The sequence below is a fragment of the Croceicoccus sp. Ery5 genome (assembly GCF_020985325.1).
In the GTDB taxonomy this organism is placed as follows: Bacteria; Pseudomonadota; Alphaproteobacteria; order Sphingomonadales; family Sphingomonadaceae; genus Croceicoccus.
Genome location: NZ_CP087587.1, coordinates 1,062,672 through 1,118,808, shown reverse-complemented (window position 1 = coordinate 1,118,808; position 56,137 = coordinate 1,062,672). Strand labels below are relative to the sequence as shown.

Annotated in this window: 58 protein-coding genes and 1 tRNA gene (2 of these 59 only partly in view); 20 read left to right on the top strand and 39 right to left on the bottom strand. The window is 64.9% G+C overall.

What is annotated here, in order from left to right; all coding sequences use genetic code 11:
* Positions 1-503: the 3' portion of a signal recognition particle-docking protein FtsY gene (gene ftsY, locus LOZ74_RS05295; RefSeq protein WP_230293211.1), read on the top strand. Its footprint begins 418 nt before the window's first position; the window shows 503 of its 921 coding nt (coding positions 419-921); its start codon lies beyond the left edge, outside the window; the stop codon is at positions 501-503.
* Positions 500-1,159: an inner membrane-spanning protein YciB gene (locus LOZ74_RS05290; RefSeq protein WP_370638878.1), complete on the top strand. Its 660-nt coding sequence runs from the start codon at positions 500-502 to the stop codon at positions 1,157-1,159. The genes ftsY and LOZ74_RS05290 overlap by 4 nt, the downstream gene beginning before the upstream one ends.
* Positions 1,160-1,280: 121 nt before the next feature.
* Here the strand turns inward: LOZ74_RS05290 and LOZ74_RS05285 are convergent, their stop codons facing one another.
* From LOZ74_RS05285 to LOZ74_RS05215, 15 genes are all read right to left on the bottom strand, one after another.
* Positions 1,281-1,430: a hypothetical protein gene (locus LOZ74_RS05285; protein ID WP_230293210.1), complete on the bottom strand. Its 150-nt coding sequence runs from the start codon at positions 1,428-1,430 to the stop codon at positions 1,281-1,283.
* Between the two features lie 123 nt (positions 1,431-1,553).
* Complete coding sequence (locus LOZ74_RS05280) at positions 1,554-3,467, bottom strand: potassium transporter Kup (RefSeq protein ID WP_370638902.1); 1,914 nt, start codon at positions 3,465-3,467, stop codon at positions 1,554-1,556.
* A gap of 178 nt (positions 3,468-3,645) precedes the next feature.
* On the bottom strand, positions 3,646-4,314 hold the full coding sequence (locus LOZ74_RS05275) for a tetratricopeptide repeat protein (RefSeq protein ID WP_230293209.1): 669 nt from the start codon (positions 4,312-4,314) through the stop codon (positions 3,646-3,648).
* Positions 4,311-4,727 carry a cytochrome c-type biogenesis protein gene (locus LOZ74_RS05270; protein WP_370638901.1) on the bottom strand — a complete coding sequence of 139 codons (417 nt, stop codon included), beginning with the start codon at positions 4,725-4,727 and terminating at the stop codon, positions 4,311-4,313. The genes LOZ74_RS05275 and LOZ74_RS05270 overlap by 4 nt, the downstream gene beginning before the upstream one ends.
* Before the next feature lie 50 nt (positions 4,728-4,777).
* A complete protein-coding gene (locus tag LOZ74_RS05265; RefSeq protein WP_230293208.1) occupies positions 4,778-5,353 on the bottom strand; it encodes a DsbE family thiol:disulfide interchange protein in 576 nt (191 codons plus the stop codon).
* Positions 5,350-7,356, bottom strand: coding sequence for a heme lyase CcmF/NrfE family subunit (locus LOZ74_RS05260; RefSeq protein ID WP_230293207.1), 2,007 nt, complete (start codon positions 7,354-7,356; stop codon positions 5,350-5,352). Before LOZ74_RS05260 ends, LOZ74_RS05265 begins: the two co-directional genes overlap by 4 nt.
* Entirely contained in the window at positions 7,353-7,826 is a 474-nt protein-coding gene (ccmE, locus tag LOZ74_RS05255; RefSeq protein ID WP_230293206.1) for a cytochrome c maturation protein CcmE, read from the bottom strand. Before ccmE ends, LOZ74_RS05260 begins: the two co-directional genes overlap by 4 nt.
* On the bottom strand, positions 7,823-7,966 hold the full coding sequence (locus LOZ74_RS05250; RefSeq protein WP_230281510.1) for a hypothetical protein: 144 nt from the start codon (positions 7,964-7,966) through the stop codon (positions 7,823-7,825). Before LOZ74_RS05250 ends, ccmE begins: the two co-directional genes overlap by 4 nt.
* A 34-nt stretch (positions 7,967-8,000) precedes the next feature.
* Positions 8,001-8,786, bottom strand: coding sequence for a heme ABC transporter permease CcmC (ccmC, locus tag LOZ74_RS05245; RefSeq protein ID WP_230293205.1), 786 nt, complete (start codon positions 8,784-8,786; stop codon positions 8,001-8,003).
* Positions 8,787-8,924: 138 nt separating this feature from the next.
* Positions 8,925-9,974 (bottom strand): Glu/Leu/Phe/Val dehydrogenase, encoded by a 1,050-nt coding sequence (locus LOZ74_RS05240; RefSeq protein ID WP_230293204.1) that lies wholly within the window; start codon positions 9,972-9,974, stop codon positions 8,925-8,927.
* A 61-nt stretch (positions 9,975-10,035) separates the two neighbouring features.
* Positions 10,036-10,112 (bottom strand) — tRNA-His (locus tag LOZ74_RS05235).
* A gap of 224 nt (positions 10,113-10,336) precedes the next feature.
* Positions 10,337-11,347, bottom strand: a complete 1,011-nt coding sequence (gene gspK, locus LOZ74_RS05230) for a type II secretion system minor pseudopilin GspK (protein WP_230293203.1) — start codon at positions 11,345-11,347, stop codon at positions 10,337-10,339.
* Positions 11,344-11,955, bottom strand: a complete 612-nt coding sequence (gene gspJ / locus LOZ74_RS05225; RefSeq protein ID WP_230293202.1) for a type II secretion system minor pseudopilin GspJ — start codon at positions 11,953-11,955, stop codon at positions 11,344-11,346. The genes gspK and gspJ overlap by 4 nt, the downstream gene beginning before the upstream one ends.
* Positions 11,952-12,317 (bottom strand): type II secretion system minor pseudopilin GspI, encoded by a 366-nt coding sequence (gene gspI, locus LOZ74_RS05220; RefSeq protein WP_230293201.1) that lies wholly within the window; start codon positions 12,315-12,317, stop codon positions 11,952-11,954. The genes gspJ and gspI overlap by 4 nt, the downstream gene beginning before the upstream one ends.
* On the bottom strand, positions 12,314-12,832 hold the full coding sequence (locus LOZ74_RS05215) for a GspH/FimT family pseudopilin (RefSeq protein ID WP_230293200.1): 519 nt from the start codon (positions 12,830-12,832) through the stop codon (positions 12,314-12,316). The genes gspI and LOZ74_RS05215 overlap by 4 nt, the downstream gene beginning before the upstream one ends.
* Before the next feature lie 95 nt (positions 12,833-12,927).
* Here LOZ74_RS05215 and LOZ74_RS05210 point away from each other — a divergent pair, with 95 nt between their 5' ends.
* Together LOZ74_RS05210 and LOZ74_RS05205 are read left to right on the top strand one after the other, a co-directional pair.
* Positions 12,928-13,575, top strand: a complete 648-nt coding sequence (locus LOZ74_RS05210; RefSeq protein ID WP_230281517.1) for a 2OG-Fe(II) oxygenase — start codon at positions 12,928-12,930, stop codon at positions 13,573-13,575.
* Positions 13,576-13,785: 210 nt separating this feature from the next.
* Positions 13,786-14,052: a hypothetical protein gene (locus tag LOZ74_RS05205; protein ID WP_230293199.1), complete on the top strand. Its 267-nt coding sequence runs from the start codon at positions 13,786-13,788 to the stop codon at positions 14,050-14,052.
* A gap of 118 nt (positions 14,053-14,170) precedes the next feature.
* Here the strand turns inward: LOZ74_RS05205 and rpmE are convergent, their stop codons facing one another.
* The 13 genes from rpmE to rpsB all read right to left on the bottom strand — a co-directional run bounded on the left by rpmE (position 14,171) and on the right by rpsB (position 26,738).
* Positions 14,171-14,395, bottom strand: a complete 225-nt coding sequence (rpmE, locus tag LOZ74_RS05200; RefSeq protein WP_230281519.1) for a 50S ribosomal protein L31 — start codon at positions 14,393-14,395, stop codon at positions 14,171-14,173.
* Between the two features lie 126 nt (positions 14,396-14,521).
* Positions 14,522-14,998 (bottom strand): 3-hydroxyacyl-ACP dehydratase FabZ, encoded by a 477-nt coding sequence (gene fabZ, locus LOZ74_RS05195; RefSeq protein WP_230281520.1) that lies wholly within the window; start codon positions 14,996-14,998, stop codon positions 14,522-14,524.
* Positions 14,999-15,019: 21 nt separating this feature from the next.
* Entirely contained in the window at positions 15,020-15,688 is a 669-nt protein-coding gene (locus tag LOZ74_RS05190; RefSeq protein WP_230293198.1) for an OmpH family outer membrane protein, read from the bottom strand.
* Positions 15,688-18,279, bottom strand: a complete 2,592-nt coding sequence (gene bamA, locus LOZ74_RS05185) for an outer membrane protein assembly factor BamA (protein WP_230293197.1) — start codon at positions 18,277-18,279, stop codon at positions 15,688-15,690. Before bamA ends, LOZ74_RS05190 begins: the two co-directional genes overlap by 1 nt.
* Positions 18,280-18,583: 304 nt before the next feature.
* Positions 18,584-19,696 (bottom strand): RIP metalloprotease RseP, encoded by a 1,113-nt coding sequence (rseP, locus tag LOZ74_RS05180; protein ID WP_230293196.1) that lies wholly within the window; start codon positions 19,694-19,696, stop codon positions 18,584-18,586.
* Positions 19,697-19,750: 54 nt separating this feature from the next.
* Entirely contained in the window at positions 19,751-20,905 is a 1,155-nt protein-coding gene (gene dxr / locus LOZ74_RS05175; RefSeq protein WP_230293195.1) for a 1-deoxy-D-xylulose-5-phosphate reductoisomerase, read from the bottom strand.
* Positions 20,905-21,672 (bottom strand): phosphatidate cytidylyltransferase, encoded by a 768-nt coding sequence (locus LOZ74_RS05170; RefSeq protein WP_230293194.1) that lies wholly within the window; start codon positions 21,670-21,672, stop codon positions 20,905-20,907. Before LOZ74_RS05170 ends, dxr begins: the two co-directional genes overlap by 1 nt.
* The gene (gene uppS / locus LOZ74_RS05165; RefSeq protein ID WP_230293821.1) at positions 21,659-22,303 is read right to left on the bottom strand and encodes a polyprenyl diphosphate synthase; all 645 of its coding nucleotides are present in this window, start codon (positions 22,301-22,303) and stop codon (positions 21,659-21,661) included. The genes LOZ74_RS05170 and uppS overlap by 14 nt, the downstream gene beginning before the upstream one ends.
* Before the next feature lie 68 nt (positions 22,304-22,371).
* The gene (frr, locus tag LOZ74_RS05160; protein WP_230281526.1) at positions 22,372-22,929 is read right to left on the bottom strand and encodes a ribosome recycling factor; all 558 of its coding nucleotides are present in this window, start codon (positions 22,927-22,929) and stop codon (positions 22,372-22,374) included.
* Positions 22,930-22,979: 50 nt separating this feature from the next.
* On the bottom strand, positions 22,980-23,699 hold the full coding sequence (gene pyrH / locus LOZ74_RS05155) for a UMP kinase (RefSeq protein WP_230293193.1): 720 nt from the start codon (positions 23,697-23,699) through the stop codon (positions 22,980-22,982).
* A 119-nt stretch (positions 23,700-23,818) separates the two neighbouring features.
* Positions 23,819-24,736, bottom strand: a complete 918-nt coding sequence (locus LOZ74_RS05150; RefSeq protein ID WP_230293192.1) for an HAD family phosphatase — start codon at positions 24,734-24,736, stop codon at positions 23,819-23,821.
* Between the two features lie 181 nt (positions 24,737-24,917).
* Positions 24,918-25,841 carry a translation elongation factor Ts gene (tsf, locus tag LOZ74_RS05145; protein ID WP_230293191.1) on the bottom strand — a complete coding sequence of 308 codons (924 nt, stop codon included), beginning with the start codon at positions 25,839-25,841 and terminating at the stop codon, positions 24,918-24,920.
* 144 nt (positions 25,842-25,985) lie between these two features.
* Complete coding sequence (gene rpsB / locus LOZ74_RS05140; RefSeq protein ID WP_230293190.1) at positions 25,986-26,738, bottom strand: 30S ribosomal protein S2; 753 nt, start codon at positions 26,736-26,738, stop codon at positions 25,986-25,988.
* Between the two features lie 364 nt (positions 26,739-27,102).
* On the opposite strand from rpsB, the gene LOZ74_RS05135 reads away from it, so the two are divergent.
* Complete coding sequence (locus LOZ74_RS05135) at positions 27,103-27,363, top strand: hypothetical protein (protein WP_230293189.1); 261 nt, start codon at positions 27,103-27,105, stop codon at positions 27,361-27,363.
* Here LOZ74_RS05135 and LOZ74_RS05130 read toward each other — a convergent pair.
* The 4 genes from LOZ74_RS05130 to LOZ74_RS05115 form a co-directional block, all read right to left on the bottom strand.
* The gene (locus LOZ74_RS05130) at positions 27,323-28,183 is read right to left on the bottom strand and encodes a phosphatidylcholine/phosphatidylserine synthase (RefSeq protein ID WP_370638877.1); all 861 of its coding nucleotides are present in this window, start codon (positions 28,181-28,183) and stop codon (positions 27,323-27,325) included. The genes LOZ74_RS05135 and LOZ74_RS05130 overlap by 41 nt on opposite strands.
* Positions 28,183-28,935, bottom strand: coding sequence for a phosphatidylserine decarboxylase (locus LOZ74_RS05125; protein ID WP_230281803.1), 753 nt, complete (start codon positions 28,933-28,935; stop codon positions 28,183-28,185). The genes LOZ74_RS05130 and LOZ74_RS05125 overlap by 1 nt, the downstream gene beginning before the upstream one ends.
* A gap of 96 nt (positions 28,936-29,031) precedes the next feature.
* Positions 29,032-29,253, bottom strand: coding sequence for a hypothetical protein (locus tag LOZ74_RS05120; RefSeq protein ID WP_230281532.1), 222 nt, complete (start codon positions 29,251-29,253; stop codon positions 29,032-29,034).
* 246 nt (positions 29,254-29,499) lie between these two features.
* On the bottom strand, positions 29,500-30,168 hold the full coding sequence (locus LOZ74_RS05115; protein WP_230293188.1) for an OmpW family protein: 669 nt from the start codon (positions 30,166-30,168) through the stop codon (positions 29,500-29,502).
* Positions 30,169-30,672: 504 nt separating this feature from the next.
* Here LOZ74_RS05115 and ccoN point away from each other — a divergent pair.
* From ccoN to hemN, 10 genes are read left to right on the top strand one after another with little or no spacing between them, the layout of a single operon-like run.
* Positions 30,673-32,289, top strand: a complete 1,617-nt coding sequence (gene ccoN, locus LOZ74_RS05110; RefSeq protein WP_370638900.1) for a cytochrome-c oxidase, cbb3-type subunit I — start codon at positions 30,673-30,675, stop codon at positions 32,287-32,289.
* Between the two features lie 11 nt (positions 32,290-32,300).
* Positions 32,301-33,143, top strand: a complete 843-nt coding sequence (ccoO, locus tag LOZ74_RS05105; protein WP_230293186.1) for a cytochrome-c oxidase, cbb3-type subunit II — start codon at positions 32,301-32,303, stop codon at positions 33,141-33,143.
* Entirely contained in the window at positions 33,140-33,304 is a 165-nt protein-coding gene (locus tag LOZ74_RS05100) for a cbb3-type cytochrome c oxidase subunit 3 (protein ID WP_230293185.1), read from the top strand. Before ccoO ends, LOZ74_RS05100 begins: the two co-directional genes overlap by 4 nt.
* Positions 33,288-34,217, top strand: coding sequence for a cytochrome-c oxidase, cbb3-type subunit III (gene ccoP, locus LOZ74_RS05095; RefSeq protein ID WP_230293184.1), 930 nt, complete (start codon positions 33,288-33,290; stop codon positions 34,215-34,217). The genes LOZ74_RS05100 and ccoP overlap by 17 nt, the downstream gene beginning before the upstream one ends.
* Positions 34,204-35,700 (top strand): cytochrome c oxidase accessory protein CcoG, encoded by a 1,497-nt coding sequence (gene ccoG, locus LOZ74_RS05090; RefSeq protein WP_230293183.1) that lies wholly within the window; start codon positions 34,204-34,206, stop codon positions 35,698-35,700. The genes ccoP and ccoG overlap by 14 nt, the downstream gene beginning before the upstream one ends.
* A 16-nt stretch (positions 35,701-35,716) precedes the next feature.
* Positions 35,717-36,163, top strand: a complete 447-nt coding sequence (locus LOZ74_RS05085; RefSeq protein ID WP_230293182.1) for a FixH family protein — start codon at positions 35,717-35,719, stop codon at positions 36,161-36,163.
* On the top strand, positions 36,136-38,313 hold the full coding sequence (locus LOZ74_RS05080) for a heavy metal translocating P-type ATPase (protein WP_370638876.1): 2,178 nt from the start codon (positions 36,136-36,138) through the stop codon (positions 38,311-38,313). Before LOZ74_RS05085 ends, LOZ74_RS05080 begins: the two co-directional genes overlap by 28 nt.
* Entirely contained in the window at positions 38,310-38,519 is a 210-nt protein-coding gene (gene ccoS / locus LOZ74_RS05075; RefSeq protein ID WP_230293181.1) for a cbb3-type cytochrome oxidase assembly protein CcoS, read from the top strand. Before LOZ74_RS05080 ends, ccoS begins: the two co-directional genes overlap by 4 nt.
* Positions 38,516-38,746, top strand: a complete 231-nt coding sequence (locus tag LOZ74_RS05070; protein ID WP_230293180.1) for a hypothetical protein — start codon at positions 38,516-38,518, stop codon at positions 38,744-38,746. Before ccoS ends, LOZ74_RS05070 begins: the two co-directional genes overlap by 4 nt.
* A gap of 44 nt (positions 38,747-38,790) precedes the next feature.
* Positions 38,791-40,104: an oxygen-independent coproporphyrinogen III oxidase gene (hemN, locus tag LOZ74_RS05065; RefSeq protein WP_230293179.1), complete on the top strand. Its 1,314-nt coding sequence runs from the start codon at positions 38,791-38,793 to the stop codon at positions 40,102-40,104.
* On the opposite strand, the gene LOZ74_RS05060 is transcribed toward hemN, so the two are convergent.
* Positions 40,088-41,614, bottom strand: a complete 1,527-nt coding sequence (locus tag LOZ74_RS05060; RefSeq protein ID WP_230293178.1) for a glycerol-3-phosphate dehydrogenase — start codon at positions 41,612-41,614, stop codon at positions 40,088-40,090. The genes hemN and LOZ74_RS05060 overlap by 17 nt on opposite strands.
* Before the next feature lie 78 nt (positions 41,615-41,692).
* On the opposite strand from LOZ74_RS05060, the gene glpK reads away from it, so the two are divergent.
* Positions 41,693-43,204, top strand: coding sequence for a glycerol kinase GlpK (gene glpK, locus LOZ74_RS05055; RefSeq protein WP_230293177.1), 1,512 nt, complete (start codon positions 41,693-41,695; stop codon positions 43,202-43,204).
* 11 nt (positions 43,205-43,215) lie between these two features.
* Here the strand turns inward: glpK and purU are convergent, their stop codons facing one another.
* The 4 genes from purU to LOZ74_RS05035 form a co-directional block, all read right to left on the bottom strand.
* Positions 43,216-44,070 carry a formyltetrahydrofolate deformylase gene (gene purU, locus LOZ74_RS05050; protein ID WP_230293176.1) on the bottom strand — a complete coding sequence of 285 codons (855 nt, stop codon included), beginning with the start codon at positions 44,068-44,070 and terminating at the stop codon, positions 43,216-43,218.
* 77 nt (positions 44,071-44,147) lie between these two features.
* Positions 44,148-45,251: an NAD(P)/FAD-dependent oxidoreductase gene (locus LOZ74_RS05045; protein ID WP_230293175.1), complete on the bottom strand. Its 1,104-nt coding sequence runs from the start codon at positions 45,249-45,251 to the stop codon at positions 44,148-44,150.
* Between the two features lie 85 nt (positions 45,252-45,336).
* Positions 45,337-46,119 carry an SDR family NAD(P)-dependent oxidoreductase gene (locus tag LOZ74_RS05040; RefSeq protein WP_230293174.1) on the bottom strand — a complete coding sequence of 261 codons (783 nt, stop codon included), beginning with the start codon at positions 46,117-46,119 and terminating at the stop codon, positions 45,337-45,339.
* Between the two features lie 27 nt (positions 46,120-46,146).
* The gene (locus tag LOZ74_RS05035; RefSeq protein ID WP_230293173.1) at positions 46,147-49,629 is read right to left on the bottom strand and encodes an indolepyruvate ferredoxin oxidoreductase family protein; all 3,483 of its coding nucleotides are present in this window, start codon (positions 49,627-49,629) and stop codon (positions 46,147-46,149) included.
* 164 nt (positions 49,630-49,793) lie between these two features.
* On the opposite strand from LOZ74_RS05035, the gene LOZ74_RS05030 reads away from it, so the two are divergent.
* The 4 genes from LOZ74_RS05030 (at position 49,794) to LOZ74_RS05015 (ending at position 54,208) form a co-directional block, all read left to right on the top strand.
* Positions 49,794-50,240, top strand: a complete 447-nt coding sequence (locus tag LOZ74_RS05030) for an Rrf2 family transcriptional regulator (RefSeq protein ID WP_230293172.1) — start codon at positions 49,794-49,796, stop codon at positions 50,238-50,240.
* Positions 50,241-50,385: 145 nt separating this feature from the next.
* Complete coding sequence (locus LOZ74_RS05025; RefSeq protein ID WP_230293171.1) at positions 50,386-50,586, top strand: YezD family protein; 201 nt, start codon at positions 50,386-50,388, stop codon at positions 50,584-50,586.
* A gap of 78 nt (positions 50,587-50,664) precedes the next feature.
* Positions 50,665-53,169 (top strand): TonB-dependent receptor, encoded by a 2,505-nt coding sequence (locus LOZ74_RS05020; protein ID WP_230293170.1) that lies wholly within the window; start codon positions 50,665-50,667, stop codon positions 53,167-53,169.
* Positions 53,170-53,239: 70 nt separating this feature from the next.
* Positions 53,240-54,208, top strand: coding sequence for a bile acid:sodium symporter family protein (locus tag LOZ74_RS05015; protein ID WP_230293169.1), 969 nt, complete (start codon positions 53,240-53,242; stop codon positions 54,206-54,208).
* A gap of 47 nt (positions 54,209-54,255) precedes the next feature.
* Here the strand turns inward: LOZ74_RS05015 and LOZ74_RS05010 are convergent, their stop codons facing one another.
* Positions 54,256-55,167: a tyrosine-protein phosphatase gene (locus LOZ74_RS05010; RefSeq protein WP_230293168.1), complete on the bottom strand. Its 912-nt coding sequence runs from the start codon at positions 55,165-55,167 to the stop codon at positions 54,256-54,258.
* Positions 55,168-55,180: 13 nt separating this feature from the next.
* On the bottom strand, positions 55,181-56,137 hold the 3' portion of the coding sequence (locus LOZ74_RS05005; RefSeq protein WP_230293167.1) for a 5'/3'-nucleotidase SurE. The gene runs 42 nt beyond the window's last position; only the last 957 of its 999 coding nucleotides appear in the window; its start codon lies off the right edge, out of view — the gene reads right to left on this strand; its stop codon occupies positions 55,181-55,183.

Genomic DNA, 56,137 nt, shown 5'->3' with positions numbered 1-56,137 from the left:
ACACGTTCCGCGCCGCTGCCATCGGGCAGTTGAAAGTATGGGCCGACCGCATCGGCGTGCCCGTGGTAACTGGCCCCGAGGGCGGCGATCCGGCCAGCGTGGTGTTCGACGGGGTCAAGGCCGCGACCGACAAGGGCAGCGACGCGCTGATCGTGGACACGGCGGGCCGCCTGCAGAACAAGCGCGAATTGATGGACGAGCTTGCCAAGATCCGGAAGGTTCTGGGCCGCCTCAACCCCGAAGCGCCGCATGATGTGGTGCTGGTGCTGGATGCGACCAACGGGCAGAATGCGCTGTCGCAGATCGATGTGTTCAAGGAAGTGGCGGGCGTGACCGGCCTTGTGATGACCAAGCTGGACGGCACGGCGCGCGGCGGCGTGCTGGTTGCGGCGGCAGAGCAATATGGCCTGCCCATCCACGCCATCGGCGTAGGCGAAGGGATCGACGATCTGCGCCCCTTCGATCCCGATCTGGTCGCCCGCGTAATCGCCGGAGTGGCATGATGACCCAGCAAACCGAAGCCGCGCCCGCCAAGAAAAAATCCGGCTGGCTGAACCTTGCCATCGATTACGGGCCGCTGCTGATCTTCTTCCTCGTCTATCGCTATTTCAGCCCCGAGGAAAAGGGCAATGCCGTGGGCGAGGTGCTGGCCGTGGTGAAAGGCACCGGCGCGTTCATCGCGGCGGCGCTGGTGGCGCTGGGCGTGTCGAAATGGAAGCTGGGGCACATCACCCCGATGCTGATGCTGTCGACCGCGCTGATCGTGTTTTTCGGCGGGCTGACGATCTTTTTTCAGGACCCCGTGTTCGTGCAGGTCAAGCCGACGATCATCTATGCGATCTTCGCGGTCGCGCTGCTGGTCGGCTGGCGCATGGGCAGGCCGCTGCTGAAATATCTGCTGGGCGCCGCGTTCGAGGGATTGTCGGATCGCGGCTGGCTGATGCTGTCGCGCAATTGGGGATTCTATTTCGTCGGGCTGGCGGTGCTGAACGAAGTAATGCGCGCGGCGCTGCCGTTCGAACAATGGCTGACCGCCAAATTCTGGCTGTTCATGCCGCTGTCGTTCCTGTTCACCTTTATGCAGCTGCCGATGATGATGCGCGAAGGTCTGGGCAAGGAAGACGAGGTCGAGGAAGAAACGACCCACCCGCCCGTTTAAGAGCACCCCGTCTGCCAGCCCCCGTCTGCCAGCGCCCGTCTGAATGCTGAAGGCAGCGGGCAGGCCATCTGCGGCCCGCCCTGCACTGCCCGTCCTGTGTTTACGGCGGTGAACCGCCCGTTCAGGCAGCGGCCTGTTGCGATGCCAGCTGGGTTTGCAGCACGGCGATCCGCTTGCGCTCGTCCGTCCAGCTGCGGTTGGGCTGGGCACTGACCTTGTCGATCAGCTGGCGCAGTTCGTTTTCACGGTCTTTGCGGGTTGTTTCCTGCATATCGACTCTCCTCTCGTTCCATGCGCTTCTTCAAAGCGGAAGCATCATAGCATGAAATGCGGCACGAAGGGGGCGGTTCCGCCGCAAAAACGCGTCGGACCGGCCCCGAACGGGCGGGCGCAATCAGATTTCCAGCTGGCTGCCCAGTTCGACCACGCGATTGGTGGGCAAGCGGAAGAATTCCATCGCATTGGCCGCATTGCGCAGCATCCAGGCGAACACCTTCTCGCGCCAGATCATCATGCCCGGATTCTCCGACGGCAGCAGGGTCTGCCGTGACAGGAAAAAGCTGGTCTGCATCATGTCGAACATGCCGCCGCAATGGTCGATATCGGCCAAAGCCTTGGGCACGTCCGTCTCTTCCATGAAACCGTAATGCAGGATCAGGCGATAGAATCCGCGCCCCAGATCGTGAATCTCGTGCCGCTTGGCCGGATCGACATAGGGATAGTCCGCGATCTTTACCGTCAGCACGACTACGCGTTCGTGCAGCACCTTGTTGTGCTTGATATTATGCAGCAGCGCCGATGGCACGCCCGCCGTGCTGGACGCCATGAAGATCGCCGTGCCCGCCACGCGCGTGGCCGAATTGGTCGCGGACTTGGCGAAAATCTCGATCGGCAGCGCAACCTCGGCCATGCGTTCGTGCATCAGCTTGCGCCCCTTGGCCCATGTGGTCAGCAGGGTGAACGCCACCGCGCCGATCAGCAGCGGGAACCAGCCGCCATCGGGCACCTTGGTCGCATTGGCCGCGAAATAGGCGCCGTCCACGATGAAGAACAGCACCACCACCGGCACCGCCATCCACCATTTCCACCGCCACACGGCCAGGAACAGCGCCGCCAGCAGGCAGGTATCGATCAGCATCGCGCCCGTGACCGCGATGCCGTAGGCGCTGGCCAGATTGGACGAGTTCCGGAAGGTCAGCACCAGCAGGATCACCGCCACCATCAGCGCCCAGTTGATCGCGGGGATATAGATCTGCCCCGCCTCGGTCTCGCTGGTGTGCAGGATCGACAGGCGCGGGATAAAGCCCAGCTGCATCGCCTGATGCGTGATCGAGAACGCGCCCGAAATCACCGCCTGGCTGGCGATAAAGGTCGCCAGCATGGCCAGGATCACCAGCGGAAAGCGCATCACTTCGGGCGCCATCATGAAGAAGGGATTGCGGATCGCCTCTGCCGCGTCGGGCCCCGACAGGCTGGTCACCATCGCCGCCTGCCCGAAATAGTTGAGCAGCAGCGCGGGCATCACGAATGCGAACCAGCTGATCCGCAGCGGGCCGCGGCCGAAATGGCCCATATCGGCATACAGCGCCTCTGCCCCCGTGACCGCCAGAACGACCGAGCCGAGCGCCAGAAACGCCAGCGTCTTGTCGACCATGAAGAACTGCACCGCATACCACGGGTTCAGCGCCACCAGCACGCCCGGGTTCTGCACGATATGGGTCACGCCCAGCACTGCCAGCACGCAGAAATAGGTGATCATGATCGGCGCGAACAGCGCCCCCACCTTGGCCGTCCCGCGCTTCTGAAGCAGGAACAAGCCGACCAGCATGACCAGCGCGATGGGGATGACCCATTGTTCGAAACGCGCTTCCACCACGGTCAGGCCTTCCACGGCGGAAAGCACCGAAATCGCAGGGGTTATCATCGAATCGCCATAGAACAGCGATGTCGCCATCACCCCCAGCAACACCGTCAGCCAGCCAAACCGCGACTTGCCCATATGGCGCGAGATCAGCGCGACCAGCGCAAGGCTGCCGCCCTGCCCCTTGTTGTCGGCGCGCATCAGGATCGTCACGTACTGGATCGAAACCACCAGCGTCATCGACCAGAAGATCAGGCTGACCACGCCAAGGATATGCAGCTTGTCCAAGGCCAGCGGATGCGGCCCGACGAATGTTTCGCGGAAAGCGTAAAGCGGGCTGGTGCCGATATCGCCGAACACGATGCCGACCGCGCCCGCCGCCAGCTTCAGCTTGGCGCTGGTGCGTTCCTTGCCGGTAAGCGCATGTCCGCCCCCGTGCGATGCCAACTCGCTGCTCAAGCCAGAAAAAACTCCGGTCTGTGGTCGTTGCCCGCCCCGATTCCGTCGGGTCCGGCAAACAGGGCTGCGCGATTAGCAGCGCCCATGATGCACCGCAAGCGAGCACTGGGGGCATACTTCCAATGCCCCTGCTGCGATTGCGAACACCGCCATGGCGCTGCGCGGATCATCGCGCAGGCGCGGCCATCTGGCCCTGCTGCGCTTCGATCAGCGCGTCGAGTTGCTGCACCTGCGCCTCCAGCACGGCGCGCCACGGTTCGCTGTCCGCCGTATCGCCATCGGCCAGCGGACGGTCGAGCAGCGATTGCCAGCGGTCGCGCGCTTCGGCGTATCGGCCCGTCTGCGCCAGTGCCAGCCCGGCGAAGAACGGCGGGCCGGGATGGCGCGGCGCCAATGCCGCCGCCTTGTCATAGGAATAGAGCGCGGCCGGAGTCGCGATGCCCTGTGCATGGCCGACCAGCGCATTGCCCAGCGCCAGCCACGCATCGGGATCGTCGGGATGTTCGCGGATCGCCCCGCGCAAGATCGCTGCCGCGGCGGAAAACTGCCCGTTGCGCGCCATGGCATCGGCCGTCACCAGATAGCGGCGGCCCGGCGCGAATTCGGCCTGCATGCCCTGCCGCACCTCGACAAGGGCGGCTTCCATGCTCTCGCGGCTTTCGCGCGGCGGCTTGGGCGCGCCCTCAAGCGACGGGCTGCCTTGCGCGGCATAGCCCGCAAGGCCGAGCAGCAGGGCCGACCCCGTCAGCTCCCACGCCGGACGCGGCAGTTTCAGCACGAAGACCAGCGCGGCGAACACCGCGACCGCCAGCGGGACGACAAAAAACCAGCTCATGCCCCGCCTCCCGATTCCGGACCGTGCCTGTTGCGGCGGAACCGTCCGCGCAGCAGGAACAGGGCCAGCAACAACAGCACCACGGGCGCGGCGAACAGCGGCCATGTCAGCCCCGTGACCACCGGCTTGTAGCTGATGTAATCGCCATAGCGTTCGATCAGCCATTGGCGGATCGCCTCGGGATCCTCGCCCGCCGCGATGCGCTGGCGCACTTCGCTGCGCATGTCGCCCGCCATGGGCGCGTCGCTGTCGGCGATCGACTGGCTCTGACACGTCAGGCAGCGGATCGTTTCCATCAATTCCTGCGCCCGCGCTTCCTGCGCCGGATCGTCGAGCTGGCGGTAGGCATAGGGCGCAGGCGGCAGCGAATCCTGCGCCAGACCCGGCGGCGTGAACAGCACCAGCAGCAGGATCGCGGCGATCGCGCCCGCGGCCAGCCACGCCCTGGGAGCGAAAATATTCCTCACAGCGGCGCCTCTGCCGCGCGCAATTGCGCCATGATCTGCGGCACGTCACGCTCCATGATCGGGCCGATGTGCTGGTAACGGATGATACCCTGCGCATCGATCACAAAGGTTTCGGGCACGCCCGACGAACCGATGGCGAGTTGCAGCGCGCTGACATCGTCGCGCGCGACGGCGCGATAGGGATTGCCGTGACGGGCCAGAAAGGCGGCGATATCCTCCTGCTTGTCGCGGATCGCCACGCCGTCGATGGCCACGCCCTGCTGCGCCAGCGCGTCCAGCACGGGCGCCTCGACGATACAGGGCACGCACCAGCTGGCCCATACGTTCAATAGACGCGGACCGTCGCTGCCCGCGCCCGTCAGCACCACGGTCGGCAGATCGTCGGTTCCCGCGGGCAGGTCCAGCGCGGGCAAGGGCCGGCCGATCATGCGGCTTTCCACCTCGGTCGAACCGGGATTGGCAAGCCCCCATGCCACCAGCGCCCCCAGCAACACGAAAATCGCCAGCGGCAGCCAGATCAGCCATGCGATGCCGGGCTTGTCCGCCGCGCCTTGCGTTGCCGTATTGCTCATGCTCCGGTCCCTGCCGTGGTGCCTGACGGAGGGCGGGATCGTACCAGCGGATTGACTTCCCGCCGCTCGGCAATGCGGCGCATGCTCGCCTGACGACGCCAGCCGCTGGCGATCCTGCCGACCAGCGCCAGCGCCCCGCCGAACGCAATCAGCAAGCCGCCCAGCCAGATCAGCGGGACGAAGGGCTTCCACCACAGGCGAAGCTGCCAGCGCCCGTCCTCGCCCTGCTCGCCCACAACGGCGTAAAGCTGCCCGTTCCAGCGGGTCGCCAGCGCGCTTTCGCTGGTGGTCTGCACCGGCGAGGTGAAGGTGCGCGATTGCGGATGCAGCGCAATCGGCGCAGCCCCGCGATAGCGCGCCTGCATATCGGCCTGCAAAGCGGTCCAGTTCGGGCCCGCGACCGGATCGATGGCGGCCAGTTCGATGTCCCACGGGCCAACTTCGACGCTGTCGCCCACCTGCGCTGCGACCAGTTTCTCGACCGAAAAGGCGCTTTCGCTGGCCATGCCCGCCACCGCGACCGCAAGGCCGAGGTGCGAGACGACCATGCCCCACACCGGCAGCGGCGTGCGGCGCAGATTGCGGCCCGCCAGCGGCAATACGCTGGCAATCGCCAGCCCCGCCGCCAGCGCAAGGCCCAGCAGCGGCAATATGCCGATATCCGGAGACAGCACCAGCGCCGCGATCAGCGTGGCGAGTGTCGCCGCCGCAGGCAGCATCAGGGGTTTCGACACGCGCCCCACGCGGTCGCCGCGCCAGCGTAGCAGCGGACCGACCGCCATCACTGCCATCATCGGCAACGCAAAGATCGCGCCCACCGGATTGAAATAGGGCGGACCGATGGACACGCGCGTATCGAACGCCTCTGTCACCAGCGGATAGAGCGTGCCCAGCAGCACGATCGCAAGGATCGCCGTCAGCATCACATTATTGAACACCAGACCGGCCTCGCGGCTGATCAGGGTGAATTGCTTGCCTTCCTGAATCGATGTGGCGCGCAGGCCGAACAGGGTCAGCGCCCCGCCGATGTAAATGCCCAGCAGCACAAGGATGAACGTGCCGCGTTCGGGATCGACGGCAAAGGCATGCACGCTGGTCAGAATGCCCGAACGGACAAGGAACGTGCCCACCATGCTCATCGAAAAGGCGACCACGCCCAGCATGATCGTCCATGTCCGCAGTGCATCGCGCGATGCCAGCACGCCCGCCGAATGCAGCAATGCGGTCGCCGCCAGCCATGGCATCAACGAGGCATTCTCGACCGGGTCCCAGAACCACCAGCCGCCCCAGCCCAGCTCGTAATAGGCCCAGTAGGAACCGGCGGTGATGCCCACCGTCAGGAAGATCCACGCGCCCAGCACCCATGGCCGCATCGCGCGGGCAAAGGCGGGGCCGACTTCGCGCGTGACCAGCGCACCCACGGCAAAGCTGAACGCGACCGACAGGCCGACATAGCCGAAATAAAGCGTCGGCGGATGGAAGGCGAGGCCGATATCCTGAAGCAGCGGGTTCAGCCCTGCCCCGTCCATCGGCGGCGTCGGCAATCGCTCGAACGGGTTGGAGCTGAACAGCAGGAAGGCATAAAAGCCCAGCGAAACAAAGGCCTGTGCCGCCAGTGTCGCCACGATGGTCCTTTCGGGCAGCCGCCGTTCGACCAGCGCGACCAACGCGCCTGCCAGCCCCATCACCGTCGCCCACAACAGCATGGACCCTTCGTGATTGCCCCACGTGCCCGCCAGCTTGAAGATAAGGGGCTTGTCCGAATGCGAATTCGACGCGACCAGCAGCACCGACAGATCGGTGCGGATGAACAGGATCATCAGGGCGCAGAACGACAGCGCGGCCAGCACGCCCTGCATCACGGCGGCGGGGCGGACGGCGGCAGCGGGCTGTTCGCGCATCTGGCCATCGCCGCCCGCCAGGGCCCATACGCCCGATGCGAATTGCAGCATCGCCAGCGCACCCGCCAGCCACAGCAGCGCAAGACCGGTTTCCGCGATCATTCGGTTTCGGCCACCACTTGCCTTGCCTGCGCCTCGCTCATGTCCTGTAATTCGCGGGGCATGTAATTCTCGTCATGTTTGGCCAGCAGGTTGGTGGCGATAAAGGTGCCGTCCGCATCCATGCTGCCTTCGGCGACCACGCCCGATCCCTCGACAAACAGATCGGGGGCGATGCCGGTAAAGCGCACCGGAACCGTCGCCGTGCCGTCGCCGACGATGAAATCGATCGTCACCCCGTCGGGCTGGCGCCGGATCGATCCGTTCTGCACCATGCCGCCCAGCCGGATCGCACGCCCCGTTTCGGGCGGATCGCCGGCAATGTCGGAGGGAACATAGAAATAGCTGGCCTGATTGCGCAAAGCCCATGCCGCCAGCAGCCCCGCCCCGATCAGCACGACCAGCGCGATCACCAGCAGCACCAGACGCTGATGCTTGGGCTTCATACCCTGCGGATTGACGCCAGCGCTCATTTCCGTCCCCTGATGTCGTCGCGGCGCTTTTCGGCGCGGCGCATCGACAGCCAGCTCCACCCCGCCATTGCCACAGTGCCCGCGATGCCGATGGCATAGCAGGCGATCACAAAGGGCCAATGGTCAAGGTTTTCAGTCAATTTGGGGGGTCACTTCGAATCCGTCGCGCGTGCCTTACAGACTATCGGGCGCGGCGGAAAGAACCTCTGCCTGCCCCTCTGCCTTTTGGGCCTTGCGCCGCAACCGCGCCTCGGCCTGAATGTCGGCCAGCAATGCCCGCATGCGCGCCAGCACCACGCCGCCGAACAGCAGCGAAAAGCCCACGGTCGCGATCAGCAGCGGCCACAGAAAGGCCGGATCGATCGCGCTTTTGCCCATGGTGATGCTGGGCGGCTGGTGCAGCGAATTCCACCATACCACCGAACGGTTGATGATCGGCACATTGACCGCGCCCACCAGCCCGAAGATCGCGGTGACGCGGCTGCCTGCCCCCGAAAGCCCGCCACCCGCCGACATGTCGCGCTGTGCCGCGCCAGCCAGCGCGATATAGGCGAAATAGAGCAAAAGCAGCACCAGCATGGATGTCAGCCGCCCGTCCCACACCCACCATGTGCCCCATGTCGGGCGGCCCCAGATCGAACCGGTGACAAGGCAGATCGCGGTGAATACCGCGCCCGGCACGGCCGCCGCGCGCGCCGCGATCGCGGCCAGCGGGTGCCGCCAGACCAGTTCGACCAGCGAGGCAATGGCGATGGTGGTCCAGCCGCCCATCCCCAACCACGCGGCAGGCACGTGAATGTAAAGGATGCGCACCGTATCGCCCATCAGCCGGTCGGCAGGCGCAAGGAACAGGCCATAGGCCAGCGCCGCGCCGGTGACGACCAGCCCCGACAGCAGCAACAGCGGCGTCAGCCAGCGGGCGATGCGCAAAAAGCGGGCGGGATTGGCGAAACCGTGCATGGATGTCTTTATGCAAACCTGTGACCGAAAGGCCGGTCAAGGCTCATGCCGGTTTGCAGGGCACTAGACAAGGCCGCAGCCGCGAAATCGGCGGGCCGCGGCGATCCCGCGGCCCGATTTTGCCGGTATTATGCGCGATCAGCGCCCGATGGCGCGGCGTGCCATGGCGTCGGCGACCAGATTGACCGGCCGGCCGGTGCTGGCCGCTTCGTCCCAGATCGCCTGCAGACGGCCCGGAATACCGGCGATCTTGGCATCGATCGTGTCGGTGCTGACCGCCACCCCGTCGCGGCGCGCCAGATATTCATAGGTCACCGCAATGATCCCGCCGCCGTTCAGCACGTAATCGGGCGTATAGAGAATATCGCGCGCGGCCAGTTCGCTGCCGTGATCCGCCGTGGCGAGCTGGTTATTGGCCCCGCCCGCAACGATCGCGCAATCGAGCGCGGCAATGCTGGCGCTGTCGAGGATGCCGCCCAGCGCATTGGGGCTGAACACATCGCAGGGCACGGTCATGATGCTGTCCGCAGATACAGCCTTGCCGCCCAGTTCGGCGGCCAGCGCCTCTGCCCGTGCGGCGTTCACATCGGCCAGCGTCAGCCTTGCGCCGTCCTTTGCCAGCAGGCGGGCCAGACCGCCGCCGACGCTGCCCACGCCTTGCAGCGCGACATGCACGCCGTCCAGCGAACGGCCAAGCCTGTGCTGCACCGCGGCCTTCAGGCCCAGATAGATGCCATAGGAGGTATAGGGACCCGGATCGCCGCCCGCGCCGCTATCGTCGGCGGGAAGGCCGGTGACATAGGATGTGCGTTTCGAAACCGCGACCATATCGGCCTCTGAAATGCCGACGTCTTCCGCCGTTACGTAACGCCCGCCCAGCGCCTCGACCGCATCGCCGAACGCGGCGAGCATGTCGGGGGTCTTGGTTCCGTCCTTGGGTGCAAGGATCACGGCCTTGCCGCCGCCCATGGGCAGATCGGCCATGGCGTTCTTGTAGCTCATCCCTTGCGACAGGCGCAGCGCATCGGTCAGCGCGTCGTCGGGATTGGCATAATGCCAGAACCGCGTGCCGCCCGCCGACGGGCCGAGATGGGTGGAGTGAATGGCGATAATCGCGGCCAGCCCGCTCGCTCGATCATGGACGAGGGTGAGCTTCTCATGCTCGTCGAATGCGGGATTGCTCCACATCGCTGGGCCGCCTTTTTGCCGTGTCATGGGGAGCAGGACAGGCTCACCCACAAAGTGAAAATGGGGCGACCGATGGGGTTCGAACCCACGACCTCCGGTACCACAAACCGGCGCTCTAACCAACTGAGCTACGATCGCCATAATGCGCGTGTTCCGCCGGATTTTCGGGCCGGCAGGGGCGCCCTGTTTTCACTGTCGGCATCATGCGTCAAGCACTAGCAAACGGCGGAGGCGGCCTGTTGCACAAAGCGTCGCCCATGAAAAGCAAAATCGGCGTTTTCGTGACAGAAGGCGCAATATTATAATTCGGCGCAATTTGCGAAACACGCGCGGCGATGAAAAACCGCGCGACTCACATGCGCTTACCGGTCCGCGCCCCATGATCGCGCCGCCACGCGGCCTGCCCCGTCCTCCACATCGATCAGTGCGGTTTCCTCCAGCACCACCGAATCCACCCGCACCACGATGCGGGCGGCAAACAGCTCGCTGCGCACGGCCAGTTGCGACAGGGCGGACGGTCCGAATACCGAATCGTCCCCGCGCGCCATCTGCCCGACTGCGCCCGCCACCGAACTCCACCCCGCAGGCGGGCGCGATGCGATAAAGGCGCGCGCGCGGTCGATGCTGAGCGTGCCCGCCGTCATCGCCGCGATCAGCCGCGCCTGATCGGGACGCAAGGTATTGATATTGACCATCGCATCGTCGCCCGACGGCAAGGCGCAGACCCATGGCAGCAAGCGGCGATAGACCGGCTCGGTCATGCCGCGCACGGCCCGCAATTCGGAAATATCGGCCATAGCCCTGCCCGGCGTGCGATAGGGGACGGGCAGCGAGAGGTAGTAATCGTCCTCCGCCCCGTTGGGCTGGGGCGATGCATCGGCGTCCACCCAGTCGCCCACGGCGTCGGCGATGACCGCCGCATCGTTGGCGGGGATCGCCAGCCCCTCCATCAGCCGCAGGAATTGCCCCTGCGCGCGGCGGTTGAAACGCTTGCCCTCGCCCGTCTCGCCCGCGCCGATGGAATTCACATTGAAGCAGTTCTGCGCATCGGTGACCGTCACCGCGACGCTGCCGCGCGCCAGCGGCATCGCCTGTTCGCGGCCCAGCAGGCCGATGCGGTCCACTGTCTTGTCGCTATCCGCACCGACAAGCCGGGTCAGGCGGGCGGCGGCGATCTGTTCGGCGCTGGCGGCATAAAGCTGCGCCTGCGCCATCGACTGGCTGTTCGACGCCAGCCGCGTCGCCAGGTTCAGCCGGTCGAGCATCAATGTCGCAATGATCGTCATCAGCGCCACCAGCACCAGTACCGACAACAAGGCCGCGCCCCTGCCCCGCTCGGCAAACCAGCCCTTCGCGGTCATCCGGCGGCTCATCGCGCATCCTCCGGCGCGGGGCCCGATCCGACAAGGGTGACGACGCGCAGATTGGTGCCATCGCTTTGCGGCAATGTCAGTTCGACCGCCACGGGCAATTCGGCGGGGTCTTGCGGACGCCATGTGCCCACCCAGTTGCCGCCCCGCAGCCGGAACCGCAGGTCAGGCGATGCGCGCAGTTCGGCCATCACGCCGGGTTCGGGCCGCGCCGCGCCGTCGACAAAGGGCATGCCGATCCGCACCAGCCGGTTCCCGTCCATCCGCCAGATCACGCGCTGCAACGAAGCGCGGTTCCGGCCCGAAGGATTGTCCCAGCCGCTGCGCGTGATCGCCAGCAGATCGCCATTCTCGCCCGCCAGCAGCGCCGGTTCGGGCGCGCCGCCGCTGTCGCGCGCGGGTCGGGGCGCGGCCTGCTGCATATCGGCGCTCCATACCGCGATCAGGCGGCGCTGCGCCGCGATGTCGCCGGTCTTTTCGCGGCTGGCCATTTCGGTATCGACCGAAAAGCGCAACAGGCCCAGCGCGCCCGCCGCGATGATCGAAAAGATGATCAGCGCGACCAGCATCTCCACCAGTGTGAAACCGTTCCGGGGGTGGCGCGACATCATTGCGGCACGGCCCTGACCAGTTCGAAACTGATGCCGCCCGACGGCTGGCCCGCTTCGCGCACCGACATGACGATGCGGATCGTGCCGGGAAACGCCGCGGGCGCGTCGACGCGGCGTGTCCACGCAAAGCGGCGCCCCGCATTCTCCACCATGCCGCTTTCGTCGCCCAGCGCGGGCGGGACCGGATCGCTCATCCATTCGGCGGCCAGATTGCGCGCCGTCACTTCCATCGCCAGCCGCCGGTCCAGATCCGCCGTGCGCGAAATCGATGCGCCTTCCATCCGCAGCAGCGCCAGCGCCGCCAGCGCAAAGATCGCCAGCGCCACCAGCATTTCGATCAGGGTGAAGCCGTTGCGCCTCATCGCCCCGTTTCCGTGCGAATATCGCCGTTGCGCGCGATCGAGACGGTGGCGTCATGCCCCTCGCGGCTGAGGTGGATGCGCGCTTCCTCGCTCGCAAGGCCGAGGCTGTCGAACACGATGCGGCGGTTGCCGCCCGCGACCATGCCGTCGGCGGTTGCTTCCGCGCCCGACTGGCTGACCGCCGTGCCCGACGGCCAGTCGCCCCCTTGCAGGCTTTGCGCGTCGGGCGGCTGCCAGCCGCCATCGCCGCGCGTTTCGAAGTAATAGCCTGCAGGCCCGACCACGACCGACACGGGCCGCGAGGTCACGATCGCCTCGTCCCGGGCAGCGCCGGTGCGGGCGGCGAAACGTTCGGCACCGCGGCGCAGGTCGCTGCCGCTGTCGGGCAGGGCCAGCACCGCTGCCGAGGCAAGCAGCGCCAGCACGAACAGGGCGACCAGCAATTCGATCAGGCTGAATCCGTTGGCCCGCGCCAATTGCGCAGCGGGGAGGCGAAGATTCGGATGCCTGTCCATCGCGGCAGAGCCTATGCGCCCAGCCGGTGGCGGTAGCAAGGCCGTTGCCGTGTTTCCCCTATGCAGCGGATCGCCGCGCCATTATGGGCAGGCACATGGCCAGCGAAGCAATCGAACAGGCAGCTATCGTCAGCGCGCGTCTGCGCGAAACGCCGCATATCCAGCGGCTCCCTTCGCCCAAGCTGGAATTGTTCACCCTGCGCGATTTCCTGCCCGACGACGAACGCGCGCGGCTGATCGAGCTGATCGACCGGAACCGCCAGCCTTCGACCATTACCGACAGCAACGGCGACCATTATTTCCGCACCAGCGAAACCTGTCATTTCGACGAAAGCGATCCGGTCGTGACAAGGCTGGAGGAACGTCTGCTGGAATTATCGGGCATCGATGCCGTCTATGGCGAGCCGCTGCAGGGCCAGCGGTACGAGGTGGGGCAGGAATTCAAGGCGCATACCGATTATTTCGAGCCCAACGGGCGCGATTACGACGCGAATTGTTCGCGCGGCGGCAATCGCACATGGACCTTCATGATCTACCTCAACACGCCCGAGGCAGGGGGCGCGACGCGGTTCAAGGTGGCCAACAAGATGTTCCAGCCCGAAGCGGGCCGGCTGGTCTGCTGGAACAACCGCCGTGCCGACGGATCGCCCAATGCGGCCACGCTTCACCACGCGATGAAGGTGCGCAAGGGGCTGAAATATGTGATCACCAAATGGTACCGCGAACTGCCCTATCGCCAGTGAACGAAACCTCTGCCGTCGCCGCCGGACGAGCAGACGTCTTTTTGGTACGGCGCCAGGATCGAGGATGCATGTTTAGGTAATATTCCCTAAATAGTCTGCCAATGTTTTCTTAGTGACCTTCCCCCTAAAAAACAAGGGGAAGGGCAAGTCGAAGGGACTTGGCCAGATTGGCGGCCATCGGAAACGGCGCCAAGCACAACGGGGGAAGCGATGGAAGGGTTCGTTCACGAACTGGATGGTGTCGAAGAGGTCGAACTGGCCATGGCCGACCTCGTGGCGCTCACCCCCGTTTTGCCCGGCCCCGTTTTTCCCGGGCCCGTTTCGCCCGCGCCCGCCGCCGATGTGGCTGCTGCACCGACCTGCCCCGCCGCGCATGACGATGCGATCCGCATCTTTCGCGGACTGGTCTTTGGCTTGCCCGTCGCGGTCGGCCTGTGGGCGGCGATTTTTGGCGTTTCGGCCTATCTGATCGCCTGAACCCGATTGCCGCACCGGCTCGAGCGGCAAGCAAGCCCCGCATCAGAAACGCAAAAGGCGGCCCGCAGGGGCCGCCTTTCGTTTGTCAGCGCTGTGACAAAAGGCGCGCTGGCAGGGCTTACTTCTTGAGCGTAAGACCGCCGAACTTCTTGTTGAAGCGCGCCACGCGGCCACCTTCCTGAAGCTGCTTGGTGCCGCCGGTCCATGCCGGGTGCGAGGTCGGATCGATTTCGAGAGCAAGGGTATCACCCTCTGCACCCCAGGTCGAACGGGTCTCGAACACGGTGCCGTCGGTCATCTGCACCTTGATCATGTGGTAATCGGGATGGGTATCGGCCTTCATGGCAATTATTCTCCGCGTGTTGCATCCGGTTCCGACCGGACACTCGGGTTTATATAAACCGGGTTTCAGCAAAGGCGGGCGCATAGCGCCGCGCGTCGATTCTGGCAAGAGCCTAGGGGAAACGCCCTATTTCTCGATCATCGCGGTGAACTCGACGTCGCAGGTCACCTCGCCGTCGATGGAGGCTTCGCCCTTGAACTTGCAGATCCGCGCGCGGCGCTGCACGAATTCGACCTTGAGATCGAGGAGATGGCCCGGTTCCACCATCTTGCGGAACTTGGCATTTTCGATCGCCAGGAAATAGACCAGCTTGCCCGTTCCGGCGAGGCCCAGCGCCTCGACCGCGAGCAGCCCCGCGGCCTGCGCCAAAGCCTCTATCTGCAGGACGCCCGGCATGATCGGACGGCCCGGGAAATGGCCCTGAAAGAAATCCTCGTTGAACGAGACTGCCTTGACCGCGTGAATGCCGGTTTCCGGATCGAGCGACACCACACGGTCCACCAGCAGCATCGGATAGCGATGCGGCAGCAGCTCGAGGATGCGCGGGATCGCCATTCCGGCGACATTATCCGTTCCGGCGGGCGGGGAGGACGTCTCGCTCATCGATGATCTCTCCGGCTGGCTTTAGCGACCGGCCGGTGCGGCAGCGGCGGGCTGCTGCGCCTGCTGCTGGGCGGCAGCGGCTTCGCGCTGGGCGCGCGGCATCCAGCCGGCGGGCGGCACCAGCTGTGCGTTCGGGATCAGGCGGTTCAGCTCGTTCACCACATCCTGATTGAGGTTATAGGCCTGTTCCGCCGAAATCACCGCGCTGGGCGAGATGACGAGCGTGATCTTGCGCTTGGCCTTGGCCGCATCCATCGCGGCAGTCAGCTGGTCGGAAATCTGTTCGACCACATAGGCGCGCGACAGCGCCACGGGCTGCAGCATGCGGTTGATTTCGGCCTGGCCCGACTGTTCGATCTGCTGGATCTGCGCGGCCTGCTGCTGCAGCGCCTGACGGTTGGGGCTGGCGGCCTGCGAATCCGCTTCCAGCTTGGTGTACAGCGGTTCAAGCTGCGCTGCGATCTGCGCGCGGCGCGCCTCTGCCTGGTCGATCTGCGCCTTATAGGTCGTCTGGCGCTGCGTTTCGGCGTTCTGGAACGCGCTGGACGCGGCGACGATCGCGTCGGGATTGGCAATCGCGATGCCGGGGACGATCTGTGCCGCGGCAGGGGCCGACAGGGCGATCATCGACACCGGAGCGGCACCGAGGGCGAGAGCGGCCAGAACCGCTTTGGGGGCATTGAGTTTCATCAGAATTGCGTTCCTACATTGAAGCTGAAGGTCTTGGGATCATCGCCTTCGACTTTGACGAGAGCCTTCGAGAAGTCGATCCGCAGCGGACCGAACGGTGAATTCCAGTTGACGCCGATACCCACGGCCACACGCGGCTTGGGGCTGTCGCCGACATATTCCTCGACGAAGACCAGCTCGTTATCGCTGCCATCGGGCGCGACCGGATTGGTGACATAGGAATAGCCGGTGGCATTGCCTTCGTCGTCGACCGAATCGATCTGGTAATAGATGTCGTTCACTTCCGGATCGGTCAGGCCCCACACGGCGCCCACGTCGACGAATACCGAAGGACGCAGGCCCATTTCGCGCGCGCCCGAGCCCAGCGGGATCTCCATCTCGGCGCGGGCCATGTAATAGGCGCGGCCACCCAGCGCGTCGTCGGTCCAGTTGTCGCGGTCCTCGCTCACCTCGCCGTCGATCACTGCCTTGCGCAGCACGCGCGGACCGATGCCGCGAATGTCGAAACCGCGCATCTGCGGCTCGCCAAGGAAGAAACGGTCGGTCAGGCGGACATCGTCGGTAAAGGGCTCGTTATTGTCCTCCAGCGCGTGGATATAGCCGCCCTCGCCCTGGACCGAGAAGATGAAGCCCGAACCCAGACCCCAGTATTTCGCGGCGTTCACGCGGCCGCGCAGATATTTCACATTGCCGCCAAGGCCCGCGAAATCGACATTGCCGACGATGCGGTGCCCGCGGCTGGGCCGGATCCGGTTGTTGAGGTTGTCCCACACCAGAGACGCGCCAAGGATCGAGCTGGTCCGCTTGCCCAAAGCGTCGCACAGATAGCGGCCCGCGATCAGCGGATCGCAGGTTTCGATACCGTCGCCATCGGGATCGGAGAAATACTGGTCGCCCAGCGACACATCCTCGAAATTCAGCGTATAGCGCCCGATCACCGTGAGATATTCGCTGAGCGGCGTGCCCGCACGCAGCGAGAAGCCGGTGGTCTGGTTTTCGTACGTGTTGTTCCGCTCGTTCGAATAATAATTGAAGCTGTTGTAATCGCGGCGATAGATATCCGCCCCGAACGAGATATTGCGGTCGAACACATAGGGTTCGGTAAAGCTGACCTGCGCCGCCTTGGAATAGCGGGAATAGTTGAGCGACAGGCCCACCGTCTGCCCCCGCCCGCGGAAGTTCCGCTCGCGGATGGAGCCTTGCAGGATAAAGCTTTCGAGGCTGGAGAAACCGGCCGACAATTGCAGCTCGCCGGTCGGGTTTTCCTCGACATTGGCGATCAGGTTGATGCGGTCGTCGGCACTGCCGGGTTCCTGCGCAATCTCGAAGTTTTCCTGAAAGAAGCCCAGCGAGTTGATGCGGTTGGTCGAACGGCGCACCTGCAGAGAGTTGAACGCATCACCCTCGGCCAGACGGAATTCGCGGCGGATCACCTTGTCCTGCGTCAGCGTATTGCCGTTGATCTCGATCTTTTCGACATAGGTGCGCGGCGCCTGGTTGATCACGAATTCCACGCTCATCGTGCGGTTCTCGGGATCGCGGTCGTAACGCGGATCGACCGTGGCAAAGGCATAGCCGAACGCGCCGATGGTCTCCGACAGACCCTCGATCGTATCCTCGACCTGCTGGGCGTTATAGAATTCGCCGGTCTTCATGGTCAGCTGGCGCGTCAGCACTTCGGAATTGAAGTCGCGCAGCTGGCTGTCGACCGAAACGTCGCCGTATTTGTACCGTTCGCCCTCTTCCACCACATAGGTGATGATGAAGTCCTTCTTGTCGGGCGTAAGCTCGGCCACGGCGGATACGACGCGGAAGTCGACATAGCCGTTGGTCAGATAGAACTGGCGCAGCTTCTGCTGGTCGAATGCCAGCTTGTCGGGGTCATAGCTGGTGTTGCCGGAAATGAAGGAGAGGAAGCCGGTCTGCTTCGTCAGCATCTCGCCGCGCAGCTCGCCGTCGGAAAACTCCTCGTTCCCGATGATGTTGATCTGGCGGACCTTGGACTTGGGCCCCTCGCTGATCTCGAACACGATATCGACGCGGTTCTGGTCAAGCTGCACCGCCTTGGGTTCGACCGTGGCGGCGAAACGGCCCTGCCGCTTGTACAGCTCGATAATGCGGTTGACGTCGGCGCGCACCTTGGACCGCGTATAGATCTGGCGCGGCGCCAGCTTGATCTCGGGCAGGATCTTGTCGTTCTTGAGGCGTTTGTTGCCTTCAAGAATGATGCGGTTGATGATCGGGTTTTCCTCGACCTGAATCAGCACCTGACCGTCGGTTTCGGAAATCTTGACGTCGCCGAACAATTCGGTCGCGTACAGATCCTTCAGCGCCTGGTCGGCGCTGGCCTGCGTATAGGTCTGGCCCGGACGCAGCTGGATATAGGACATGATCGTCTGCGGCTCCAGCCGCTGGGCGCCCGCTACCGAAATGGTGCGGATGACATTGCCTTCGGGCACGGTCGGCAGCGCCTGCGAGCCGGGAGCGATCGACGGCGCCTCTTGCGCGAGGGCCGGAACGCTGAGTGCCGAGGTCGCCAGCAGGGCGCCCAGCATGCCAGCACCGGCCAGTCCCGACGCGGTTTTATTCATGCCTGCCGCTTTCGCCATCGGCGATCCATCCCGTCTTATCATGCGCAATACTCGATCCTGACACTTCGCGGTGCAAGCGCACCGGCGGGTTTTGTCCCCATCCCGCGTAAAAACACCGGCCCAAGGGGCATCTCCGCATCCTGAAAACCGCGCGGTTCACCGATAGGCCTGACCCCGGCGGGATTCCGGATGCGGGCCATCTGCCCGATGCGGCGACGGCGATCAAGACAAAGCCCCCGCTTATCCGCGATGCCCGTTCGTCCGGTCGCATCGCTGCGGCGCCCCGTCGCCCCGACGGGCGCGGTCAGCTGAAAATATTGAGCGAGCTGATGTCGAGGATCGTGACAAAGACCATCAAGGTCAGCACGAGCGCCATTCCGGTGCGGAAAGCCCATTCCTGGCCCTTTGCGGATATCGGTTTCCGACGGACAGCCTCCGCCGCGTAAAAGGCGAGATGCCCGCCGTCGAGCGCCGGAATTGGCAGGAGGTTAATGAATGCCAAGTTAATTGAGATCATCGCGATGAAAGAGATGAACGCATACCAGCCCGAGATCAGCTGTTCGCCCGAATATTTGGCGATCTTGATCGGGCCGCCCAGCTCGCTGACAGGGCGGCGACCGGTGACGATCTGCCACAGGCCCACCGTGGTCAGGTGCAGCAATTGCCCCGTGGTCCGCGTCCCTTCCCATAAGGCGCCCAGCGGCCCCACGGGCACGGCATGGCCTTCCACGGCCAGAACGCCGATGCGGCCAAGGCGGAATTCGTTTCCGAAACGGTCGCGTTCGATATGGGTGTCGATGTTGAAACTGATCTCGCGCTCTTCCCCGTCGCGCAGCACGGTCAGGGTCATCGGTTCGCCGGGATAGGGCAGCACGCGGTCGCGCACATCGTCGAATGTTTCGACGGGCGCGCCGTCCACCCGCACCACGCGGTCGCCCAGTTCCATGCCGGCGGCCAGCGCGGGCGAATCCTCGACAAAACCGCCGACGACGGGGTCCGCGACCAGCTTGCCGAAGGCCATGGTGAAACCCGCGATGATCAGGATCGCGACCAGCAGGTTCGTCACCGGCCCTGCCGCCACGATCGCCGCGCGCGCACCCAGCGATTTCGACTGGAAGGTCCGGTTCCGCTCTTCCTCGGGCAATTCGAGCCATTCGTCAGACGGTTGGCTGGCGGGGTTCATGTCGCCCGCGAACTGGACATAGCCGCCCAGCGGCAGCGCCGACAGTTTCCAGCGCGTGCCGCGACTGTCGGTAAAGCCCGCGATTTCCTTGCCGAAACCGACCGAAAACGCCTCTGCCTTTACGCCGAACCAGCGGCCGACGAGATAATGGCCCAGCTCGTGCACCACGACCAGCGGGGCAAGGACGAGAAGAAAGCCGATAATGGCCGTGAAAATAGACGGATTTTCGAACATCGGTCGCCTTTACTAGCCCGCCCCGTTGCGCGGTCCAAGCAGGAAATGCAGCGATCAGGCCGCTTGCAGCAATGCCCGCGCCCTGATGCGCGTCTCGCCATCGACTAGCAGAACATCGTCGAGCGATGCGGGCGGCGGCGGAAGCGTCCCTTGCTGGAGCATATCCTCGGCCATGGCGGCGATGCGGGTGAAAGCGATCTGCCCGTCCAGAAAGGCGGCCACCGCAATCTCGTTCGCAGCATTCAGAACGGCGGGCGCGGCCCCGCCATGGGCCGCCGCCTCGCGCGCGAGGCGCGTCGCGGGGAAGCGAACCTCGTCCGGAGCGCGGAATTCCAGCGTGCCGATGGCAGCCAGATCCAGCGGGTCGCATGGCGTATCCATCCGCGCGGGCCATGCCAGCGCGCTGGCGATGGGCACGCGCATGTCCGATGGCCCAAGCTGTGCCAGTGTCGACCCGTCGCGATATTCGACCATGGAATGGACGATGCTTTGCGGGTGAACGATGATGCGCAGCCGGTCCAGCCCCACGGGGAACAAATGGAACGCCTCGATAAATTCCAGACCCTTGTTCATCATCGTGGCCGAATCGACGCTGATCTTGGCGCCCATCGACCAGTTCGGATGCTTTACCGCCTGCGCGGGGGTGGCTGCGTGCAATTGTTCCATGCTGGCATCGCGGAACGGCCCGCCGCTGGCGGTCAGCGTGATCCAGCGCACATCGCTGATCCGCCCGCCCTGCAGGCACTGGAAGATCGCATTATGTTCGGAATCGACCGGCAGCAGGGTCGCGCCGTGGCGCTGCACGGCGGCGGTCATTACCTCGCCCGCGGAAACCAGCGCTTCCTTGTTGGCCAGCGCGATGGTGCCGCCCTGTTCGATCGCGGCCATGGTGGGAGCCAGCCCCGCACAGCCGACGATGGCGGCAACGAACATGTCGACCGGACGCGACGCCGCCTCGACCAGCGCGTCCGCGCCGCCCGCAGCCTCGATCCCGCTTCCGGCCAGCGCATCGCGCAGGTCGGGCAGGCAGGCTTCGTCGGCGACGACCGCGACCGCCGCGTTGAATTCGCGCGCCAGCGCCGCCAGTTCGCGCACATTGCAATTGGCCGACAGCGCGACCACGCGCCAGTCCGCCGGATTGCGGCGCACAAGGTCCAGCGTCGACGCGCCGATGGAGCCGGTGGCCCCCAATATGGAAATCGTCCGCATTACAACACGTACATGAAGAGCAGACCGACCAGAATGGCAACAGGCAACAGCCCGTCGATCCGGTCGAACACGCCGCCATGGCCGGGGATCAGCCCCGACGAATCCTTCATCGCCGCCTTGCGCTTCATCCAGCTTTCAAAGAAATCGCCCGCCTGCGCGGCCACCGCCAGCACCGCGCCCAGCACCACATAGAGCGCGCCCAGCGGGGCGAACAGCAATTCGGGCACGCTCTGCCCGCTTTCGCCGTCGGCCCAGACCAGCACGGCCATGATGATCCACAGGAACAGCGCTGCCCCCGTCATCCCGCCGACCAGTCCCGACCATGTTTTCGACGGGCTGATGCGCGGCGCGATCTTGGGCCCGCCGAACGTGCGCCCCGCGAAATAGGCGCAGGTGTCGGTAAAGATCACGACGCCCATGATCACCGGCAGCGCGTCCAGCGGCAATTCCATCAAGAGCCACGCGGCAAGGCCGATATACAGCACGCCGCCCGCCATCCAGATCGCCTTGGCGAACACCGATATGCCGCGCGCGCGCACCATGCGCTGCCATTCCCAGAAACAGGCCAGCGCCACCGCGCCGATCAGCACGCGCACGGCCATGCCGCCGATCCAGAACGCCAGCGCGACCACCGCCAGCATCACCACGGCCGAGGCCGCGCGCTTGGGCAGATCCGACGTGCGCACGGCCAAAGGCACGCGCATCGCGCGCATCAGCCGGTCGCGCCTGCGTTCCGGCAATCCGGGCGAGGTTTCAGCGTCCGCCATAGCGCCGCTCGCGGCCTGCGAAGCTGTCCACGGCTTCCTGAAAATGCGCGGGCGTGAAATCGGGCCAGAGCACATCGGTGAAATACAATTCGGCATAGGCCGATTGCCACAGCAGGAAATTCGACAGGCGGATTTCGCCGCTGGTGCGGATCAACAGGTCCAGCGGCGGCAGGTCCGCCGTGTCGAGATGCGCCGAAATGCTGTCGACCGTCACCTCGCCCGATGCGGCCGCAGCCGCGGCGGCGCGGGCGATTTCCTGTTGCGCGCCGTAATTCAGCGCGACCGTCAGCACCGTGCCGGTATTATGCGCGGTGCGCGCCAGCGCATCGTCGATAAGGGCCACGGCCTCCGGCTCGAACGCCGAATGGTCGCCGATGATGCGAAGGCGCACGCCATTTTCGATCATCTCGCCAAGGTCGGACCGGATGAAATGCTTCATCAATGCGGTCAGATCGGCAATTTCTTCCGCCGTGCGCTTCCAGTTTTCCGAACTGAACGCATAGAGCGTCAGCGCCTCTACCCCCGTGCCGCGCAGCGAACGGACCAGCCTGCGCACCGCTTCCACGCCCTTTTTGTGCCCCATGGCGCGGGGCAGCAGGCGTTTCTTGGCCCAGCGCCCGTTGCCATCCATGATGATGGCAACATGGCGCGGACCACCGCCATCGCAGCCGGCCACGGAAACCGAAGGCGCAGCCTTGCTCACTGGCTCAGGATTTCCTTTTCCTTCGCCTCGGCCGCCTTGTCGGTTTCGGCCACATATTTGTCGGTCAGCTTCTGGACCTCGTCCTCGTGACGCTTGCGCTCGTCTTCCGAGATTTCCTTCTTCTTCTCGTCTTCCTTCAGCGCTTCCATACCGTCGCGGCGGACGTTGCGGATCGCGATCTTCGCGGCCTCGGCATATTTGCCCGCCAGCTTGGCCAGATCGCGGCGGCGTTCCTCGGTCAGATCGGGGATCGGCAGGCGCAGCGTCTGCCCGTCGATCGACGGATTGAGGCCGAGGCCCGCATGGGCGATGCCCTTTTCCACCGCGATCACGTTCGACTTGTCCCACACCTGCACCGACAGCATGCGCGGTTCGGGGGCGGAGACGGTCGCCACCTGGTTCAGCGGCATCATTGCGCCATAAACCTCGACCACCACGGGATCGAGCAGCGAGACGTTTGCACGGCCGGTGCGCAGACCCGCCAGATCGCCCTTAAGCGATTCCACGGCCCCTGCCATGCGGCGTTCCAGATCGGCCTTATCGAATTTGGCCATGGTTCAAGTTCCTCTCGGTTCGAAACAAAGGGGTATGAAACCCCGCTAAATCAGCTGTTGCCCACCACGGTCTGCACGCCCTCTCCCGCCAGCACGCGGGCCAGATTGCCCCGTTCGCGGATGGAGAACACGACGATGGGAATGTCGTTGTCGCGGCACAGGGCGACGGCGCTGGCATCCATCACCTTCAGATTGTCGGCCAGCACCTTGTCGTAACCCACGGTTTCATAACGCGTTGCCGATGCGTCCTTCTTGGGATCGGCATTGTACACGCCGTCGACGCTGGTCCCCTTGAACAAGGCGTCACAACGCATTTCCGCCGCGCGCAGGGCTGCGCCGCTGTCGGTGGTGAAATAGGGCGCGCCGACACCGGCGGCGAAAATCACGATCCGGCCCTTTTCCATATGCCGTTCGGCGCGGCGGCGGATCACCGGTTCGCAAACCTGATCCATCTGCACGGCGGATTGCACCCGCGTTTCCACGCCGATCTGTTCCAGCGCGCTTTGCATGGCCAGCGCATTCATCACCGTTGCCAGCATGCCCATGTAATCGGCCTGCGCGCGGTCCATGCCCTTGGCCGCGCCCGCCATGCCGCGAAAAATATTGCCGCCCCCGATCACAAGGCAGATTTCCAGCCCCGTTTCCTTGGCCGCCTTCACCTCTTGCGCCAACTTGGCGACGTAATCGGTATCGATGCCAAAGGGCTGATCGCCCATCAGCACTTCGCCCGAAAGTTTCAGGAGGATGCGTTTGAATTGCGGAAGGGGCATGAAGGACGATCTCTGCGCGATGTCGGTGGGTGTGTTCGGGCCTTAAAACCGCCGCGCGCGAAAGCCAAGGGCGCTGTTGGCGGCGTCCTCTGCAAATTCCGGACTAATCCGCCGCGCCATCAGGCGAATATGCTGGCCCAGTCGTCCTTCATGCTGACTTTGGTGATGCCGTATTCCCCGGCCCTGTCCAGCGCCTCGGCCAGCGGGCTGAGCAGGAAATCGCGGTCATAGGCGAATTCGCGGGCGTCGTCGTCATGGTGCAGCAGCAAGGCCATGCGCGCGCCCTCTCCCGACAAGGTATAGCGCATCATCGCCAGATCGCCGTCGGAATTGCCGAACGCCAGTATCGGCCGCCGCCCGATATGCAGCGCGATATTGACAGGCTTCACCTCGCGGTCGTCAAAGCTGTTGAGGCTGGCCTGCTTGACGATCACGCCCGTATCGCCGCGCATTTCAAAGGCAAGCTGCTGGCTGGACCCGATCACGCATTCGCGCGGTATGCCATAGGCCTGTTCGGAAAAGCCGCGGATCACGTCGATCCCGCCGCCCGAGACGATAAAATTCCTGAAACCGTTGGCCCGCAGATAGGCCAGCAATTCGATCTGCGGTCGGTATGTCAGATCGACGAAGCGCCGCCCCAGCACCGGATTGGTCGCGCGGCCCAGCCATTCCTGCACGATGGCGGCGAACTCCTCCTCGGTCGATCCGCCATGCACCGCGGTCAGCACTTCCAGCAGGGCGCGTTTGCCCAGTTCCTTCATGCGCGGAACATCCCGTTCGGCATAGGCCTTGAACGGATCGCGGGCGGCGATGGCGGGATCGCGCGCGATCAGCGCGTCCAGACGCTCCTGCGCGAAAAAGCACTGCGCCAGAACCGGCCGCTCGCACCACAAAGTGCCGTCATTGTCGAATGTCGCGATCCGGTCGGCGGGCGGCACAAAGGCAGGCCCGTCGGGATCGGTGACCCGCGTCACGAAATTCACGATCGCGCTGCGGGCGGCACCCTTGCGCCACGATGGAAGCGGTTCTTGTGTCACGGGCGGCCCCTTTGTTTGCCATTTTGGCCGGTTTTGGGGCCATCGCGGGCGGCGCGGCAATCGGGGGTTACCCTGATGGCCGGCCCGAACAGGGAAGCCCGCCAAAACAAACGGGCCGGAAAGCGCAAATGCTTTTCCGGCCCGTCCATTTGTTCCGCAAAGGAACCGCGTGGCTGAAAGATCAGCCGCCCACGGCAGCGGCGACTTCGGCTGCGAAGTCGCTTTCTTCCTTCTCGATGCCTTCGCCGAGCTGGAAGCGGACATAGTCCTTCAGCACGATCTTGGCACCCGCAGCCTTGCCGGCCTCGTCGATGACCTGCTGGATCGGGGTCTTGTTGTCCATCACGAAGATCTGCGACAGCAGGGCGTTTTCCTTGGCGTATTTCGCCACGGCGCCTTCGACCATCTTTTCCTGCACGTTTTCGGGCTTGCCGCTTTCGGCTGCCTTTTCACGGGCAACGGCACGCTCACGCTCGATCACGTCGGCGTCAAGGCCATCGGCGGTCAGCGCCTGCGGGAAAGCCGCAGCGATGTGCTTCGCCAGCTTGTCGCCAAGGTCGAGCAGGGCTTCGGTCGGAGCCGAGCTTTCCAGCGCGACGACAACGCCGATCTTGCCGAGGTTCGGAGCGGCCGCGTTATGCGTATAGGTCGCGATCGCGCCCTCGCTTACCGAAACCGACTTGATGCGGCGGATCTGCTGGTTTTCGCCGATGGTGGCAACATTGTCCGTCAGCTTTTCGCCAACGGTGGTGCCGCCGGGATAGGCAGCCGCCTTCAGCGCCTCGACATCGTCGCCGTCAACGCCCAGCGCAACCTGCGTGGCGGTGCGCACGAAGTCCTGGAACTGCTCGTTCTTGGCGACGAAGTCGGTTTCCGAGTTGACCTCGACCGCAACGCCCTTGGTGCCTTCTACGGCCACGCCGACCAGACCTTCGGCCGCGGTGCGGCTGGACTTCTTGGCAGCGGCGGCAAGGCCCTTGGCGCGCAGGAAATCGACAGCGGCTTCCATGTCGCCGTCGGTTTCGGTCAGTGCCTTCTTGCAATCCATCATGCCCGCGCCGGTCTTCTCGCGCAGGGCCTTCACGTCAGCGGCGGTGTAAGCCATCGCTCATGTCCTTTTTCAAATGTGATGCCCGGCAGGCAGCATGATGCTGGACCGGCCGGGCAGAATTTCCGTGCGGCCGCTTCTCAAGCAGCCTTCCATGACGCGGGCATGACGCAACCGGCCATGCCCCGCATCACCCATGGATCAACCGGCGACTTCTTCCGCGACCGGCTCTTCCATCGCGCCGATGTCGACGCCGGCATCCGCTGCGCCCTTCTGGCCGCCGCGACGTGCAGCCTCGGCAATGGCGTCGCAGTACAGGCGAACGGCACGGGCCGCATCGTCGTTACCCGGGATCGGGAAAGCGATGCCCGACGGATCGACATTGGTGTCGAGGATGGCGACGACCGGAATACCAAGCACATTGGCTTCCTTGATGGCCAGTTCCTCGACATTGGCGTCGATCACGAACATCACGTCGGGAATGCCGCCCATGTCGCGGATGCCGCCCAGCGAAAGCTCGAGCTTGTCCCGCTTGCGGGTCATGTCGAGGATTTCCTTCTTGGTCAGGCCCGAGGTGTCGCCCGACAGCTGTTCCTCGATCGTTTTCAGCTTCTTGATCGACTTCGACACGGTCTGCCAGTTGGTCAGCATGCCGCCCAGCCAGCGGTGGTTCACGAAATACTGGCCCGAAGCGAGCGCGGCTTCGCGGATCGGGTCCTGCGCCTGCCGCTTGGTGCCGACGAACAGCACCTTGCCGCCCGCCTGCGCGGTGGCCGACACGAAGTCGAGCGCGCGCTGGAACAGCGGCACGGTCTGCGACAGGTCGATGATGTGAACACCGTTGCGGGCGCCGAAGATATACGGCTTCATCCGCGGGTTCCAGCGGTGGGTCTGGTGGCCGAAGTGTGCGCCGGCCTCGATCAATTGCTGCATGGTGACGCCAGTGGACGCCATAATCGTTTCCTTTCCGGTTTGACCTCTGGAAGGCGGATGACCCGCAGGCCGTGGCCCGCGCGGCACCGGTTGATGTGTGCCTTCCATGTGGATTTGCCCGCCTGACCGGCCCGGGAAATCCGGACGCAGAATCATGCGAACGGCGCGCCCTTAGCGGCAATCGCAGGCAATGGGAAGCCCCGATGCGTTACGGGGCGCCGGACGGTCCGCATGCTACGGGCCCGATGACAGGCTTGACAGGTCGGAACAAAAAGTGAACAAGGACATCAGACAGTCAATTACGTATCAATGCCTAACGTCACATTTCCGGATCGCCTGCGTTCTATAGCAGCAAGGCGGATGGAACAAAAGGGGATCGTAAACCATGACCGATTTTCTGACCGGCGATCTTGTCGCGATCGCGCCCGTTCTGACCTTTGCCGCCATTGCGCTGGGCTGCGCATGGGGCGTGCGCAGCATGCTGATCGAAATGCTGGCGGATTACCGCGCACTGGACGCGGCAAGTGCAGCGCCGGTGGCTCAGCGCCGTGACTGCGCCGGGAAAAAGGCCGAGATCGTGGAACTTCCGGTCCGCAGGCAGGCCGTCAGCCCGCTGCCGAACGCTCCGCTGCGCGCTGCTGCTTGACCTTGCGATAGCGCCAGAGGCCATAGGGGATCAGCGCGATATAGACGACGCAGACCGCCACCAGCGTCAGCCAGGGTTCCAGCAGCAATGCCGCGCCCAGCAGGCCGACAAAGGCGATCAGCTCGATCCGCACCGACCGGCCCGGCTTGATCGACGTCCAGCTCAGCGTGGCAAGGTTCGAGATCATCAGGAACGCGATCAGCACGACCCAGACCGCGACCAGCACCGGATCGCGGAACATCGCCTCGCCCGTCGCCATCCACAGATAGAGCGGCAGGAACGCCAGCCCCCCGCCCACCGGCGCAGGCACGCCGGTCAGGAAACCGGCGGATTTATGGGGCTGATCCTCGACGTCGATCTGCGCGTTGAAGCGCGCCAGCCGCAGCATGCAGCACATGGCCAGCGCCAGAGAGGCAAACCAGCCGATGCGCGGCAGATCCTCCAACGACCAAAGGTACAGGATCAGCGCGGGCGCCACGCCGAACGAAAGCGAATCGGCAAGGCTGTCGAGTTCGGCGCCGAACCGGCTTTGCGCGCGAAGCAGGCGCGCGATCCGCCCGTCGATCCCGTCAAGCGCGCCCGCCATCAACACGGCCAGAACCGACATCGACCATTGGCCCGCGATGGCGAACTTGATGCCCGTCAGCCCCAGACACAGTGCCGCCGCGGTGATCGCATTGGGCGTGACCGCCCGCATCGACAGGCCCCGCGTCCGGCGGCGCGGCACCGCCCGTTCGCCATGGGTAATGCGCGGACCGATATCGCCGTCCGCACCATTCGGGTCGTCGAAAAGATCGTCGCTGTCGGACGGGCCGTTCATCAAAGGGCGATACCTTCGATCAGCTTCGTCTGTCCGATGCGCGCGATCACGGTTTCGCCCGCGATCGTCTTTTGCCCCAGCACGACCGACGGTTCCGTGTTGGCGGGCAGATAGACATCGACGCGGCTGCCGAACCGGATCAGGCCCACGCGCTGCCCCGCCGCCAGCATGTCGCCGGGCTTGACGAAAGGCACGATGCGCCGCGCGACCAGCCCCGCGATCTGCGTAAAGCCGACCAGCACGCCATCCTCGCGCTCCATCAGGAAATGCTGACGCTCGTTATCCTCGCTCGCCTTGTCCAGATCGGCGTTCATGAACTTGCCGGGAATATAGACCAGACGGCGCAGCGTACCCGAAATCGGGGCGCGATTGATGTGGACGTCGAACACGGACATGAAGATGGAAACGCGAATGACCTCTTCGGTTCCAAGCCCTGCCGAGCCCGAACCGTCGTCCAGTTGCAATTCGGGCGGCGGCGGCACCTTGCGGATCAGCGTGACGAGCCCGTCTGCGGGCGCGATGATCGCATCGGGGTCCTGCGGCACCACGCGCTTGGGGTCGCGGAAGAATGCGAATACGCCAAAGGTCAGCAGCAAGAGCGGCCAGCCGACGATCTCCCAGTCGAGCCCCAGCAAGAAGCCCAGCGCGATCACGCCGGAGATCAGACCGTATTTGCGGCCTTCGGGATGGATCGGCGGCCAGCTCCAGCCAGCTTCGCCGCGTCCTTCATTATCGAGTATTTCACCTGCCATCATCGCCATCTAGGGCCTGCCAGCCGTAGCGGCAAGCGCGATGGCCATGCGAACCCACGATCTTGTTGCGCGCAAGCGGTAGCGGCAAAATGCGTGCTAGCCGCGTTCGGCCAGCGGGTTGATCCGCCAGAAACCGCCACCCTGCCGGTCGCGTTCCAGCGTGCAGACCAGATGCTCGCCGCTCCATAATTCGGCGCGGCGCCCGTCCATCTCGTTACGCAGGACCGACAGGGCGGAGCTGGCGTCGATCCCTTCGAAGTCGATAAATTTCTCGATCCCGATGCCATCGTCGGTCAGCTTCAGGCGATAGCTTTGCATGATGGCGATCCCTTTCCCGGCGGTGGCGAACCGGCCTGACCTGATCCGATATGGCCAAGTCCCGGCTCCAGTCCGTCCCCCGCGACTCGAGCCGGAACCGCTGCCTGACTAGACGCTTGGCAACGGGGGCGCTGTATCAATTGGTACAGGCCCCCGTTTGGCCGGCATCCGTTCGTCAGGCATCCGTTCGTCAGGCCCCGTTCGTCAGCCCCCCGTTCGTCAGGGGTCGCCGTGCGCGCGATCCGGTCAGAACCGGTAGCTGAGACCGGCGCTGAGCACCCACGGATCGAGCTTGTGCGTGGTCTGGATCACCTTGGTCCCGTCCACGTACCATTTGGCATCGGTGTCGATGAAATAGCGCTTGGCGTCGAGGGTCACGCCCATCGGTCCATCGCCCAGCGGAATATCGACGCCCGCCTGCAGCGCAAAACCCAGCTCGTTCGACATCTTGAACCTGTCGACGCCCAGATCGACCGCGGTCGAACCCGGCTTTTCGTCGATCCACAGGAACAGCGACGGGCCCGCCCCGATATAGGGCTTCACCGCGCCCAGATCGGCATGCAGCTTGGCCGTGACGGTCGCCGGGATCAGCTTGGCGTTGGACACCAGTTCCGCGCCGGGAATGCCGCTGGTCGCATCGACATCGTGCTGGGTCAGGCAGCAGATCGTTTCGACCGACAGATAATCGGTTAAGAAATATTCGATCGCCAGCGTGGGCACGAAATTGTCGTTCGCCTTGGTCTGCGTATCGGCGGGCAGCCCGACCAGATCGGTGTCGACATCGGTGATCTTGCCGTCGGGCATCACGGCGGTGCCCAGCAGCTTGACCTGAACCGTACCGGCTTCCTGGGCCTGCGCGTGGCCCGCGGCCATGGCAAAGACGGCCGCAGCCGCCGCGAACAGGGTCTTTTTCATTATCGCGTCCTGAACCTTGTGATGAAAGCGACACGGCAAGGCACGCACCATGCGGCCTGTTCGAACCGCGTCGCCTGCCCGGCCAGATGCGCCCGCCCCGCCCCGCATTCATTGACGCATATCAATGATCGCGGCGCGCAATCGGGTCAGGGGTTTCCGCATGATGACGACCATTCCCATGCGCCCGGCCCGGCCCGCGATGCCAATTCGCGGCTCTTGCAGCCTGTTGCGGTGCATCCGGCCATCCGGCAGCCGATTTGCGGCATTGGCGCGGCGTGTCCTGTCCTCCCGATCAGGGTTAGCCCTGAGATCGGGCAGGCAAATCCCGCCCCCGCCCCGACAATTTCGCGTCGCAGGCTGAATGGGGCTGGACCTTTCAAATTTGCTTTGGATCAATGCGGCCACGGGTCGCGCCGCCTAGTCCGACAGGACAAGGCGGAACGGAGGACTCTTTTCATGCAAGCGGAATCGGCAGTCGGACGCGTCATCCTATGGTTTGGCGTGATGCTTCTGGCCGGGTTTGTCGCCCTGGTCACACCGGACAAGGGCTTTGCCGCCCATGCCACCATCATTGCCCTTGTCGGTTTCGTACTGATGTGGGTGTCGGCCGCGCGGTTCGATCCCGCGTCAAAGGCGCGCAGCTTTTTCAAAATGCCCGCCAATACCGGCATGTACGATGACGATCCGGTCCGCTGGGGCGTGATCGCGACGATGTTCTGGGGCCTTGCCGGATTGCTGGCGGGCGTGTTCATCGCGCTTCAGCTGTCGTTCCCCTGGCTGAACCTTGAACCCTATCTCAATTTCGGGCGCCTGCGTCCGCTGCACACCAGCGCGGTGATTTTCGCATTCGGCGGCAATGCGCTGATCGCGACCAGCTTTTACGTGGTGCAGCGCACCTGCCGCGCGCAACTGGCCTTTCCGGCGCTCGCCCGTTTCGTGTTCTGGGGGTATCAGCTGTTCATCGTGCTGGCCGCGACCGGCTATCTCCTCGGCATCACGCAGTCCAAGGAATATGCCGAGCCGGAATGGTATGTCGATCTGTGGCTGACAGTCGTCTGGGTCGCCTATTTCGCGGTGTTTGTCGGCACGATCCTGAAGCGCAGCGAACCGCATATCTATGTGGCGAACTGGTTCTATCTGGCGTTCATCGTCACCATCGCCATGCTGCATATCGTCAATAATCTGGCGGTCCCCGTCAGCCTGATGGGCACGCGCAGCTATTCGCTGTTCAGCGGGGTTCAGGACGCGCTGACCCAGTGGTGGTACGGCCATAACGCGGTGGGCTTTTTCCTGACCGCGGGCTTTCTGGCCATGATGTACTACTTCGTGCCCAAACAGGCCGAACGTCCGGTCTATTCCTATCGCCTGTCCATCATCCACTTCTGGTCGCTGATCTTCCTCTATATCTGGGCGGGTCCGCACCACCTTCACTATACTGCCCTGCCCGACTGGGCGCAGACGCTGGGCATGGTGTTTTCCGTGATGCTGTGGATGCCCAGCTGGGGCGGCATGATCAACGGGTTGATGACGCTGAACGGCGCGTGGGACAAGGTGCGCACCGATCCGATCATCCGCATGATGGTGATGGCGCTGGCCTTTTACGGCATGTCCACTTTCGAAGGGCCGATGCTGTCGATCAAAAGCGTCAACAGCCTGTCGCATTATACCGACTGGACCATCGGCCACGTCCATTCCGGCGCGCTGGGGTGGAACGGCATGATCACCTTTGCCTGCATGTATTACCTGATGCCGCGCCTGTGGAAGCGCGAGCGGATGTATTCGCTGCGCATGATCAACTGGCACTTCTGGCTCGCGACCACCGGCATCGTTTTCTATGCCGCCAGCATGTGGGTCGCAGGCGTGATGCAGGGCCTGATGTGGCGCGAATACGGCCCCGACGGCTATCTCGTCTGGTCGTTCGCCGACACGGTTGCCGCCATGTTCCCGATGTATGTGCTGCGCGCGTTCGGCGGGCTGCTCTATCTCTCGGGCGCGCTGGTCATGTCCTATAATTTCTGGATGACGCTGGCGGGCAGGCTGCGCGACGAAGCGCCGATGCGCGACGCGGCATACGACCCGCAGACCGACCGCCCCCTTCCCGCTGCCGTTCCGGCCGAATGAGGAGCCATCTGATGAGCACGACAGCGCAGCCCGAAGCCAAGGGCATCATGAACAAGCACAAGAAGCTGGAACGCAACATCACCCTGCTGAGCATCGGGACTTTCGTCGCCGTTGCCATCGGGGGGATCGTGGAAATCGCGCCCCTGTTCTGGATCGACAACACGATCGAGGAAGTGGAAGGCGTTCGCCCCTACTCTCCGCTGGAGCTGGCGGGACGCGACATCTATATCCGCGAGGGGTGTTATACCTGCCACAGCCAGATGATCCGCCCCTTCCGTGACGAGGTGGAGCGTTACGGCCATTACAGCCTGGCCGCGGAATCGATGTACGACCATCCGTTTCAGTGGGGGTCGAAACGCACGGGGCCCGATCTTGCCCGCGTGGGCGGACGATACTCTGACGAATGGCATGTCCAGCATCTGAAAAACCCGCAAAGCGTGGTGCCGCAAAGCGTGATGCCGCAATACGGGTTCCTGGCCGAAAACGACCTGGACGTGCCCGATATTTCCAGAAACCTGTCGGCGCTGGCGTCGATCGGGGTGCCCTATACGCAAACCGATATCGACAATGCGAAGGCGGACCTGCGCGCGCAGGCGGGCGATGCTATCGACGCGGGCGATCTGGCCGACCGCTATCCCAAGGCGCAGATCCGCGATTTCGACGGCAATCCGCAGCGCCTGACCGAGATGGATGCGGTCATCGCCTATCTGCAGATGCTGGGCACTCTGGTCGATTTCGAAAGCGCCGCCGCGATGGAGGACATCGCCGTGGATGACCCCGCCCTGCGCACCCCCGCGAACGCAGCGGAGCAAGCCGGTATCGAAGGCCAGGTGGAAGGGGAGCAACCGCGATGAGCACCTATGACACGCTGCGCCATTTCGCGGACGGCATCGGGCTGGTCGTGATGTTCGCGATCTTTGTCACCCTGTGCGCATGGCCGTTCCGCCCCGGCGCGAAGACGCACAACCGGACGGCTGCAAACTCGATCTTCGAGGAGAATGACGGTGGAGAATAAACGGTTCGACGAGCCCACCGGCACCCACACCGTCGGGCATGAATGGGACGGTATCGAGGAGCTGGACACCCCCCTGCCCCGCTGGTGGCTGTGGGTGTTCTATGCGACCATCGTGTTTTCGATCGGCTATGTCATTGCCTATCCGGCATGGCCGATGATCGACAGCGCGACCAAAGGCTATCTGGGATGGAGCAGCCGCGGCGAGCTGGAAAAGGAACTGGCCGCGGTGGAAGACGGGCGCAGCGCCTTTCGCGCGCAACTGGCCCGCATTCCGATCGAACGGCTGCCCGGGGATTCGACCATGATGGCGCAGGCCGTGGCCGGTGGCCGCGCCGCGTTTCAGGTGAATTGCGTGCAGTGTCACGGCTCGGGCGCAGCGGGCAGCGCGGCGGGCGGGGCAAAAGGCTATCCCAATCTGAACGACGATGACTGGCTGTGGGGCGGCGATCTGAAAGCGATCGAACGCACGATCCAGCACGGCATCCGCCATCCGGGCGACGATAACACCCATCTGTCGGTCATGCCCGCCTTTGCTGGCATGTTCGAAGCGCCGCAGCTGGCCGCGCTGACCGATCAGGTGTTGTCGTTCAGCGGCCGGGGTAAGGCCAACCCAACCGGCGCGCAGCTTTATGCCGATAATTGCGCGGCCTGCCATGGCCCGACCGGACAGGGCATGCGCGAATTCGGCGCGCCCGATCTGGGCGATGCGATCTGGATCTATGGCGACAGCCGAGAGGATATTGCCGCGCAGATCCTGAACCCGCGCATGGGCGTCATGCCCGCGTGGCAGGGCAGGCTCGATCCGGTGACGATCAAGATGCTGGCTGCCTATGTCCACTCGCTGGGCGGCGGCGAGGATGTCGTGCCCGAAACTGCGCCCGCTACCCCGGACGAGGCCGATGCAGCCCAGTGACGGCGATCTGAAGCGGCCCGACAAGGGCTCACAAAGCGGGGCATCTTCGGCAGATGCCCCGCCGCTCCAGCTCTATGAAAAGCACAATGTCGTCCATAACAAGCGCATCGACGGCCCGTTCCGGCGCTTCAAATGGTTCGTCATGGTCGTCACGCTGGCGATTTACTACATCACGCCCTGGCTGCGCTGGGACCGCGGCCCCTATGCGCCCGATCAGGCGGTGCTGGTCGATCTGGCCAATCGCCGCTTCTATATGTTCGGGATAGAGATCTGGCCGCACGAATTCTATTACGTCGCGGGGCTGCTGATCATGGCGGGGATCGGCCTGTTCCTCGTCACCAGCGCGGTGGGGCGCGCGTGGTGCGGCTATGCCTGTCCGCAAACCGTGTGGACCGACCTGTTCCAGCATATCGACCGGCTGGTCGATGGCGACCGCAATGCCCGCATCCGGCTGGACAAAGCGCCGTGGGGACCTGCCAAGATCGCGCGGCGCGCGTTCAAATGGACGATCTATCTGGCCATCGCCTTTGCCACCGGCGGCGCGTGGATCCTGTATTTCGCCGATGCGCCCACATTGCTGCGCGAATTCTTTACGGGAACAGCCGATCCGGTCGCCTATGCCACGGTGGCGGTGCTGACCTTTACCACATTCGCGCTGGGCGGTTTCATGCGCGAACAGGTGTGCATCTATATGTGCCCATGGCCGCGCATCCAGACCGCGATGCTGGACGAGAAATCGCTGATCGTCACCTATAAGGACTGGCGCGGCGAACCGCGCGGAAGCGTGAAAAAGGCCGCGAAAGCGCCCGACGCGTTCGGCGACTGCATCGATTGCAACCAGTGCGTCGCGGTATGCCCCACCGGCATCGACATCCGCGAAGGGCCGCAGATCGGCTGCATCACCTGCGCGCTGTGCATCGATGCGTGCGACCGCGTGATGAAGGATGTGGGCCGCCCGCGCGGTCTGATCGATTACGCCACGCTGGAGGATTGCAAGGCCGAGGCCGAAGGCGCGCCGCAGCGCCCGATCCTGAAAACCCTGCTGCGACCGCGCACCATCGTCTATTTCGGCATCTGGGCCGCCATCGGCCTTGTCATGCTGTTCGCGCTGGGCAATCGCAGCCATACCGGCCTGACCGTATCGCCCGATCGCAACCCGCCCTTCATGGTGCTGTCCGACGGGACGATCCGCAATGCCTATACGCTGAAACTGCGCAATATGGAGAGCAGGCCGCGCGACATGGAAGTCGCGGTACAGGGCCTGCCCGGCGCGGTGATGTGGACCGATACGATCATGCGCGACAATGCCGCCCCCACGCAAATCGTGCATGTCGATGCCGACCAGACGCAAACGGTGCGCGCCTATATCGCCGCGCCTGCCGGCACCGGGGAACAGGAATTCCGCATCCTCGTCACCTCTCAGGACGAACAGCGCGAACAGGATGCGGAAGAAACGCGGTTCTCCGCGCCGGGGGGCCAATGATGGCGGGAAGCAAGCGATGAAGGGCGAATTCACCGGTAAACACATGCTGGCGGTGCTGGTCACCGGCTTTGGCATCGTGGTCGCGGTCAATTTCACCATGGCCACCTTCGCGGTAAAGGGGTTCAACGGCGTGGTCGTCGAAAACTCCTATGTCGCCAGCCAGAATTATAACGGCTGGCTGGATCGCGCCCGCGCACAGGAAGCGCTTGGCTGGTCCGCCACCATGGCGCGGGCACCGGACGGCAGGCTGGCGATTGCAACCGGCGGCGTGCCCGCCAGTGCGACGGTCGATGCCATGCTGCGCCGCCCGATGGGCGACAGCACGGTCACGCATCTGGCGTTGCGGCCGCGCGGGGATGGCGCCTATGCCAGTGCGGATCCGCTGCCCGCGGGGCGCTGGATCGTGCGGCTGACCGTCAGCGCGCATGGCGATGAATGGAAAAGCGAAGGGGAAGTCGATTGACCGGCACGCTTTCCGCCAAAGAAATTTCCGATGGCCCGACCGCGACCGGACTTCCTCTGTTCGATACGCGGCTGACCGTGCCCGGCATGCGCTGCGCGGGCTGCATCGCCAAGATCGAGCGCGGGCTGGGCGGGCTGGACGGGGTGGCATCGGCGCGGGTCAATTTCTCGGCCAAGCGGGTCGCGGTGCGCCACGATGCACGACTGGACGAAAGCGATCTGGTCGACGCGCTGCGGCATCTGGGGTTCGAGGCGCAGGCACTGGCCGATAATCCGCTGGGCCGCGACGACCGCGATACCAAACGCCTGCTGCGCGCCCTTGCCGTGGCGGGGTTCGGCATGATGAACATCATGCTCTTTTCGGTCAGCGTATGGGCAGGCGCAGAGGGTGTGAACCGCGACATGTTCCACTGGATCAGCGCGCTGATCGCGCTGCCGGTGGTCGCCTATGCGGGCCAGCCGTTCTTCGCGTCGGCATGGATGGCGCTGCGGTATCGCCGGACGAACATGGACGTGCCCATATCCATCGGCGTGCTGCTGGCCACGGGGCTAAGCCTGTATGAAACGCTGACGGGCGGCGAGCATGCGTTTTTCGACAGCGCGGTGATGCTGCTGTTCTTTCTTTTGGCGGGCCGCGTGCTGGATGCGATGATGCGCGAGAGGACGCGCGCGGGCATCGGGGCGCTGCTGGGCCGGATGGGCCGCAGCGCCAGCGTTATCCAGCCCGACGGCTCCTCGCGCCGTGTCGCGGCAGAGCGGCTGGAGCCGGGCATGCTGATGCTGGTCGCGGCGGGAGAGGCGCTGGCCGCCGACGGTATCGTCGAAAGCGGGGCGGCGACGGTCGACAATGCCATGCTGACGGGCGAAAGCGCCCCCGAACGCATCGGTGCGGGCGGCACGGTCCATGCGGGCGCGATCAATATGATGGACCCGGTCAGGGTGCGCGTTACCGCCGCCGGGCCGGACACGGCGATTGCCGAAATCGCGCGGCTGATGGACGAGGCGGGGCAGTCGCGTTCGCGCTATGTGCGGATCGCCGACCGTGCCTCGCGCCTGTATGCCCCTGCCGTGCATTCGCTGGCGGCGCTGGCGTTCACCGGCTGGATGATCGCGGGCGCAGGCTGGTATCAATCGGCCGTGATCGCGATTGCCGTGCTGATCATCACTTGCCCCTGCGCGATGGGACTGGCCGTGCCCGCAGCGCAGGTCGTGGCCAGCAATGCGCTGATCCGGCGCGGCCTGCTGGTGAAGGACGGCAGCGCGCTGGAACGTCTGGCAGAGGTGGATGTGGCGATCTTCGACAAGACCGGCACGCTGACCCTTGGCGAACCGCGCCCCGATGTGTCGGCGCTTGACGCGGAGCAAAAGCCGGTCGCGCTGGCGCTGGCGCAGCACAGCCGCCACCCGCTCAGCCGCGGGCTGGTCGCTGCCTTGCAGGCCGAAGGGGTCGAACCCGCCGCCCTGACCGATGTGGTCGAAAGCGGCGGTCGCGGGCTTTCCGGAATGCTCGGCGATGTCGGGGTCGCGCTGGAACGGGTGGAGGATGCAGGTGCCGCCATGGCCAGTTCGCTGCGGATTGGCGACGCGCGCATCACGATCCGTTTCCACGATCCGCTGCGCCGCGACGCACGGCAGGCAATCGGCGCGCTGGAAGCCATGGGCATCGCATCGCGCATCGTGTCGGGCGACCGGAACGCGGTGGTCGCCCCGCTTGCCGCGCAGCTGGGCATCGACGGCGCGGGCGGGCAATTGCCCGCGGACAAGCTGGCGGCGCTTTCCGCATTGAAAGAGGAAGGGCATCACCCGCTGATGGTGGGCGACGGGCTGAACGACGGGCCAGCCCTTGCCGCCGCCCATGCATCCATCGCGCCCGGCACGGCCAGCGATGCCAGCCAGCAGGCCGCCGACGCGGTGTTTGTGGGCGAAAGGCTGATGCCCGTGGTCGCGGCGCTGCGCGTGGCGCGCGCGACCATGCGGGTCGTGCGGCAGAATTTCGGCTTTGCGGTGCTGTACAATATCTGCGCGGTCCCGCTGGCGCTGGCAGGCATGGTCACGCCCCTGATCGCGGCCATCGCCATGTCGCTCAGCTCTCTGGTCGTGGTCGGCAATTCGCTGCGACTGGCCTGCGCGGCAAAGGCAGACGCGGCATGAGCGGCATGGTCTTCCTGATCCCGATTGCCTTGCTGATGGGAGCCTGCGGGCTGGCGGCGTTCTTCTGGGCGATGCGCAGCGGGCAGTTCGACGATCTGGACGGCGCGGCCAATCGCATCCTGATCGATGAGGATGACGATGGTGCGGATGGTGCGGATGGTGCCGATATCGCCAATGCCGCCGATGCAGGGGGAGGACGCCCGTGAAGGCCGAAATCCTTGCGCTGACCGCCTTGGTCCCGCTGATGGCGGGCACCGGCCCTGCGCGCGCGGGCGATACGATCACGGCCGCCTTGTGCGATGGCGGCACCGTCGCCATCCCGCTGAACCGCAAGGACAGGCACGAACCCCCTCCCTGCCATCCCAAGGGCTGCCACGGCGGCGCATGCCGGAACGAAGCCGCCAAAAAGAAGGGCGCGCGCGGGAAAGTTTGATCCAGCGCAACGACGGCTTTCCTGCTGCGTGAAACAAAGGCCTCATGTGGCCTTATCATCCCGATCTGCTGGCAACGCCGGTGCCGCGTTACACCAGCTTTCCGACCGCGGCCGAATTCGGCCCGCTATCGCCCGATGTCACGCGTGACGCGATCCAGCGCGCAGAGGGCGATGTCTCGCTCTATGTCCATATCCCCTTTTGCGAGAAGATCTGTTTTTACTGCGGCTGCAACACCGGCGCGTCGGGCCGCCGCCAGCGGCTCGATTCCTATCTGGCGGCGCTCTATCGCGAAATCGCGCTGACGGCATCGCTATTGCCGCGCCATGCCCGCGTGCGGCGCGTGTCGTTCGGCGGGGGCAGTCCCAACGCGCTCGATCCCGTCGATTTCGTGCGGCTGATGGACCGGCTGACGCTGGAATTCGCGCTGGTCGATCCGGTGCTGTCGATCGAACTGGACCCGCGTTCGATGACGGCGGACTGGGCGCATGTGATCGGCCATGTCGGGATAGAGCGCGCCAGCCTGGGCGTGCAGACATTCGCCCCCCATTGCCAAAAGGCCATCGGCCGCGTTCAGGCCGAGGACGAGATCGTCCGCGCGGTTGACTGGCTGCGCGATGCGGGGGTCGGATCGATGAATTTCGACCTGATGTACGGGCTGCCGATGCAGACGCAGGAAGATCTGGTCGATTCCATGCACCGCACCCGCGTTCTGGGCGCGGACCGGGTGGCGCTGTTCGGCTATGCCCATGTGCCGCATATCGTAAAGCGGCAGGCCGCCATCGACGACAGCCAATTGCCCGATGCCGGCGCGCGCTTTGCCATGGCCTCGCTCGGCTACAGCTATTTCTGTACCCATGGCTATGCCCCCGTCGGCTTCGACCATTTTGCCAAGCCGGGGCACGACCCGCTGGCCCGCGCGGCCCTGTCGGGCACGCTGCGCCGGAATTTTCAGGGCTTTACCGATGACGAGGCACCCGTTCTGATCGGGCTTGGCGCATCGGCGATCAGCAGCTTTCCCGATCTGCTGTCGCAGAACGAGAAGAACAGCGGGCGTTACCGCATGATCGCGGGCGAAGGGCGGCTGCCGGTCGAACGCGGCATCGCCCGCAGCGATAACGACCGCCTGCGCGCATCGGTGATCGAAGGGCTGCTGTGCCAGCAGGCCGCATGGGTGCCCCCTGCCCTGCGCGCCGAGGTCAGCGACCGGCTGGCCGTGTTCGAGGATCGCGGCCTTGCCGCCATGCAGGGCGAGCATCTGCACATCACACCCGAAGGCCTGCCCTATGCACGCGGGATCGCGGCGCTGTTCGATCCCTATCGCCAGCAATCGCCGCGGCGGTTCAGCTCGGCGATCTGACTGCAACCGGCGGGACATGCGCGGCCAGATATTCGTCCAGCGCCTGCGCCGTTTCGGCGGGCACATGCAGGCCCAGCTTGGACCGGCGCCACAAGATGTCCTCTGCCGTGCGCGCCCATTCGTGTTCGACCAGATAATCGACTTCGCGCCGGAATAGCTGTCCGCCGAAATCGCGCCCCAGCGCCGAAACCGACGCGGCTTCGCCCAGCAGCAGATCGGCCCTTGTGCCATAGGCGCGGGCCAGCCGGTAAAGCAGGTCGGACGGAATGCCGGGATGGCGGGCGGTCAGCGCCGCCAGAAACGCATCGAAATCGCCGCCGGGCAGCTCTCCGCCGGGCAAGGTGATGCCCGCCGTCCACGCGCGCCCCGCCTTGGGGAAGATCCCCGCCATTTCCTGCAACGCATGTTCGGCCAGCTTGCGATAGGTCGTGATCTTTCCGCCAAAGACCGACAGCAGGGGCGCGCGGCCATCGGCATCGTCGAGGTCGAGCACATAGTCGCGCGTCACCGCCGACGCATTGGCGGCATGGTCGTCATAGAGCGGGCGGATGCCGGCATAGCTCCACACCACATCGGCAGGCCCGATTTGCGCAGTGAAATAGCGGTTGACCGTATCGCACAGATAGGCGGTTTCCCCATCGCTGATGTCCGCCCTGGCGGGTGCGCCCTCCCACGGCTGGTCGGTCGTGCCGACCAGCGTGTAATCGCGTTCATAGGGAATGGCGAAAACGATGCGCCGGTCGGGGTTCTGCAGCATGAAGGCATGATTGCCGTCAAACAGGCGGGGCACCACGATATGGCTGCCCTTGACCAGCCGCACCCCGGCGTCGTTGCGCGCGCGGCCCAGATTGCGCAGCACCTCGTCCACCCATGGTCCTGCCGCATTGACCAGCATGCGGGCGCGCACCTGCTGCGTGCCTTGCGCATCGGCCAGCGTTGCGATCCATGTTCCGCCCTCTTCCCGCGCGCCGGTCAGCCGCGTGCGGGTGCGGATATCGGCCCCGCGCAGCGCCGCATCCATCGCGTTCAAAATGGTCAGGCGGCTGTCCTCTACCCAGCAGTCGGAATAGAGGAACGCCTTGCCCCCGTCCTTCAGCCCTTGCCCCATCGGGTCGGTCGACAGATCGACCGTCGCGGTCCCCGGCAGGCGCTTGCGTCCGCCCAGATGGTCGTAGAGGAACAGGCCCGCACGCACCATCCAAGCGGGACGCGGCGATTGCGATTGCGGCAGCACAAAGCGCAGCGGCCAGATGATATGCGGCGCCATGCCCAGCAGCCGCTCCCGCTCGATCAGCGATTCGCGCACCAGCCGCAGCTCGTAATATTCCAGATAGCGCAGCCCGCCGTGGATCAGCTTAGTCGAGGATGACGAGGTGTAATTCGCCAGATCGTCCTGTTCCACCAGCAGCACCCGCAGCCCGCGCCCCGCCGCATCGCGGGCGATTCCCGCGCCGTTCACGCCGCCGCCCACGATCAGAATGTCGAATTCAGTCAGTTCGGGTTCGGGCACGCTTGCTCCTTTTGCTGTGCGGGCAATAGATTAGCCCGCAGCCAGACAAGAACAAGCGAGCGAGCGGAAAAGCACATCATGTCCCCGGATCGAGCACGACATATCCTGGCCATCGACCAGGGCACCACCAGCACGCGGGCGATCGTGTTCGACGGCAATGCGAATGCGCTGGCCACCGCGCGCCGCGAATTCGCGCAGCATTACCCCCGTCCCGGATGGGTAGAGCACGATGCCAAGGACATCTGGCGCGACACGCTGGCCGTCATGCAGGAGGCCGTGGCGCAGGCGGGGCTGGCCGCCGCCGATATCGCGGGCATCGGCATCACCAACCAGCGCGAGACGGTGGTGGTATGGGACCGCCATACGGGCGAACCCGTCCATCGCGCCATCGTATGGCAGGACAAGCGCACAGCGGGGCTTTGCGCCGAAATGAAGGCGGCGGGAGAGGAAGCAGCCGTGCGGGCAAAAACCGGCCTGCTGATCGATCCCTATTTCTCTGCGACCAAGCTGGCGTGGATATTGGACAATGTCGCGTGTGCCCGCAGCCGCGCCGAACGGGGCGATCTGGCATTCGGCACGATCGACTGCTTCCTGCTCTGGCGGCTGACGGGCGGCAGGGTGCATGCGACCGACGTGACCAATGCGGGGCGCACGCTGCTGTATGACATCCGCGCCCAGCAATGGGACGAGGATCTGTGCCGCCTGTTCCGCGTGCCCATGGCGATACTGCCGCAGGTTCGGGACAATTCGCATGTCTTCGGCACCAGCGAGGTCGATGTGCTGGGCGCTCCGGTCCCGATCGCGGGCATGGCGGGCGACCAGCAGGCCGCCCTTTTCGGGCAGGCCTGTTTCGAACGGGGCATGGCGAAAAGCACCTATGGCACGGGCTGCTTCATGCTGCTGAACACCGGGGCCGAGGCGGTGGAGTCGCACAGCCGCCTGCTGACGACGCCCGCCTACCGGCTTGGCGGAGAGATGACATATGCGCTGGAAGGGTCGATTTTCGTCGCGGGCGCGGCGATCAAATGGCTGCGCGACGGGATCGGCGTGATCACCCACGCCAGCGACACGCATGACATGGCGACGCAGGTGCCCAATAATCACGGCGTCTATATGGTGCCCGCCTTTGTCGGGCTGGGCGCGCCGCATTGGGACCCCGATGCGCGCGGGGCGATCTTTGGCCTGACACTGGGCGCGACGCAGGCGCATCTGGCGCGCGCCGCGCTGGAGGCGGTCGCCTATCAGACGCGCGATCTTGCCGATGCCATGACGGCTGACGGCGCCGAAGCGCTGGCCGGCCTGCGGGTCGATGGCGGGATGGCGGCGAACGACTGGCTGTGCCAGTTTCTGGCCGACATGGTCGAGGTGCCTGTCGAACGCCCCGCCCATCTGGAAACGACGGCGCTGGGTGCGGCGTTCCATGCGGGCCTGGCGACGGGCGTGTGGCCCGATCTGGCGGCGCTGTCCGCCACGCGGAGCGAGGGGCGCATCTTTACCCCGCAGATGAAAGCGGCAGAGCGGCTGGACCTGCTGGCCGGATGGCACGATGCCGTCCGGCGAACGCTGAGCGCCCAGTCGTTGAGCACCTAGCCGCTGAACACCTAGTCGCTGAACACCACCGTGCGGTCGCCGTTCAGGAACACGCGGTCCTCCAGATGCGCCTTGACCGCGCGGGCCAGCACGCGGCGTTCCACATCGCGCCCGCGCGCGACCATATCCTCGGCCGTGTCCTTGTGGGTGATCGCCTGCACGTCCTGCACGATGATCGGCCCTTCATCCAGATCGGCGGTCACGTAATGGCTGGTCGCGCCGATCATCTTCACCCCGCGATCATGCGCCTGGTGATAGGGTTTGGCCCCCTTGAACCCCGGCAGGAAGGAATGGTGGATATTGATGCAGCGGCCCGACAGGAACGCCGCCATGTCATCGGACAAGATCTGCATATAGCGCGCCAGAACGACCAGCTCGGCCCCCGTTGCCGTGACCAGCGCCTTGACCTGCGCCTCTTGCTGCGCCTTCGTCTCGCGCGATACGGGCAGATGATGGAACGGAATATCGCCGATCAGCGAACCGGCCAAAGCCTCTCGGGGATGGTTCGACACGATGGCGACCACATCCATCACCAGCTCGCCCGAACGCTTGCGGTTCAGCAGGTCGGCAAGGCAATGGTCGAACTTGCTGACCATCATCAGCACCTTGGGCCGGTACGCAGGCGCGCGCAAGCGCCAGTCCATGCCCAGCTCTGCCGCCAGCGGACCGAATCCGCTGCGATAATCGGCAGGATCGGTCGGCCCGTGGTCAAATGCGACGCGCATGAAGAAACGGCCGGTCGAAGGATCGTTATATTGTTCGGCATCGGTAATATTGCCGCCGCGCTGCGCCAGAAAGCCCGCGATGGCGGCGACCAGCCCCGGCCTGTCGTCGCATGACAGGCTGAGCACGCAATTCCTGTTCAACTCTACCACTCCTTCGGCGCAATATGTCGCGCCGCATGGGGGGGCAGACGCGCGTTAGTCCAGCATTTCCGTCACTTCTAATCCAGTTTGCCGGATACAAGGCGCGCAATCGCCATCGACGACGTCAGCCCCGGGCTTTCGATTCCGAACAGATTGACCAGCCCCGCGCAGCCGTGGTCGGCGGGACCGGAAATCACGAAATCGCCCGCCGCTTCGCCCGGCCCGGTGATCTTGGGCCGCACGCCCGCATATCCGGCCTGCAGGCGCGCGGGATCAAGCGCGGGCCAGATGCGCCGTGCGGCGGCGGCGAATTTGGCATGGCGCGCGGGATCGACGGTGTAATCCACCGCGTCGATCCATTCGACATCGGGGCCAAAGCGCGCCTGCCCGTTCAAATCCAGCGTCAGATGCGTGCCCAGTCCGCCGGGTTCGGGCACCGGATAGATCAGATGGCGGAACGGCACCTTGCCGCCATAGGTGAAATAGACGCCGCGCGCGTAAAAGGCGGGCGGCACATGGGCGGGGTCCAGCTTTTCGATCGCCAGCGCCAGCTCCTGCGCCGCCAGCCCCGCCGAATTGACCAGCACGGGCGATGCCACCACCGCCTCGTCCGCACCGTCCAGAAAAACCTGCCACAAACCGCCAGCCCGCGCGATCCGCGCCACCCGGCTGCCCGTGACCAGCATGGCGCCATGTGCCTCCGCCTCGCCCAGCAGGGCCAGCATCAAGGCGTGGCTGTCGACGATGCCGGTCGACGGCGACAGCAGCGCGCCTGCGCAGGCAAGTTCGGGTTCCAGCGCGCGCACGGCATCGCGGTCCAGCCTGATCAGATCGCGAACGCCTGCCTGCCGGCCCCGCGCCTCGATCGCGTCCAGTTCGCCCGTTTGCGCGGCATCATGCGCGAATATGATCTTGCCCGTCCGGCGATGCGGCACGCCGCGCGCCTTGCAAAAATCGTACAGCAGGCCGCGCCCTTCGACGCACAGGCGCGCTTTCAGCGATCCTTCGGGATAATACAGGCCCGCATGGATCACTTCGGAATTGCGGCTGCTGGTCCATGAACCGAACTGCGCTTCGCCATCCAGCACCAGCGGCGCGCGGCCCGCCAGCGCCAGATCGCGCGCGATGGCAAGGCCGACCACCCCTGCCCCGACGACAATCGCATCGACTGTTTCGACCACTGCTGCGCCCTATCCCGACCGGCTTTCCAGCCACCCGTTAGACCGCAAGGCGCCACAAAGTCACGGCGGCAATGGGATTAGCGCCCTAGGGCGATACGCGCTCCGCCGCGATGGCAGCCGGATCGACGAAGCGGGTCGACGATATGCCGCCATCGACCGCGATGGTCTGGCCATGGACAAAGCGGGCCTCGTCCGAACACAGGAAGCCGACCATGTTCGCCACGTCCTCGATCTGGCAGAAGCCCGCCAGCGGGGTCAGTTCGAAATTGATCCGTTTAAAGAAATCGACGTCCCAATAGGCTTCGGTCATCTCGGTCTTGACGACGGTCGGAGCGACATAGTTCGACCGGATGCCGCGCCGGCCATATTCGGCGGCAAGCGTTTGCATCAATCCGATCTGCCCCGCCTTCACCGCGCTATAGGCACCGCCGCCCGCCGTGCCGTACAGGCCCCATGTCGAACCGATGAAGACGATGCTCGACCCTTCGCCCATATGGGGGATCGCCTCGCGGCACAGCCGGAAAGGCGCGCGAAGCGAGATGCCCAGTACCTCGTCCAGCATGTCGTCGGTGGTCTGGTCGACGGGACCGAAATTGAACGATCCGGCATTGTTGATCACCATGTCGAGCCGCCCGAACCGGTCCAGCGCGGCATCGACGATGGCCTTGGGCGCGTCCTGCGCCGACAGATCCACCGCCACATGGGCAAAGTCCATCGTGCCGTCCAATGCGGCCGACAGGGCGGACAGCTTCCCCTCGTTCCGGCCGGTTCCCACCACCTTTACCCCGTCGCGGCCCAGCCTGCGCGTGATGCCTTCGCCCAGCCCGCCTGCCGCGCCGGTAACGATGGCCACTTTACTGTCGGTCACTGTGTCGATCCTTTCCCGTTTTCGCGGTTACGCCATTTCGCGCCGCGCTTCCCGCTCTGCGGCGGGGGTATTCGTCGGTTCGCTTTCGTATCGGGCCAGCAGGGCCGCGCTGTCGGCGCGCCATTGCGCGACGCCTTCGTGCTTCACCGGCCCGTAACCGCGCACCACCGCCACCGATTGCGCGATCTGTTCGGCCAGCGGCAGGTTCGCGGCGGTCAGTCGCGGGACCAGCCTGTCGATCATCGCGCGATATTCCTGCGGAAAGGCGCGTTCCATCCGCCGCTCTGCCGTGTGGCCGAACGGATCGATCCATCGCCCGCGCAGCCCCTTGCCCTTGGCCAGCAGGCGGAACAGCGGCAGCATCCAGCCGCCCAGCGCAATCTTGCGCGGCCGCCCCGTCATCGCGTCCCTGCCCAGCGGCAGCAGCGGGGGCGCAAGATTGAAGGCAAGCGTGAAATCCCCGTCGAACGCTTCTTCCAGCGAAGCGCGGAAGGCCGGATCGCCGAACAGCCGCGCGACTTCATATTCGTCCTTATACGCCATCAACCGCGCCAGATGATGCGCCACGCCGGTCAGAAACGCGTCCGCCGCCAGCCCCCTTGCCGCCAGACGGTCGCGCAAATCCTCTACCCATGCGCGGTAACCGGCGGCATAGGCAGGGTTCTGGTATTGCGTCAGCAACGCGCTGCGGCTGGCCACCATGGCGTCGAGACTGTCGGGCATTTGCGGCGCCGGCCGGTCCAGCCCCGCCAGGGCCATCAACCGGTCGGGATCGACCGCCGCCAGCCTGCCCAGCGCGACCGCGTGGCGATTGGCCTCTACCGATATGCCATTCAGCGTCAGCGCGCGGTCCAGAGCGTCCAGCCCCACGGGCAACAGGCCGCGCTGGGCGGCAAAGCCGATCATCATGAAATTGGTAAAGATCGCATCGCCCAACAGCCGCGTCGCCAGATCGCCCGCGCGGAACCGGTCGGTCCTGTCGGCGGGAATGCGCTGCGCAATGGCGGACAGAAAGCGATAGGCCGACAGGTCGAGCGTCTGGTTGGTCTGGAACTCGCCCGTGGGGGCGACATCCTCGTTCGCGATCAGCCGCGTATCGGGTCCGGCGGCGCGCAGCACATCGGGCGCGGTGGCGACGATCAGGTCGCAGGCCAGCACCAGATCGGCCTGCTGCGTGCCCAGCCGGGCGCTGGGAATGGCATCGATTGTGCCCGAAATGCGCACATGGCTGGTCACCGCGCCGCCTTTTTGCGCCATGCCGGTCATGTCGAGCACCTTGGCGGCCTTGCCTTCAAGATGGGCGGCCATGGCCAGCACTGCCCCCACGGTCAGCACGCCCGTTCCGCCGATCCCGGTGACAAGCATGTTATGCCCCGCATCCGACGGGGCCACCACGGGCACCGGCAAGGCGGCAATATGTTGTTCCAACGCCGCCATATCGGTTGCGCGCCGCGCGGGCTTTCCGCCCGTGACGGTCACGAACGATGGGCAGAACCCCTTGATGCAGGTGAAATCCTTGTTGCAACTGGACTGGTTGATGCGCCGCTTGCGCCCGAATTCGGTCTCCACCGGTTCCACCGACAGGCAGTTCGACTGCACCGAACAATCGCCGCAACCTTCGCAAACCGCGCTGTTGATGAACAGCCGCTTGTCGGGATCGGGAAACGCACCCTTTTTGCGGCGGCGGCGCTTTTCATTGGCGCAGGTCTGTTCATAGATGATCGCGGACGTGCCGGTTTTTACCCGCAATTCCCGCTGCACCGCATCCAGCTCGTCCCGGTGGCGGATCGCGACCCCCGCGGGAAAGTCGCCCTTTTGCAGCGCATCGGGGTCTTCGCTGACCACGACGACCGGATCGACGCCTTCGGCCACCAGTTCGCGCGCGATTTGCGACGGGGTCAGCCCGCCTTCCATCGGCTGTCCGCCGGTCATCGCCACGGCATCGTTATACAGGATCTTGAAGGTCACATTGCTTTTCGCCGCGACCGATGCGCGGATCGAAAGCAGGCCCGAATGGGTATAGGTGCCATCGCCCAGATTCTGGAAATAATGCGGCGTATCGACAAAGCTTTGCGCCGCGACCCATGGCATGCCTTCCGATCCCATGCCGACAGTCCACATCGTGTTCCGTTCGGGCATGAAATGGGCAAGCCCGTGGCACCCCGTCGCCCCCATCGCCCCGCTTCCGTCGGGCACGATGGTCGAACGGTTATGCGGACAGCCCGAACAGAAATAGGCCGGGCGGATCGCCGTGACGGCCAGTTCCCCTGCCGCGCGGTCGCGCCGTGCCAGTTCGGCGGCGCGGGCGGAGAGTTCCGCGTCCATGCGTCCCAGCGCCGTCAGCCGCGCGACAATCGTGCGGCGCACGGCACCGGCATCCAGCACATTGGCCGCAGGCAACAGCGCCGAACCGTCGGGCGCGGTCTTGCCCGACAGCGCCGGCGCGTCGGCCATGCCATAGAGCAATCGGGCCAGCTGATCCTCGATAAAGCTGCGCTTTTCCTCTACCACCAGCACTTCGCGCGCACCTGCGCAGGCCTGCCGCGCGAACAGCGGCTCCACCGGCCAGACCAGCGCCAGCTTGGCCACGCGCAGCCCCAGTTTCGCACAGCGGTCCTGCGTCAGCCCCAGATCGATCAGCGCCTGCGCGACATCCAGCCATGCCTTGCCCGCGGTCACCAGTGTCAGCGCATTATCGGCCCCGCCATGGGTGATCCGGTCCAGCGCATTGGCCCGCACGAATGCCTGCGCGGCGGGCAGGCGATGGTCCACGGTCAGCGCTTCCTGTTCCAGCGCCTGCATCCCGCGCCGGATGTTGAGCGGCGGACTGCCATAATCGGGCATGGCAATCGCGAACCCCGCCCCCGGCAGATCGACCGTCGCGGTCAGGTCCAGCGTATCGGTCACGCTCTTGAACCCGCAATACAGCCCCGAAAAGCGCGACAGCGCCCATCCCGCCTGGCCATAGGACAGCAATTCATCCGTCGTCGCGGGATAGAGCACGGGGATGAACGCGGCGGCCAGATTCTGTTCGGACTGATGCGCGCTGGCAGAGCTTTTGGCGGCATGATCGTCGCCCGCCATCACCAGCACGCCGCCGCGGGACGCAGTCCCCTCCAGATTGGCTAGCTTCAGCGCTTCATGCGCGCGGTCGACGCCCAGACCCTTGCCGTACCACAGCGCGAAAATGCCCTCGACCCGCGCCTTGCCGAACCAGTCCACCTGCTGCGCCCCGCGCAGCGATGTGGCGGCCAGTTCCTCGTTCAGGCCGGGTTCGAACCGGATGTCATGCGCCGCCAGCTGCTTTTCCGCCGCCCATAATTGCGCGTCCAGCGTGGTGATCGGCGATCCGCGATAGCCGGTGACATAGCCGCCCGTCTGCCAGCCGTCCGCACGGTCGCGGCGCGCCTGATCAAGCAGCAGGCGCACCACCGCCTGCATGCTGTTCAGCATGACCTGCCCGTCGGGCCGGTCATACTTGTCCGAAAGCGTCACGATATTCTTGGTCAATGCATCACCCTTAACGCCTGCCAGTCTAGCGAATGGCGGCGCAATGCCGATAACCGCGCCCGCAACGGCAATTGCCTGTGGCTGCGGCGCGCGCATTATTTTCGCGGCGCATTTCCCGCCGGTGATTTCTTGTCAGCCGCGCGGCATTGGGGCATGGCCTTGCCGTGCTATCCCAGAAGACCCGCTATGCGATCCGCGCCATGCAGCATCTGGCCGATCATTACGGCCAGCACACGGTGCCGCTTGCCGAAATCGCACAGGCACAGAACATCCCGCCCAAGTTCCTGACGGTGATCCTGTCGGAACTGACGCGGTTCGGGATCGTCGAATCGCAGCGGGGCAAGGACGGCGGCTATCGCCTGTCGATCCCGCCGATCGACATCACCTATGGCGATCTGATCCGCGTGATGCGCGGGTCGCTGGCACTGGTCCCCTGCGCCAGCCGGTTCGCGCATGAAAAATGCAAGAATTGTCTGGAAGAACACGAATGCCGCACCCGCGCGCTGATGCTGCAGGTGCGCGACCGGACGGCGGATTTGCTGGATGCGGTGCGATTGTCCGATCCGATACCGCTGGGCGACATCACCGGCCCGTTCGAAGAGCGCGAATAGGATTTTCAGCCCGCCGCGAAAAGAAAATGCTTGGCCGCGAAAAGCGAATTTGCGCCGCACGCCTTATTGTCAACAAGATTGGTTGAGAATATCAGCAGCAGCGCGGGGAGCCGTTCCCCGCGTTTCGATTGTGGAGACCAAGGACATGCATCACAGCAAGGATCGCGTGCCCGAAAAGCCCGCTGACCGCACCGCCCCCCTGTCGATCGAGGGGCTGAACCTGCCCGAACCGCTGCAGGCGATTGCCGAGGCGCTGGGCCAGATCCGTTATGGCGTGATCCAGCTGACCGTCCATGACGGGCGGCTCATGCAGCTGGATATCACCGAACGCCGGCGCTTTACCTAGGCGCCGGATCAACCGACATCATCCGACAGAGCAGACCGGACCACCGGATGCGAAGTCCCCTGTTTCAAAGGGTATTTCATGCATCCGACCATCCGTTCGCGCCCCGTGGGGCGTTTCCGACCGGGCCTGCTGCCCTCGCTGGCCATCCTGTCCCTGCCAACACCTGCGTTCGCGCAGGACAATGCCGCCGTGCCGCCATCCCCCTCCGCCAGTCCGTCCTCCGCCAGTCCGTCCTCCGCCAGTCCGTCCTCCGTAGGCACGGGGGCGGAGGATAGCGGCGACATCCTCGTCACCGCGCGGCGGCGTCGGGAAACCGTGCAGGACGTGCCCATCGCGATCTCGGTCGTGGGGGGCGAGCATATCGACAGTACCGGGTCGTTCAACGTGGGCCGCCTGCAACAGCTGACCCCAACGTTGCAATATTACAGCAGCAACCCGCGCAACACCGCAGTCAACATCCGCGGTATCGGCGTGCCATTCGGCCTGACCAATGACGGCATCGAACAGGGCGTGGGCATCTATGTCGACGATGTCTATTTCTCGCGCGTGGCATCGGCCACGTTCGATTTCCTCGACGTCGAGCGGATCGAAGTGCTGCGCGGCCCGCAAGGCACCTTATACGGCAAGAACACCACGGCAGGCGCGATCAATATCAGCACGCACCAGCCCACATTCGATTTCGAGGGACGGGCCGAAATTTCCGTCGGCAATCTGGGTTTCCGGCAAGCCAAGGCCGCCGTTTCCGGCCCGCTGTCCGACCATGTCGCGGCGCGGCTGGCGCTGTCCTCCACCGGCAGGCGCGGCACGCTGTGGAACGTGACGACCGACCGCTGGATCAACGAACAGGACAATCTGGGCCTGCGCGCCCAGCTGCTGTGGGAAGCAGCCGATACTCTGTCGGTCACCCTGTCCGCCGATTACAGCGAACAGGACCCCGAATGCTGCGGCACCGTCTTCGTCCGCACCGGCGCGACGCAGCGCGCAATCGACCGCCAGTACGAGGCTTTGGCCGCCGCGCAGAATTACAGCGCGCCCGGCAGCGACGCTTTCGACCGCGTGACCGATCTCGATGCCTCGCTGAACGTGGGCAACAGGATTGGCGGCGCGTCGGTCAAGGCGGTGTGGGATAGCGGTATCGGTACGCTCACTTCGATCAGCGCATGGCGGTTCTGGGACTGGAAGCCCGAAAACGACCGCGACTTCACCGGCCTGCCGATTACGACCCTGTCGCAGAATCCGTCGCAGCAGGACCAGTTCACGCAGGAATTCCGCCTGTCGGGCGGCGACAGCGCGCTGGAATATACGCTGGGTGCCTTCGCGTTCCGGCAAAGCGTCGATACGCAGGGCAGCCAGCAGCAGGGCCCCGCCGCCAGCGCATGGCTGATTGCCCCGTCGAACCCGCTCAGCGCCGATCCCTCCGTGCTCGACGGGCTGACCGCGCGCAATTCGATTACGCTCGACAATACCAGCGCGGCATTGTTCGGACAGCTGAGCTGGCAAGTCCTGCCGCGCCTGACCCTGCGCCCCGGCGTGCGGCTGAATTACGACAGCAAGGACGGGGTTTACGATTCGGTGGTGACCAATGGCGACGGGCAGGCCGTTACCTTCGACAGCACCGACCCGCGCATCATTGCCCAGCGCGCCGTTCTGGCCCCGCAATATTTCGAGGTGGATTACAGCGACTGGAACTTCAGCTATGACCTTACCGCAAGCTATCGGCTGGCGGACGAGATCCTTGCCTATGCGACCTATGCCAAAAGCTTCAAATCGGGCGGGGTCAATCTGAACGGCGTGCCCGGCGATGCCAGCGGGCAGCCGATACTGGCCGCCGCGACGGTCGATCCCGAAAAGGTGGACCATGTCGAGATCGGCGTGAAGGCGCGGTTCTGGGACCGGCGCGTCACGCTGAACCTTGCCGCGTTCCGCACCGACATCCGCGATTATCAGGCGCTGGTCACGAATGGCAGCCTTGGGGTGCTGCGCGGCTATCTCGCCAATGCCGACAAGGTCCGGACACAGGGAATAGAGGCCGATTTCTCGGTCCGGCCCGGCACGCGGCTCAACGCCTATCTCAACGCGGCCTATACCGACGCCACCTATCGCCGGTTCACCGATGCGCCCTGCCCGCCCGAATTGTCGGGCGGCACCACTGCCGCCGAAGGGCAGACCCCCAGCGCCCCCGGAACGCCCGGCGGCATCAGCCCCGCCAATTGCGACATTTCGGGCCAGCGCCTGCCCGGCGTGTCGGAATGGTCCCTGTCCTATGGCGCAGAAGGCAATCTGCCGGTCACTGTTCTGGGGCTGGACGGCGCGGCCTATGTGGGGATCGACGGCAGCTATCGCTCGAACTTTTCCAGCAATCCGACGCCATCGGCCTATACATGGGTGGAGGGTTACGTGCTGACCAATCTGCGCGCCGGTTTCAGGGCGGACAGCGGGCTGGAACTGTTTGGCTGGGTTCGCAATGCGTTCGGCACCGATTATTTCGAACAATTGCAGGTGCCCGGCGGCAATACCGGCCTGATCGTCGGCACGCCGGGCGATCCGCGAACCTATGGCATGACGGTGAAGCATGCGTTTTAGGCCATAGCCGCTGGCGAAGCGGGATCGAACCGCCTATCGGATCGGTCCCGCCATTGATATCGGGTGCCGATTGTTCAGAATTCTCCGCAAGATCGACCGTTTCAGCATTACCATTCTGGTCAGCGTGATCGTCGCCAGCCTGCTTCCGGTATCGGGCATGGCGGCGGTCTGGCTGGGCTGGGTCGTCAAGGCGGCGATTGCGCTGCTGTTCTTTCTGCACGGGGCAAAGCTGTCGCGCGCGGCCATCCTGTCGGGGCTGACCAGCTGGAAGCTGCATATCACCGTATTTCTGGCGACCTTTGCGCTGTTTCCGCTGTTGGGTCTGGGCGTGTCGGCATTGGCGGCGCTGTTCCTGCCCGGCATTCTGGCGACGGGGTTCCTGTTCCTGACGCTGTTGCCGTCGACGGTGCAATCCTCCATCGCCTTTACATCCATCGCGCGGGGCAATGTTCCGGCGGCGGTCTGCGCGGCGTCGTTTTCGAACTTTGCGGGCATTTTCATCACCCCGCTGCTGACCGCCCTGCTGATCGGGGCGCAGGGCGCGTCGGGCGACACGCTCGCCTCGATAGAGGCGATCGTGGTGCAATTGCTGCTGCCCTTTCTGGCGGGCCATCTTTCTCGCCCCGTCACGGCGGGTTTCATCGACCGGCACAAGGCGCTGGTCGGCTTTACCGATCGCGGGTCGATCCTGCTGGTGGTCTATGCCGCGTTCAGCGCGGCGGTGGTCGACGGTTTGTGGCGCCAGATCGATCCATGGCAACTGGCCGCGATCATCGCGCTGTGCTGTGTGCTGCTGGCGCTGGTGCTGGGCATCGTCGCCTTTACCGCGCGCAAGGCGGGGTTCGACCGGGCCGACCGCGCCACGATCCTGTTCTGCGGTTCGAAAAAGAGCCTGGCCTCGGGCGTGCCCATGGCGGGCGTGCTGTTTCCGGCGGCGATGGTCGGGCCGGTCATCCTGCCGCTGATGATCTTTCACCAGTTGCAATTGCTGGCCTGCGCCGCGATTGCCCAACATCTTTCTACGGGGTCTGACGACTAATCGGCGGCTGGCGGGGCATCCATCCCGCCAGCCAGCCGACCTGCCAATCACACCGTCTCGGTCATATTGGCGCGGATATTCGCCTTCATTTCGGGCGTGACGCCCAATTCCCGTTCGATGAACGCATCGACCGATCCATATTTCTCTTCCAGAGCCGTCAGCGCGCTTTCGATATAGGCCGGGTCCGACGCCACCAGCGGCGCGACCAGTTCCCACGGCATTTGCGCCAGCGCGGCATAGGCAGGATTCTTCGCTGCCGTTTCCTGCATCTGCGCGCGGTAATCGACGATATCGTCCGACATCGCATAATCGGCCACCACCGTTTCGCGCGGGACGCCCAGCATGGTCAGCAGCAACGCCGCCCCCGTGCCCGCGCGGTCCTTGCCCGCGGTGCAATTGAACGTCAGCGGGGTGGCGCCTTCGGCCAGAAAGCGGAACATCGCGCGATAGCTGTCGGCATTGGCCTCGGGCAGGTCGCGGTACATGGCGATCATGGTCGCGCGGGTCTTCTCGGGGCTCGCGTCCTCTCCGCCCAGAACCGCCGAAAGATCGCCGCTGGCGCTTTCGCTGGAATAGTTGCGGGTCCAGTATTCGACATCCGAATTGGCCTCGACAAAACGGTTCGGCTCGGCCTCGCGCTCGTCATTGGCGCGGAAATCGCAGAAGGTGCGGATACCGCGCCGCTTCAGCTCGGCCAGATCGGCATCGGTCAACCCTGCGGGAGAGCCGGAGCGATAGACCGTTTCCCATTTGGTGATCCGCCCGTCGTTGGTGCGATAACCGCCCAGATCGCGGAAATTGACCCCGCCTTCCAGGTCGAGCACGCGGCGCGCATCGGCCAGCGCCATCTCGTTCGCGGCAACGGGCGACAGGGTTTCGGCGGTCGCTTCGGTGGTTGCCGCCTGCTCGCAAGCGGGCAGCAGGAACAGGGCTGCCAGCGGCAGTGCAATCTTACGCATCGAACAGTTTCCCTTATTCGGCGGGCGCGGTCAGGAAACCGGCCAGTTTTTCGGCAATCAGCGCTTCGTCCGCCGCACCGGCGGCATAGCCCGCCTGCATCGGGCTGACGGCGATGGCGCTGCGATAGACGATGGATTCGTCCGAAGCCTGCTCCTCCGTCGGCTTGGCTGTGTTCATGCCAAAGGACAGACCCGGCAGGGCGGGAATTTCCATGCCGCGCTCTGCCGCCATCGCCTTCATCACCTGCGTGGCGCTGGCGGCCATGTCGTCGCTGAACTTCATGGCATAGGCGTTATAGGTGCCGATGCGGGAAAGCAGCCATTCCGCCCCTTCCAGCCTGTCGGGGAAATTGACGTTCAGCGCGATTCCCGCGGGCAGCATCGGACCATCGCCCGCCTGCTTTGCCAGTGCCTCGACCAGATCGGCCGACAGTGCGGCGACCGTGGCGGAATCGGGATGGTCCAGCCCTTCCTCGTCCACCGTGCGCGCACCCGCGCTCAGCGCGATGGCGGGATGGCCCAGCACGGCGGCATATTGCGCATTGCTGACCGTCCCCGAACTCAGCACGATCGCGCCCACGTTCTGCCCTTCGTTCGGGCCCGACAGCACCAGATCGGGCGCCTTGCCCCAACGCTTCTGGCCCAGCACGTCGACACCGTACAGCATCGACATCACCGGCGTCCCGTCGACGTAAAAGAAGTCGCCTTCGGGCAGCCCCTCGCGCGTCATCGGACCGGCGGCGGGCGCGCCCGCATCGGCCGCATCGGCAAGGCAGTTCTGTTTCAGCGGGGTCAGCGGGCGACCGACCAGAATGGCCGCGCCCATACCGCTCTGGTTCTGGCAGGGAACCGACACGATCACGTCATGCCCGTCCTCTTTCAGCGCCTTGTACAGCGCCAGCACATTACTGGTCAGCCCGTCGTCGTTCGACAGGACGATATTCTTGGCCGATGCCGCCCCCGCCTGCAC

Excerpts from the sequence above, each read along its gene's own strand:
- LOZ74_RS05290 (WP_370638878.1), top strand. The coding sequence starts at position 500 with ATGATGACCCAGCAAACCGAAGCCGCGCCCGCCAAGAAAAAATCCGGC.
- LOZ74_RS05285 (WP_230293210.1), bottom strand. The coding sequence starts at position 1,430 with ATGCAGGAAACAACCCGCAAAGACCGTGAAAACGAACTGCGCCAGCTG.
- LOZ74_RS05275 (WP_230293209.1), bottom strand. The coding sequence starts at position 4,314 with ATGAGCTGGTTTTTTGTCGTCCCGCTGGCGGTCGCGGTGTTCGCCGCG.
- LOZ74_RS05265 (WP_230293208.1), bottom strand. The coding sequence starts at position 5,353 with ATGAGCAATACGGCAACGCAAGGCGCGGCGGACAAGCCCGGCATCGCA.
- LOZ74_RS05260 (WP_230293207.1), bottom strand. The coding sequence starts at position 7,356 with ATGATCGCGGAAACCGGTCTTGCGCTGCTGTGGCTGGCGGGTGCGCTG.
- ccmE (WP_230293206.1), bottom strand. The coding sequence starts at position 7,826 with ATGAGCGCTGGCGTCAATCCGCAGGGTATGAAGCCCAAGCATCAGCGT.
- ccmC (WP_230293205.1), bottom strand. The coding sequence starts at position 8,786 with ATGCACGGTTTCGCCAATCCCGCCCGCTTTTTGCGCATCGCCCGCTGG.
- LOZ74_RS05240 (WP_230293204.1), bottom strand. The coding sequence starts at position 9,974 with ATGTGGAGCAATCCCGCATTCGACGAGCATGAGAAGCTCACCCTCGTC.
- gspK (WP_230293203.1), bottom strand. The coding sequence starts at position 11,347 with ATGAGCCGCCGGATGACCGCGAAGGGCTGGTTTGCCGAGCGGGGCAGG.
- gspJ (WP_230293202.1), bottom strand. The coding sequence starts at position 11,955 with ATGATGTCGCGCCACCCCCGGAACGGTTTCACACTGGTGGAGATGCTG.
- gspI (WP_230293201.1), bottom strand. The coding sequence starts at position 12,317 with ATGAGGCGCAACGGCTTCACCCTGATCGAAATGCTGGTGGCGCTGGCG.
- LOZ74_RS05215 (WP_230293200.1), bottom strand. The coding sequence starts at position 12,832 with ATGGACAGGCATCCGAATCTTCGCCTCCCCGCTGCGCAATTGGCGCGG.
- LOZ74_RS05210 (WP_230281517.1), top strand. The coding sequence starts at position 12,928 with ATGGCCAGCGAAGCAATCGAACAGGCAGCTATCGTCAGCGCGCGTCTG.
- LOZ74_RS05205 (WP_230293199.1), top strand. The coding sequence starts at position 13,786 with ATGGAAGGGTTCGTTCACGAACTGGATGGTGTCGAAGAGGTCGAACTG.
- rpmE (WP_230281519.1), bottom strand. The coding sequence starts at position 14,395 with ATGAAGGCCGATACCCATCCCGATTACCACATGATCAAGGTGCAGATG.
- fabZ (WP_230281520.1), bottom strand. The coding sequence starts at position 14,998 with ATGAGCGAGACGTCCTCCCCGCCCGCCGGAACGGATAATGTCGCCGGA.
- LOZ74_RS05190 (WP_230293198.1), bottom strand. The coding sequence starts at position 15,688 with ATGAAACTCAATGCCCCCAAAGCGGTTCTGGCCGCTCTCGCCCTCGGT.
- bamA (WP_230293197.1), bottom strand. The coding sequence starts at position 18,279 with ATGAATAAAACCGCGTCGGGACTGGCCGGTGCTGGCATGCTGGGCGCC.
- rseP (WP_230293196.1), bottom strand. The coding sequence starts at position 19,696 with ATGTTCGAAAATCCGTCTATTTTCACGGCCATTATCGGCTTTCTTCTC.
- dxr (WP_230293195.1), bottom strand. The coding sequence starts at position 20,905 with ATGCGGACGATTTCCATATTGGGGGCCACCGGCTCCATCGGCGCGTCG.
- LOZ74_RS05170 (WP_230293194.1), bottom strand. The coding sequence starts at position 21,672 with ATGGCGGACGCTGAAACCTCGCCCGGATTGCCGGAACGCAGGCGCGAC.
- uppS (WP_230293821.1), bottom strand. The coding sequence starts at position 22,303 with ATGGATGGCAACGGGCGCTGGGCCAAGAAACGCCTGCTGCCCCGCGCC.
- frr (WP_230281526.1), bottom strand. The coding sequence starts at position 22,929 with ATGGCCAAATTCGATAAGGCCGATCTGGAACGCCGCATGGCAGGGGCC.
- pyrH (WP_230293193.1), bottom strand. The coding sequence starts at position 23,699 with ATGCCCCTTCCGCAATTCAAACGCATCCTCCTGAAACTTTCGGGCGAA.
- tsf (WP_230293191.1), bottom strand. The coding sequence starts at position 25,841 with ATGGCTTACACCGCCGCTGACGTGAAGGCCCTGCGCGAGAAGACCGGC.
- rpsB (WP_230293190.1), bottom strand. The coding sequence starts at position 26,738 with ATGGCGTCCACTGGCGTCACCATGCAGCAATTGATCGAGGCCGGCGCA.
- LOZ74_RS05135 (WP_230293189.1), top strand. The coding sequence starts at position 27,103 with ATGACCGATTTTCTGACCGGCGATCTTGTCGCGATCGCGCCCGTTCTG.
- LOZ74_RS05130 (WP_370638877.1), bottom strand. The coding sequence starts at position 28,183 with ATGAACGGCCCGTCCGACAGCGACGATCTTTTCGACGACCCGAATGGT.
- LOZ74_RS05125 (WP_230281803.1), bottom strand. The coding sequence starts at position 28,935 with ATGGCAGGTGAAATACTCGATAATGAAGGACGCGGCGAAGCTGGCTGG.
- LOZ74_RS05120 (WP_230281532.1), bottom strand. The coding sequence starts at position 29,253 with ATGCAAAGCTATCGCCTGAAGCTGACCGACGATGGCATCGGGATCGAG.
- LOZ74_RS05115 (WP_230293188.1), bottom strand. The coding sequence starts at position 30,168 with ATGAAAAAGACCCTGTTCGCGGCGGCTGCGGCCGTCTTTGCCATGGCC.
- ccoN (WP_370638900.1), top strand. The coding sequence starts at position 30,673 with ATGCTTCTGGCCGGGTTTGTCGCCCTGGTCACACCGGACAAGGGCTTT.
- ccoO (WP_230293186.1), top strand. The coding sequence starts at position 32,301 with ATGAGCACGACAGCGCAGCCCGAAGCCAAGGGCATCATGAACAAGCAC.
- LOZ74_RS05100 (WP_230293185.1), top strand. The coding sequence starts at position 33,140 with ATGAGCACCTATGACACGCTGCGCCATTTCGCGGACGGCATCGGGCTG.
- ccoP (WP_230293184.1), top strand. The coding sequence starts at position 33,288 with ATGACGGTGGAGAATAAACGGTTCGACGAGCCCACCGGCACCCACACC.
- ccoG (WP_230293183.1), top strand. The coding sequence starts at position 34,204 with ATGCAGCCCAGTGACGGCGATCTGAAGCGGCCCGACAAGGGCTCACAA.
- LOZ74_RS05085 (WP_230293182.1), top strand. The coding sequence starts at position 35,717 with ATGAAGGGCGAATTCACCGGTAAACACATGCTGGCGGTGCTGGTCACC.
- LOZ74_RS05080 (WP_370638876.1), top strand. The coding sequence starts at position 36,136 with ATGGAAAAGCGAAGGGGAAGTCGATTGACCGGCACGCTTTCCGCCAAA.
- ccoS (WP_230293181.1), top strand. The coding sequence starts at position 38,310 with ATGAGCGGCATGGTCTTCCTGATCCCGATTGCCTTGCTGATGGGAGCC.
- hemN (WP_230293179.1), top strand. The coding sequence starts at position 38,791 with ATGTGGCCTTATCATCCCGATCTGCTGGCAACGCCGGTGCCGCGTTAC.
- glpK (WP_230293177.1), top strand. The coding sequence starts at position 41,693 with ATGTCCCCGGATCGAGCACGACATATCCTGGCCATCGACCAGGGCACC.
- LOZ74_RS05025 (WP_230293171.1), top strand. The coding sequence starts at position 50,386 with ATGCATCACAGCAAGGATCGCGTGCCCGAAAAGCCCGCTGACCGCACC.
- LOZ74_RS05020 (WP_230293170.1), top strand. The coding sequence starts at position 50,665 with ATGCATCCGACCATCCGTTCGCGCCCCGTGGGGCGTTTCCGACCGGGC.
- LOZ74_RS05010 (WP_230293168.1), bottom strand. The coding sequence starts at position 55,167 with ATGCGTAAGATTGCACTGCCGCTGGCAGCCCTGTTCCTGCTGCCCGCT.